Raw genomic sequence first — 57,671 nt, 5'->3', positions numbered from 1 at the left:
TAATATCTCCATTTACAAAGTCTCCAGCTGCCGTTAATGGAATCTGCCCGGAGCTGTAAAACATGTTATTGACAATAATCCCTTGAGAGTAAGGTCCAATGGCTGCTGGTGCATGTTTGGTTTGAACAACTTTTGTCATATCAATCTCTCCCATTCAACTACATGTTTATCAATGCTTAAGCTTTCGAATGAAAAAACTCGTGGAAATTGCCTTCATTGATCTCAATGATCTTCTGCTTCATATCAATGGTTGAAAGCTTTAAAAGCGATACATACTCATCAACGAGACGTTCATCTACGCCTTCATCTTCTAAAAGAACACCAATCCCTGCAACATTTGCATTAAATTCCTCAAGCAAATTCACCATGCCGTTAATGGTTCCGCCAGCTTTCATAAAGTCATCAATGATCAGGACATTGGATCCTTTATCTAAGCTCCGCTTTGCAAGTGACATGGTTTGAATTCGATTAGACGAACCTGACGCGTAGTTAATACTTACAGTTGATCCCTCAGTTACTTTATTATCTTTTCTAACGATCACAACCGGCACATTTAAATAACCCGCAACAGAATAGGCAATAGGAATACCCTTTGTCGCAACAGTCATGACGACATCAATCGCACGATCTGCAAAGATGGTCGCAAATAGCTTACCGATTTTCGCAAGGATTGAAGGATTCCCTAAAACATCGGTTAAATATAAATAACCGCCAGGAAGTACACGTTCAGGAGTCGATAGAGCTTCTCCGATATCGTTTACCACGTCGTCTGCTTCTTTTAGGTGAATCTTCGGAATATATTTCACTCCGCCAGCAGCACCAGGTACAGTAAGCAACGTGCCTATTCCCTGCTGTTCGAAGGTCTGTTTGATAATCGTTAAGTCTTCACTAATGGAGGACTTCGCAGATTGATATCTTTCTGCAAAAAAAGTTAACGGTACTAGTACGTGCGGGTGGGCTAACAAATAATTTGTTAAGTCCACCAATCTGCCGCTTCGACGAAACTTCATGAACTTACCCCCAGAACCCGAATAATTTATGATAAATATAACTTAATATACGGATTTAATCAAGGGCATTTTGTTCGCCGATCATGCGGACAGCGTATACTTGATCACAAAATCCTCTCAGTCCGTTATATATTCTTTGTACCTTCGATTCATATTGAATCAAGCCAAATACTGTAGGGCCGCTTCCACTCATTAAAACAGCGTCAGCACCGAAACGCTTCATCTGTCTTTTGATCATATCTACTTCTGGATACATCTTTAATGTCACAGACTCTAGAACATTTCCGAGTGAGCCGCACATCTCTTTATAATCTTTCGCTTCAATCGCTTCAATCATACGCTTTACATTCGGGTGTTCTACTTTGCTTGCGTCATATTGTCTATAGACTTCAGCTGTAGATACCCCAATCACCGGCTTCGCTAAAATCACCCAGCAATGCGGCGGTGTCGCAATATGCTGCAGCTTTTCTCCACGTCCTGTCGCTAGTGCTGTGCCTCCGTGTACACAAAAGGACACATCTGAGCCGATCTCCGCTCCAAGCTCAGCTAGTTCATCTAACGTGAGGTTTAACTTCCACAAACGATTTAAGCCGCGAAGTGCTGCTGCTGCATCACTGCTGCCTCCAGCTAACCCTGCTGCGACTGGAATTGTTTTTGTGATGACAATGGATACACCTTTTTGAATACCGAACCTTGTTTTAAGTAATTTAGCCGCCTGATAAGCCAAATTACGCTGGTCATCTGGCACGAATCGATTATGAGATGATACACGGATTTCATCCTTGTCCAGCTCCGTCAGCTCAAGTCGATCTGCAAGGTCTATTGTTGTCATCACCATCTCCACTTCGTGATATCCATCCGGTCTTTTTCCATGAACATCAAGTGAGAGATTAATTTTCGCCGGTGCTTTTTCTAAAATACGCAAACATTTCACCTACTTCTCCATCTAAACATAAGTATCAATATTGTATCACATTTGATGGATCTGATGAATATAGGCTTTTACGCTGAGCACACTGACTTTTTCATCAAAAAAAGCCAGAGACACCCGAGGTATCCCTGACCGTTTTTCTATCGTTGATTCTCATCCTGAGCCATGTGCTGTTGAGCTAATTCAATGGCACGTTTGACCATATTACCTGCGTCACGCGCACGAATCTCTCCCCAGCCTCCATTTTTGACGGTATCATAAAATCCAAGATCCTTCGCCAGCTCGTATTTGAACTCATCTGACATAATGCCTCGGCGTCTACCCAAACGAAACAGCCCCTTTAGTCGAGAATTCGAATCAGTGCCACCGCTTGTGTGGCTTTCTTATTTTGTATCGAACCCTTTCTTTTACCCCTTTCAAAAAATGGACAGACTCCCATTCAGAAAAAAAGGCAAAACAAAAAGCAGTAAACAAAAAGTTCACTGCCCATTAATAGGCGACTGAGCTAGCGGTATCATCGAACGTTAATTCGACCGTCTCAGTCAGTATATCTGCATAACTATAAGAAACTCTTTCAAACGAATTCTCATCTTGATCTAATTGAATCACAAATACAGAAGGGTACGTTTCAGCTAAAATGCCCGAACGCTCAATTGTTTTACGGCGGCCCCCGTTAGCCTTTAACGTCAAACGTTTACCTAAGTTACCATCAAGCGATCTTTTGATGTCGGACAAAGTCTTCGCCATTGCATCCACCTCACTGAGATAATTATACAACAACGGCCCGTTTTTGTCAAATAAAAATTAAATTATATCAACGAACACGAGCCATTGTCAACAAAATAATTTTGACAAACTTCTACCTTTTCTCCTCCCTATTTTTCTCAATTTCCGGTGAATTATGTATCCTTTTGCAATTTCTTTTTGAACATAAAAAAAACCAGACTGAAATCAGTCGGGTTATGTCGATTCATGATCTCTTTTATATGGCATACCTACCCTTAGAACACCCTTCGTCTCGATGCCTCCGAGCCCTTTTTCTCTTGTTAATGTATTTCGGAGCACATCCCACACGTTGATTCGATCTACAAATGGAGTGAAGCTGATCTTCGCAACGATATAGACGGGGTCGAGCGCATGGATATTCACACGGGAAGGCGAGCTCGCAAAATTGGCACCTGCTTGGATCAATGATTCGAAATGAGATTGACAGGCACCAGCAAAGATCACAAGCTGATCTAAATGAGGGATTTTCCGTCTGGCTTTTTGAACCGTTTCAACGAAATGCCGAGAATGACGATATGCACTGATATCATGTACGCCGCCCTTTTGCTTGGAATACGCATCATGTCCTGTGATAACCAATATATCTGGCCGATATTGATCAATTAACGAGTCAATCATGCTTGGCATTTTCTTCTCATGGCAATGCACCCCATACACAGGTACACCAATTCGTTCATATACATCTAAGCATTTCTTTAAGTATGAAGCATCTCCATCTAAATGAAGGACCTTTCCAGGCATGTGAAAATACTGCTCCTGATGCTGATATTGTCCAGAAGTATAATACTCTTGTTTTTCCCGCAGCAGCTGATAATCCTGTCTTAGTAAATCGAGCGATTCATTGATTTTTCTTTCGTCATTTTTCTCTCTAGTCAGCTGTTCCTCTTTTTGAACCTTGACGAGATCTGACAACTTGGCATCAGCAATCAGCCTCACTTCATTCCCATGCAATATGGCGGTGGCTTCGTGCTGATCGGTCTCATCAATTCGAATAATTCGAAACAAAATATCCATTTGATAGGATGCCCTTGTCACCATATCTCCTATTTGAAATTGCATGCTTTTCACTCCACAATCAGGCTCATATCCTGTTGGTATCGTCTTGCGCTAAATATGTTCGTCTTTCATGGTGCTGTTCTTTCTAGCCTATGCCCGAACAAACGAAGTGGTGAAAAACAAAAGAAAAAAGCCCTTAAGACAGGGCTTTTTGTAAAACATTCGCCAAACGGGCAAATTCCTCAATGGATAATGACTCGCCGCGGCGCTTTCCATCAATGTCTGCTGTTTGAAGTGCTTCTTCAATGATCGCTTTATGTTGCTTTCCATCAGGTAAGTTGTTCATGAGATTATTCATCAATGTTTTTCGGCGCTGACCAAAGCTCGCACGGATCAATTGAAAGAAAAACTCATCATTTTCTACTGAGACAGCAGGCGTTTCACGAACGGTCAGCTTGATCACAGCCGAATCGACATTTGGCTGTGGAACGAAAACCGTTTTAGGCACAACCATCACCGTTTTCGCTTCCGTATAGTATTGAACTGCGATAGACAGCGAATTGTATTCCTTTGATGAAGGGACAGCGGCCATACGATCTGCTACTTCTTTTTGCAGCATGACTACAATCCCTTTCAATGGAAGGTTTTCTTCAAGCAGCTTCATAATAATCGGTGTCGTCACGTAATACGGAAGGTTGGCGACAACCATCACTTCTTTACAGTCAGCAAAGTTTTCCTCGATGACCTTTCCCACATCTGCCTTTAATACGTCTTGATGAATGATCGTAACATTATCATATGGAGAAAGTGTATCGTTTAAAATGGGCAATAACCGCTGATCGATTTCAAAAGCAGTGACTTTCTTTGCACGCTTAGCGAGCTGCTCGGTCAATGCACCGATACCAGGCCCAATCTCAATCACGCCGGTCTCATCCGTCACCTCTGCGTGATCGACAATACGATCGAGTATATTTGTATCAATTAAAAAGTTCTGCCCTAAGCTCTTTTTAAAAGAGAAACCGTATTTCTTCAGTATTTCCTTCGTTCTGATGGGTGTCGCTATATCTTTATTCATCGGCTTCCTCCTGCATGACGGTCTTTAAGGCCGCAATAAAATCATGTTTGGTTATTTGGAACATGTGAAGGCGCTTATGCAGCTGCTTCGCATTGGTATATCCTATATTTAATAGCACACCTAGTCGTTCTCTGCGGCGTTTCGATGATTCGCCTCCGATTAGGCCTGCGTCAAATAAGTCATCTAATGTAATGTCACTTTCCGTTACTTCCATTTCCTCATGGACATGGGCAAGGCATTCCCGAATACTGTCCAAGGAAGCATGCTCGACACCAATTCCTTTGTCCCGCTTCGCCTTCGCAAGATGTTTTGGCAAAAATGCGTGCTTACAGCCAGGAACCGCTTCTGCGATGGTTTTCCGGATCTTCTCCCCAGGGAAATCAGGATCAGTTAAAATAATGACCCCTCTCGTCTCCTGAGCAAGACGCACTTGTTGAATAACTGTATCGCCAATGGCTGATCCGTTTGTTTCGATCGTATCTGCATCAACTGCCATCTTCACTCTCGCAGTGTCGTCACGACCTTCCACCACAATGATTTCTTTGATTTTCATGTATTCCTCCGCTTGCAAAAACAATAAACAATTTTTGGTTAAAAAATGAAACCTTTCTTGCTGTTTTTGCGTCTAATTAATTAGAAAACAGTGCTTCTATTATAACCAAAAAAACAGAGGGTGCGCAAAGCCCTCTGTTCATATAAATGATTTGATGTGTTTATTTGAGTACTCTAATTTTCACTCGTTTATTTCCCCATTGATAAGCTGCCGACTTATTTGGGACGAACACATCAATTTTATTTCCTTTTATAGCAGATCCAGTGTCTGATGCAACGGCATATCCATAGCCTTCCACATACACTTTAGAGCCTAGCGGAATGACACTCGGATCAACTGCTATGACCTTTGCACCTGGATTTGATTTTAAATTATAGCCAGTTGACGTTCTGCCCGTACATCCAGCACAGCTCGCTGTATAGGCTGTCGATGCCACATAAAATTCTTTTCCTGACGATTCATTGCTTCTTGAAACGGCAGGTGTCGCTTTAGGCTCTTTTTGGGACTCTTGTGTACCAATGGCCACTAAACGATCCTTGCTATCTTTTTCAGTCACTTCTTTAATCAATTCTTTAGACACCACTTTGCCGTTTTCTTTCACAATGGCATAGTGCTTCTTCAATTTACCTTCTTCACCTTTTTTAAGCACCTTCTCTTTTCCTTTTTCAAGAGAACGATCCTTTTTATGTTTGGTATCAAAAGCAATTTTCTCTTCCACTACATCGGTGACTTTTTCCACCCGAGTGATCTGGATATCTGCGCTTTTATTAGAAATGTGACTATGTAACGCAGGTTTGATCTTATCGTGCTTCTTGAGCTTCAGCTCTTGTTGCTTTAAAAAGTCAGCGACCGTAGTCGAAGTGGTCCACACTTTTTTCTCTTTTCCTCCATCATTTACGCTGACCTGGAAGGCCTGCTCAACCACAAGATCCATATCCTTTTTAATCTTGTTATTCTTTCCTGGAGTTACTTGATCGTGCTTCCCAATATCTATCTTCTCATTCTTCAATAATGCTCCAACCGTCTGATCTGTTGTCCATATCGTTTTCTCTTTCCCATCTAGGGTCAGATGAACCGGTATAGCCGCATCATACACAATGTTCATGTTGTCTTCAATCTTTGTATTTAGACTTGGAGAGATATGATCCTCCGCCTTGGTCTTTATTCCAAGGTCTGAAAACAGCTGTGCTACTGTCTCTTCATGTGTACGAATTGTCTTCTCTTTACCATTGATTGAAATGGTAATAGACTGCTTAGTGAGCTCATGCGCACCGTAAGCCGTCCCAGTTCCAGCTAAAAGCAAGCAAACAACTAGTAATAAAACCTTGCCTTTTCCTAGCTTAACAGAAAACAGATTTTTCATTTTTTGTACGATGAAAAACGCCTCCTTCTCCTCGGAGAGATTATATAGAGTATCTCAAAACCTGTCAACCCTTCCACCCACTGTACAAAAATGCTCGATTGTAACCCTATTATGGGAGATTAATGGAAGGAAGGGAAGAAAGACTTATCGACAACTTATCCTATGAAGAGGCGTAAACGTGTAGAACATTTTCGTTATGTTTCACAAATGGACAAGCTTAAACAAGGATTGACATCATATACTGTCAGTTTATACCGAAAACTTTTTTCGCATTTTTTGTGGTCAATTCAGCAAGCTCTTCAAAGCTTATTTCTCGTAACTCCGCAATTTGTTCTGCGATATATTTCACATAACTTGGCTCGTTGCGTTTTCCTCTAAATGGCGCTGGTGTTAAGTATGGGCAGTCTGTTTCAATCAAAAGTCGGTCACTTGGTATGTCTTTGACAACTTCCTTCGGTTTTTTGGCATTTTTAAATGTCACGGGTCCACCGAATGAAATATAAAAGTTCATATCCATACACGCTTTTGCGATTTCTAGGCTGCCAGTAAAGCAATGCATAATCCCTCCAACTTCAGCCGCTCCCTCTTCCTTTAAGATCGTCACGACATCTTCCGTTGCGTCACGATTATGAATAATGATCGGAAGATTCACTTCCTTCGCAAGAGCAATTTGACGTCTAAAGACTTCTTTTTGCACATCTTTTGGCGACTTGTCCCAATAGTAATCGAGACCCATTTCTCCAATTGCAACGACTTTTTCATGTTGAGATAATTCTTTGATCCACAGCAAATCTTCATCTGTCATATCGATGGCGTCGACTGGGTGCCAGCCAATGGCTGCATAGATGAAATCATACTCTTCAATTAATTCCATTGCTCTCGTAATTGTCGGGCGGTCAAACCCTACCACTACGATTTTTTCGACTTTTTCACTCTTCGCTCTTTCGATCACCTGCTCTAAGTCTTCATTATATTGTTCCGCATTTAAGTGGGCATGTGTATCAAATAACATCGTTGATTGCTCCTTTCGACAATTCTTCTAAAAAACAAAAGGTGTTCGACGAAATGTTACACGTGGAACACCTTTGTTGATTTATAAAATTTTTGTTCCATTTGCTAGAGATTGATCCACTTCAAGAACCTGCAATTTCCCGCTAGTTTCTCCAGTTAAAATCATTCCCTGGGAAATTTCCCCTCTGAGTTTAACTGGTGTGAGATTTGCTACACAGACGAGCTTCTTCCCTACTAATTCCTCAGGTTGATAATGCTTGGCTATCCCCGAAACAATTTGTCTCTTTTCAAATCCAAAATCAAGCTGCAGCTTTAAGAGACGATCTGCTTTTTTCACTGGGGCTGCTTCCAGTACCTGTGCGACTCGAAGATCAACTTTTGAGAAATCATCAAAAGCAATTTCTGCTCCTAGCTCAGGTAATTCTGTTTCTTCTATTTCTACTTTCTCTTCTTCTACCTTTGGTGCACTTCCCTGCATTTTCTCTTTAATATATGCTACTTCTTCTTCAACCTCTAAACGCGGGAACAAAGGCTCGCCTTTTTGTACCGTCGCTTGTTGAATCGCACCGAAAGATAGAATGCTATCCCAGCTTTTAAGCTTCTCTTCTTCAATGCCAAGCTGGAAGAAAATTTTCTCAGGTGTTTTCGTTAGGAAAGGCGTTAAGAGCACTGCTGTGATGCGGAGTGATTCTGCTAAATGATACATGACAGAATGCAGCTCTTTTCGTTTTGTTTCATCCTTTGCCAGCACCCAAGGAGCTGTCTGGTCAATATATTTATTGGTTCTGCTGATTAATGTCCAAACATTTGAAAGAGCCACAGAGAATTCAAGGTTTTCCATCGCTTCTTCATAGGCTTTGACTGTTTGCTCAGCTACTGCTTTAAGCTCCTCATCAAACTCATTAACTGGACCCTTATAGCTGCTTAATGTACCGTCAAAATATTTTTGAACCATCGCAACTGTACGGTTAAGCAAGTTACCTAAGTCATTGGCAAGGTCATAGTTTACACGTTCCACGAATCCTTCTGGTGTAAACACACCATCCGCACCAAATGGTACTTCACGAAGGAGGTAATAACGAAGGGCATCAAGACCGTAGCGATCTATTAATGTGACCGGATCTACTACGTTCCCTTTTGATTTAGACATCTTACCATCTTTCATCAACAGCCAGCCGTGTGCGAAAATTTGTTTCGGCAGCGGCAGATCGAGTGCCATCAGCATAATTGGCCAATAAATCGTATGAAAACGAACAATTTCTTTCCCTACGAGGTGCACGTTGGCAGGCCAATATTTTTTATATTTTTCATCCTGATCAGTACCGTAACCAATCGCAGTTAAATAGTTGAACAACGCATCAATCCATACATAGATGACGTGCTTTGGATTGTTTGGAACTTTAATTCCCCAGTCAAAGGTTGTTCTTGATACAGCTAGATCCTCTAAACCTGGTTTGATGAAGTTATTGATCATTTCATTCTTTCTTGATTCAGGCTGAATGAACGTTGGATTCTTTTCGTAATAGTCTAGTAAACGATCCGCATACTTACTCATACGGAAGAAATATGATTCCTCTTTAATTAATTCGACAGGATGTCCGCTGTCAGGGCTTTTCCCGCCAGTGACTTCTCCTTTTTCATTCCGCTCAACATCCACAAGCTGTGTTTCCGTATAGAATGTCTCATCAGGAATACTGTACCAGCCTTCATATTGGTCTAAATAAATATCGCCTTGATCAAGCAGCTTTTGAAATACTTGCTCAATGATTTTCGTATGTCTTTTTTCTGTTGTACGGATGAAATCATCATTGGAAATGTCGAGTTTCTTCCATAGTGATTGAATGTCTGCTACGACAGGATCTAAATATTCGATCGGTGTGATGTTTTGTTCTTCAGCTTTTTGCTGAATTTTTTGTCCGTGCTCATCTGTACCCGTTAAATACATCACATCATAGCCTTGAAGACGTTTATAACGAGCCATAGCATCCCCTGCTACTGTCGTATAAGCATGTCCAATATGTAATTTTCCGCTCGGATAGTAAATAGGTGTTGTCAGATAGAACGTTTTTTTCTTTTCCGGCATGTTGGAACCTCCTGCGTGTGTGTAAATGTCAAAAACTCCCGCCCAATGGACGAGAGCGGTTATCATCATTACATGAAAATGTGTTAGATCCATTTATTAAATTTTGCACTTGTGCTTTCTCTATGATACCATCTTAGCCTTTAAGATCAAGCATATATACATAGAACAAGATGAAATGATCGAAAAAGATGAGTTTTTCGAAAAAAACGACAAACCTGTCGACATTTTGTCGAATATTGTCGTATTAAATCTATCTCCAGATTTACAATTGTCTAATTTAGGGCAAAAGTCTTGTTAATCTGAACTCGTCATTTCTCATATTTTCATAGAAAAAAGCCGCAAAATCCTTATAAATCAGTAGTTTCAAGGTCTTTTGACTTTAAGAGTCATATTTTACAAACAATAGTAAACAAAATGATTGACGATTTATGGAAACCTTGTTATGCTATGAATGTAAGGAATTTGTCGAATAATGACGAAGATAATATTATATTAAGAATAAGAACTCTTTGGGAGGAGAATGAAGATGAAATCTACAGGTATTGTACGTAAAGTTGACGAATTAGGGCGCGTGGTGATTCCAATCGAACTTCGCCGTACTCTAGGAATCGCTGAAAAAGACGCTTTGGAAATTTATGTTGATGATGAAAAAATTATCCTAAAAAAATATAAACCAAACATGACTTGCCAAGTTACAGGTGAAGTATCAGACGATAACCTTAAACTTGCTAATGGTAAATTAGTTCTTAGCCGTGAAGGTGCAGAGCAAATCATTAACGAAATCCAAAACCAACTTCAATCACAAAAATAAGTTTGATATAAAAAAGGTTCTTGCACCGTTTGCAAGAACCTTTCTTTATTGTTCAATATGATAGGCATCGTATATGGTGCGCTTTGGTACACCGCGTTCGACGGCTGCATGTTTAATGGCTTCCTTCGACGTTAATCCTTCCCCTATGTAATGGATTACGTGTTCCTTTTCAGATAAGGACTTCCACCAGACATCTTCATTTAGCTTTTCTTCATCTTGATCGTTACCTTGTACGACTAGACAGAATTCACCTCGGATTTGATTCTCTACCGCCCATGTCAGCACAGACTCTAAATCTCCACGAATAAACTCTTCAAATTTTTTCGTTAGTTCTCTCGTAATGGCGATATTCCGGTTGCCCCACACTTCCTTCATCAAAGTCAGCGTTTCTTTTAACCGATGAGGCGCTTCATAGAAAATGATTGTTTCTTGACGCTTCTTCAAAGCTTCGAGCTGTTTTTTCTTTTCCCTTTTTTGTCGGTCAAGAAATCCATAAAAGAAAAATGGCTGCGGCGTGATCCCTGAGGCAATGAGTGCTGTAAGTGCAGCATTTGCTCCAGGTAACGGAACGACATAACCGCCGATATTCGTAAAGTCTCGGACCACTTCAGCACCTGGATCAGAAATTATCGGTAAACCAGCATCGCTCACGAGTGCGATGTTTTTTCCTTCTTTTAACCATTCGATCAACTTGTGGCCGCTACTGTCTTTGTTATGCTCATGATAACTCGTTAATGGCGTATCAATTTCATAGACATGACAAAGTTTTTTCGTTTGTCTTGTATCCTCTGCGGCAATATAGTCTACATCTTTTAATGTTTGTATGGCTCGAAACGTCATATCTTCTAAATTGCCAATTGGGGTTGGGACGAGATATAGAATGCCCATATCTGATTGACCATCAAAGCTTTTCTGTGTTTTCATGTGCCGCCTCCTTTTCAATACGCATTTCTTCTATATAAAGATCTTTCTTTTTCCGTGTCCACGTTTTGAAACGATATTCTTGCTGCATGGCTTCTCTTTTGGTTGCAAAACATTCATGATAATACAGCTCAACTGGCCGTCTTGCTCTTGTATACTTTGCTCCCTTTCCACTATTGTGGGTCGTCAGTCTTTTTTGTAAATCATTTGTATAACCTGCATATAGGCTGCCGTCTGCACATTTCAATACATAGAAATAATGATTATGCTTCTCCATACAGTATCGTCCTGATTTCCTCAGTATACTCTTGATCATCTCCATAAACAAAAAGAGGCGGGAGAATTTTCAGATCTGGTTTTCCATCTTTTATCCCCTCTACTAAGATGGTATTGGCTTCCTTACCCTGTTTTGGATAAACAAATTGAATTCGTTTTGGCTCAATTCGGTACTTCTTCATCAATTCCACAATCTCAAGTAGCCGGCCAGGCCGATGAACCATCGCCAGTTTCCCTCCTTGCTTCAGCAGCGTGGAAGAAACGCGAATGACATCTTCTAATGTACAATGAATTTCATGCCGAGCAATGGCCAAGTATTCATTCTCATTGATTTCTTCTTTAGAAGGTGTCTTAAAATATGGTGGATTACATGTAATGACATCTACTTTGTGATTGCCGTAGCGTGCTGGCATATCATTCAGATCGCCATGAATCAGTTCTATCTGCTTTTCAAGTTGATTATACGCCACACTTCTTTTTGCCATATCAAACAGCCGTTCTTGAATTTCGACCCCAGTAATGGAAGCCTTAGATCGAGTCGAAAGCAGCAATGGCACAATGCCATTTCCCGTGCAAAGATCAATGATCTCTCCTTTTTGGATGGGCACATACGCAAATTTTGCTAATAACACTGCGTCCAATGAAAAGGCGAAAACCGTTTTACTTTGAATAATTTTCATATCTTCGGCGAGCAAATAATCTAATCGTTCATCTTCTCTTAACGAAACCATGATGTATCCTTTCTTTTCCTGTGAAAAAGGCTTCCGATTCAGCGGAAGCCTTTTCTCATTTTTTATTTAAAAATGACAGACAGAACAAACAGTCTCCCTCTTTACGTATGCTTCCATAATGTACATTGCAAATATGGAAGCCCTCCTGATATAACCGAGCCAGGTTATCATGACCTTCTCCTATATCAGAATGACCTGGTTTCTGAGCAGAATCATTCTCTGTCTCAGACGATTTGTCCCGATCGGACTGATCCAGACGTTCACGCAAGTGCTGATTCTCCATCTGCAGCTGATGATTTTCTTCAATCACTTCACCGATATGATTTTTCAAATCACCTAACTGGCGATAAAGAGAACCAATTTGTTCTTCTAAATTGATCACCGTATCAAATAGTTCCTTTTTATCCAAGGTGGCACACCTCGTTACTCAGTTGTTTGTGCAGATACAACGCCTTCTTGTAATAATTCTTCCCAAGTATATTCTACCACTTTTTCTTGCCCGGTTAATTCAACTTGCAAAATTCGTTCTAAAATGTTGAGCCCTACTACCTTTGCAGAGCCACTAGATGTTTGAATCGTTTCACCGATATCCGGCAATTGTTCTTTCGCTGTTTCATACTCATCATTCTCATATTTCAAGCAGCACATCAAACGACCGCAAAGCCCTGAAATTTTTGTGGGATTTAGCGACAGGTTTTGATCTTTTGCCATCTTAATGGATACTGGTTCAAAGTCTCCTAAGAATGTCGAACAGCAAAGCATTCGCCCGCAAGGTCCTATGCCACCCAGCATTTTTGCCTCGTCTCTTACACCAATCTGGCGAAGTTCAATTCTCGTTTTGAAGATCGATGCAAGATCCTTCACTAGCTCACGGAAATCTACTCTGCCATCCGCTGTGAAGTAGAAAATGACCTTGTTTCGGTCAAATGTAAATTCAACATCAACCAGCTTCATTTCAAGACCGTGTTCACTTACCTTCTGAAGACATGTATCAAAGGCTGTCATCGCTGCTTCTTTGTTTTCCTCAACGATGAGTCGGTCTCGTTCGTCTGCTACACGAATCACCTTACGCAGAGGAAGAACGACATCGTGTTCATCTACTTTTTTATTAGCGATGACCACTTGTCCGTACTCAACTCCTCTGACCGTCTCTACAATGACACAACTATCATTTTCTATATGAAATCCATTAGGATCGAAATAATAGATTTTGCCCGCTTTTTTAAAGCGAACACCAATTACGTTGTACAAGCTTATCCCTCCTGCAACATCAACACCAATTGCTCCATCAGCCCTTGGGCATTCACGTTGGATTGAAGTCTCTTTTTCGCTTCTAATACAGCAAGGATCTGGTTCGTCACCATCTGCTGTGTGGAATGCAGCGCGTGCTGCTTCATTGTCTGGAATAAGTCTTGATAAATGACTTTATCTTCATTTCCTATTTGAATCGACAATACATCACGATATATAAATAAAAGCATATCCAGACCTGTTTCTTGAAGGTCTTTCTCTTTGAAAAAAGGCATCCATTGATCCTGTATATAAAAAAATGCATGTTCTTTTCGCTGGTGTAAGACTTCATACAATTTTATCACTTTCGCTCTAGACTCTGCAAACTGATCATTTCGACTTAATTCGAGTGCTTCTGCTAAATTGTTGGTTAAATTCGACAAAAGCCTTGCAAGATGCTGAGATACGCCTTCTTGTAATAGCTGCTGCTCCAAGGATTGTGGCTGCAGCGGCTGAAAGCTGAGCATCTGACATCTTGAAATAATCGTATCCAACATTTTATGCGATTGCTCAGTGATTAAAATTGCCATCGTTTCCCGGTTAGGCTCCTCTAGGAACTTTAATAAACTGTTCGCAGCATTAACCGTCATTTTGTCCGCATGAAGAATGATATACATTTTTCGGTGAGATTCCACACCTGCTTTTGTAAATTCCTCTTGCAATGCCTGTACTTGCGCTTTCTTAATTGATTGACCATCAGGCTGCACGAGATGTAAATCGGGATGGTTACCTGACTCAATCCTCTTGCAGTTTTGACAGGATTCACACGGTTTCACTCCTGATTCCAAGCAAAAAAAACTCTTAGCCAAAAGCATCGCAGCATCCCGCTTACCAGTACCCTTTTTTCCTTCAAATAAGTAGGCATGCGCAAGTCGATCTTTATCAATACTATTAAAAATCAGCCGCATGACGCGCGGCTGCAACTCATTCATGTCATCCCAGCTAATTGCCATGTTATCACTCTCTATGTGTAAAGGTTAATCAATAAACCTTTTATTTCTCCAATACGTTCAAGCAAATCAATAGATGGCTTCTCTTGGTCCATCATATCCTCTGTTAATTCAATCAGCTTTTCATCTAATGCTTTGACTAAAGCGAGTGTACGCGTGTTGCCATAAATGTCAAAGCTTCTTGATGTTTCTATATTTAACCCATTATCGACTGTCTCTTTCACAAAGCGCTTCACAAGACCTTTAAACCTAGCCAAGTCCTTTAAGTTTCGTGACTTTGTCAGCTTTTTACCGAACACTTCGATATCACTCAGCATAACCGTCAGCTGCTCTAAGCGCATTTTGCCGCTTTGCGTCTCCATCGATGCTTTAAAAGAGGCAGATGTCTGGCTTCCTTTCATGCCTTGGAGTTCACGCTTTTCTAAAAGCAGCCGCATATCTTGATTAATTTTCACAGCAACCCATCCTTAGAATTGATGAAATTGTTCAACTGGCAGAATAAAGACAGTAGCTCCACCAACTTCAACCTCAACAGGGTATGGTACATATGAATCTGCGTTACCACCCATTGGAGATACAGGTGCAATCATTTGATCACGTTTACGGCAATTTTCTTTTATAAGCTGTAACGCTTTATCCACTCGGACATCATCACAACCAATGATAAAAGTCGTATTCCCAGACTTTAAAAACCCACCAGTTGAAGCTAATTTTGTCACGCCGAATTGATGTTCAGTCAATATTTTCAACAACTTGCTGCTATCTTGGTCCTGTACAACGGCAACAATTAATTTCATTTGATTGGCCTCCTTTGTTTTAGGCACAGGTGACATGCCGATGTCTTCCTCTATATTATAACAACGATTGGGAATGAGGTCATTTTTGATTTTTCTTTAATGTGTCCTGAATCACTCGAAGTACTTCTTCATAGACATCTTGCATTGGCTGAGAAGCATCCACTACATGGAATCGTTCTGGTGATTGCGCAATAAGTAGTTCATAGCCTTCTCTGACCAACTGGTGGAAATTCAGCGTCTCCATGTCTAATCGATTCTTTTCTCTTCCTTGATTGGCGTGAATTCGCTTTAGCCCTTCCTCAGGTGTAATGGAAAAGTAAATCGTCATTTGCGGCATCGTGCCATCAATAGCAAAGTCGTTAATTGATCTGACTTGGTCAATTCCAAGTCCTCTCGCATAGCCTTGATAAGCAAGAGAGCTATCAACAAAACGATCACACAAGACTGTCTCTCCGCGCTGCAATGCCGGTTCTACCTTTTCAGCCAAATGCTGCCTTCTTGCTGCTGCATACAGCAATGCCTCTGTTTTCGCATCCATTTTTGTATTTTTTTCATTTAAAATGACTTCACGGATCTGTTCAGCAATGTCAATCCCACCCGGCTCGCGTGTCGCCATCACTGCATATCCTTGACGTTCCATTTCTTCGTACACTTTTCGTATCACTGTTGTTTTTCCGGCACCCTCTGGCCCTTCAAACGTAATAAACATACCACTCATAGTGTCTCCTCTTCTATATAAACATATAATTTTCTCTGATGAATGACCTGACTTGCTTGAATATGAACCTCGTGACCAAGCAAACGGCTTAACGCCTCAATTTGTTCTTTTTCAATACGCTCTCCCTTAATCATCAAAGGAATTCCAGGTGGATAGGGAATAATGGATTCTGCACTCATCCGGCCTGCTGCATGTTCAAATGGGACAGCCTCTATGTCTTGATTTTGTACATCAGTCTCAATAGATATCGTCTCATTTTGGATATGTTTTTTTCCTTTGAGCAATGAATCACTTTGCTTAAGAGCCTGCTCAATCCGCTTGAAAGGAACGTTCTGCCTCTTTTCTAAGCTAAGTACAAGTAAAACCTGATGTTCGTCCGCAAGCTCTGGATGAACATCCACTGATTCAAGCACCTGCTTTAGTTCGTAACCAGTCAGTCCTTTTGTTGATCGAATGACGCATTTTAAAGGATCGGAATGTAGCGAGTCAGGTTCAACCACTTCAAGATGGGTCAGACGGTTGAACTGATCTTTCAGCTCTGTCAGTTCTTTCATGATTACATCCAATGTCCCTTTTCCTTTGATCTCCTCGACATAAGCTCTTGCTACATCTAATGAGGCCATAATTGGATAAGAAGGCGAACTACTTTGAAGCATCGTGAGCAAGGTTTTCAAACGCTTCGCATCGATTCGGTCCCCTTGAAGATGAAGATAGGAACCCATCGTCATTGCCGGAAGGGTTTTATGTGCTGATTGTACCACCACGTCCGCTCCATAGGAAAGAGCAGATGGAGGAAAGGCACCGCCTAATACAAAATGCGCACCATGTGCCTCGTCAACCAAAACAACCATACCTGCTTCATGACACATGTGAATCAGCTTTGATAAATCAGCTGCGTGTCCGTAGTAGTTCGGATAAGTCAAAACGATTGCCCGGCAATGAGGATGTTTTGCTATGGCTTTTCTCACTGTATCATCCGTCACATGTGTTGGAACGTGCAAGTGTGCGTCTATCTCAGCGTCTATCAAAATAGGCGTTGCCCCTGCAAGCTCGATCGCATGAAAGACAGACTTATGGCAATTACGCTGGACAAAAATCTCGTCTCCCGTGCGGCATGCTGTCATCACCATCGCCAAATTTCCGACTGTTGTGCCATTCACAAGGAAGAAGCTTTGACCTGAACCATATAGCTTAGTCAATAAATGTTCTGCCTCTTGGATGACCCCAGTCGGGTGATGAAGATCATCTAGACCTTCAAGCTCCGTCACATCCAATTGAAGGATTGAAGCATAGTGAGACCGTGCCTCATCAAAAAAGACATCTCCATTGTGATGTCCTGGAACGTGAAAAGAATAAGGCTTCTTTTCCGCATGCTGTGCTAATGCTGTATATAAAGGTGTTCTCAAACAAATCGACCCTTTTCACTTTAACGATATCTTAAGTCTATTATAACGTTCAAACAAGTGAACCGAAAGATGGTTTCTCATTCCTTTATTGGATTCGCCAACTGCTGCTCTGCCTCATACATTCTGCTTTTCAATTGAGCTCTCTCTTGGCTTCCATGCTCTTTCATCTGTAATGTTTCCTGTAATGTTTCAGCTAATTGACGTTGAACCTTTTTCAACGTATCTATAGGGGCTAAAGATGCCTCTTCAAGAATCTGTCCCTGCTGTTTCGATACATTTTCATATGTTTTTTGGATTCGGTTCTCAAGAGCTGAATTGGCCCGCTGCTGAATATGTGTTAATGCAATCGACATTTGGTTGATCCATAGAGGAATAGATGCTGAAACAGTTGATTGAATGTGATTGGCCAATGTATGATTCGTATGCTGGATCATCCGAATTTGAGCATTACATTGCAATGCAATTTGCCGGCTTAACAGCAAATCATACTTTCGTTCCTTTAGTCTCTCCACATACTCTTCTTCATTGACTTCTTGACTCATCAATTGCTCCTCTAACGTCCGTTCAACAGAAAGTTGCGTTTCTGAAAGAGGCTGCTGCTCTAACGTTGTCATTTTCGCTTCAACTGCGGCAACCTGCATCGTCATCTCTTGAAAATATGTTTGATTTTCTTCAAATAAACGCTCTAATAATATATGATCCGAGATTAATACACCTCTTGCATAACGAAGCCTTGCGGACAATCTCTCGATCTGTGATTTTGCATGTTGAAATCGTGATATGATCTCCTGAATAGATCGCTTATCCCGTTGAAACCATTTCAAAAAAAAGCCCTGTTTCTTTGGCACTAAATCCTCAGGCTCCACTACTTGCAGCTGCTGCAAAAAGGCTTCAAGCACGTCTCCTATTTGATCGATATCTTTTTTCTCAACATATTTCATCATCTGTTGTGATTGTTCCAATAGTCGTTCCTGCACACGTGTACCATAGAAAAGGAGCTTTTGCGGATTTTCAGGGATCTGCTGAGCTCGCTGCACAGCTTCTTTTTTCTCTTCATCAGATAAGGTATCAAACACCCGAAACTGAAGATCTGTATTGGAGGCAAGTGATGTTGTGGCGCGATCTTCCGGTTTCATCGAGTTTGACTCCTTTCATCTATTTCTTCATCATTTTATCAGCTACTTCAAGCTCAATATGAAGAGCCTCTATATCTCTTCCTAACACTTGCTGCAAATCATTCGTCAATTGCTTTTGCAGCTCTGTCAATGTCACTCGGGTTTGGCTCAATGTCATTTCCAGCTCATGACTACGATTAGGCTGATTATACAAGAGTGCATATTTCTCAGTTAGTTCAACGACAGAATCCAAGCTTTCAAAATAAAAACGCTGTGCATCATAAAATCGATTAGGCTCTTTTTTTGTTATTGTATAGATTCGTCGTGCAAGCCGAAAAACTTCATAATTATGTTTGATCGTTTGTACGTTTTTCACAGCAAATAAAGCTTTTTTTAAACGCACAAGCTTTTGTCCTGCTTCTTTTAAATGCTGTTTGATATATACATAATCACTACGAGACAGTCCATGTTTCTTTAAAAACAATTGGAAAGCAGTCCATCTGCTCCCCACAAACATCACGCCCCACCCAATCATCGCATACAGTATCGATAATCCAACATGATGATGGAAAACCCCTATACTGACGGTTAAAATCACAAGCGAAAAAAAAGTAGAGAGGATGGCCCATATAAATGTATAAAAGATTGATTTCATGTTCATCGACTCCTATGAATAATCAGGCTCTCTGTTTATCTTATTATGAATTACGGATGATGTCCAAACTAAGTTCCAAAAAACAAGCCCAATCCTTCATAGCTCATAAAAAAAGACCATCTAGTGGTCTATGAATACAAAGGCGGCGTATGAAGATTTTTAAGCTTTCTCACATAATCGGAATAGCTAGGATCCGAGGTCGATGTAGAAATTAACTTTCGCTCACAGTCGCGGCACAAAAACTGATGATATAAATAAATTCCCTTTGTCTTTTTCTCTTCACAAATCAAACAAATCGCTTCTCGCTCTTTTTTGCTCATTGTGACACCTCCACTTATAGCTTCAGTATGCCCTAGCGCTTTCAATTGTATACAAAATTAAGAATGTTTCAGATGGTAGTTTAGTATATGTATCCATGTCAGATCGGGTGTTTGTTCCTTTTCTTAAAAAACAAAAAAGACCAGTTCCGTATGGAACTGATCCTTATACAAGCTTGGCGGCGTCCTACTCTCACAGGGGGAGACCCCCAACTACCATCGGCGCTGAAGAGCTTAACTTCCGTGTTCGGTATGGGAACGGGTGTGACCTCTTCGCTATCGCCACCAAACCTGATGGAGAGAATGTTCTCTCAAAACTAGATAACAATGTTCAAACTTCACATTAGAATATAGGTTAAGTCCTCGATCTATTAGTATCTGTCAGCTCCACGTGTCACCACGCTTCCACCTCAGACCTATCAACCTGATCATCTTTCAGGGATCTTACTTCCTTGCGGAATGGGAAATCTCATCTTGAGGGGGGCTTCATGCTTAGATGCTTTCAGCACTTATCCCGTCCGCACATAGCTACCCAGCGATGCCCTTGGCAGAACAACTGGTACACCAGCGGTGCGTCCATCCCGGTCCTCTCGTACTAAGGACAGCTCCTCTCAAATTTCCTGCGCCCGCGACGGATAGGGACCGAACTGTCTCACGACGTTCTGAACCCAGCTCGCGTACCGCTTTAATGGGCGAACAGCCCAACCCTTGGGACCGACTACAGCCCCAGGATGCGATGAGCCGACATCGAGGTGCCAAACCTCCCCGTCGATGTGGACTCTTGGGGGAGATAAGCCTGTTATCCCCGGGGTAGCTTTTATCCGTTGAGCGATGGCCCTTCCATGCGGAACCACCGGATCACTAAGCCCGACTTTCGTCCCTGCTCGACTTGTAGGTCTCGCAGTCAAGCTCCCTTGTGCCTTTACACTCTGCGAATGATTTCCAACCATTCTGAGGGAACCTTTGGGCGCCTCCGTTACATTTTAGGAGGCGACCGCCCCAGTCAAACTGCCCACCTGACACTGTCTCCCTGCCCGATAAGGGCAGCGGGTTAGAAGGTCAATACAGCCAGGGTAGTATCCCACCGATGCCTCCACCGAAGCTAGCGCTCCGGTTTCCAAGGCTCCTACCTATCCTGTACAAGCTGTACCAACATTCAATATCAGGCTGCAGTAAAGCTCCACGGGGTCTTTCCGTCCTGTCGCGGGTAACCTGCATCTTCACAGGTACTATAATTTCACCGAGTCTCTCGTTGAGACAGTGCCCAGATCGTTGCGCCTTTCGTGCGGGTCGGAACTTACCCGACAAGGAATTTCGCTACCTTAGGACCGTTATAGTTACGGCCGCCGTTTACTGGGGCTTCAATTCGCACCTTCGCTTACGCTAAGCGCTCCTCTTAACCTTCCAGCACCGGGCAGGCGTCAGCCCCTATACTTCGCCTTACGGCTTCGCAGAGACCTGTGTTTTTGCTAAACAGTCGCCTGGGCCTATTCACTGCGGCTTCTCGGGGCTTTAACACCCTAAGAAGCACCCCTTCTCCCGAAGTTACGGGGTCATTTTGCCGAGTTCCTTAACGAGAGTTCTCTCGATCACCTTAGGATTCTCTCCTCGCCTACCTGTGTCGGTTTGCGGTACGGGCACCTCTCACCTCGCTAGAGGCTTTTCTTGGCAGTGTGGAATCAGGAACTTCGCTACTAAATTTCGCTCGCCATCACAGCTCAGCCTTTACGGGAAACGGATTTGCCTATTTCCCAGCCTAACTGCTTGGACGCGGATATCCAATACCGCGCTTACCCTATCCTCCTGCGTCCCCCCATTGCTCAAATGGTGAGGAGGTGGTACAGGAATATCAACCTGTTGTCCATCGCCTACGCCTTTCGGCCTCGGCTTAGGTCCCGACTAACCCTGAGCGGACGAGCCTTCCTCAGGAAACCTTAGGCATTCGGTGGACGGGATTCTCACCCGTCTTTCGCTACTCATACCGGCATTCTCACTTCTAAGCGCTCCACCAGTCCTTCCGGTCTGACTTCACAGCACTTAGAACGCTCTCCTACCACTGTTCGTAAGAACAGTCCGCAGCTTCGGTGATACGTTTAGCCCCGGTACATTTTCGGCGCAGAGTCACTCGACCAGTGAGCTATTACGCACTCTTTAAATGGTGGCTGCTTCTAAGCCAACATCCTGGTTGTCTAAGCAACTCCACATCCTTTTCCACTTAACGTATACTTTGGGACCTTAGCTGGCGGTCTGGGCTGTTTCCCTTTCGACTACGGATCTTATCACTCGCAGTCTGACTCCCAAGGATAAGTCATCGGCATTCGGAGTTTGACTGAATTCGGTAACCCGGTAGGGGCCCCTAGTCCAATCAGTGCTCTACCTCCGAGACTCTTACCTTGAGGCTAGCCCTAAAGCTATTTCGGAGAGAACCAGCTATCTCCAGGTTCGATTGGCATTTCACCCCTACCCACACCTCATCCCCGCACTTTTCAACGTGCGTGGGTTCGGGCCTCCATTCAGTGTTACCTGAACTTCACCCTGGACATGGGTAGATCACCTGGTTTCGGGTCTACGACCACGTACTCATGCGCCCTATTCAGACTCGCTTTCGCTGCGGCTCCGCATCTTCTGCTTAACCTTGCACGGGATCGTAACTCGCCGGTTCATTCTACAAAAGGCACGCCATCACCCTTTAACGGGCTCTGACTACTTGTAGGCACACGGTTTCAGGATCTATTTCACTCCCCTTCCGGGGTGCTTTTCACCTTTCCCTCACGGTACTGGTTCACTATCGGTCACTAGGGAGTATTTAGCCTTGGGAGATGGTCCTCCCGGATTCCGACGGAATTTCACGTGTTCCGCCGTACTCAGGATCCACTCTGGAGAGAACAACATTTCAGTTACAGGGCTGTTACCTTCTTTGGCGGGCCTTTCCAGACCTCTTCGCTTATATCGTTCCTTTGTAACTCCGTATAGAGTGTCCTACAACCCCAAGAGGCAAGCCTCTTGGTTTGGGCTGTTCCCGTTTCGCTCGCCGCTACTCAGGGAATCGCATTTGCTTTCTCTTCCTCCGGGTACTTAGATGTTTCAGTTCCCCGGGTATGCCTTCTCATACTCTATGTATTCAAGTATGGATACTACTCCATTACGAGCAGTGGGTTTCCCCATTCGGAAATCTCCGGATCAAAGCTTGCTTACAGCTCCCCGAAGCATATCGGTGTTCGTCCCGTCCTTCATCGGCTCCTAGTGCCAAGGCATCCACCGTGCGCCCTTTCTAACTTAACCATTTCTTACTTTAGAAAGAATCACTATGTGTGATGAACTTTGCATTGCATTCAATGTGAATGTATTACTTATTGTTATCTAGTTTTCAAAGAACACGTTGGTGGAGCCTAGCGGGATCGAACCGCTGACCTCCTGCGTGCAAGGCAGGCGCTCTCCCAGCTGAGCTAAGGCCCCGATTTAATAGAAGATGGTGGGCCTGAGTGGACTCGAACCACCGACCTCACGCTTATCAGGCGTGCGCTCTAACCAGCTGAGCTACAGGCCCATCTTTCATATCGAAGATATGATGTTGTAGGATCTTTTGCAAGTTCCTTCAAAACTAAACAAGACGAAAACGCACACTGCTCCATATATCCTTAGAAAGGAGGTGATCCAGCCGCACCTTCCGATACGGCTACCTTGTTACGACTTCACCCCAATCATCTGCCCCACCTTCGGCGGCTGGCTCCATAAAGGTTACCTCACCGACTTCGGGTGTTGCAAACTCTCGTGGTGTGACGGGCGGTGTGTACAAGGCCCGGGAACGTATTCACCGCGGCATGCTGATCCGCGATTACTAGCGATTCCAGCTTCACGCAGTCGAGTTGCAGACTGCGATCCGAACTGAGAACAGATTTATGGGATTGGCTAAACCTTGCGGTCTCGCAGCCCTTTGTTCTGTCCATTGTAGCACGTGTGTAGCCCAGGTCATAAGGGGCATGATGATTTGACGTCATCCCCACCTTCCTCCGGTTTGTCACCGGCAGTCACCTTAGAGTGCCCAACTAAATGCTGGCAACTAAGATCAAGGGTTGCGCTCGTTGCGGGACTTAACCCAACATCTCACGACACGAGCTGACGACAACCATGCACCACCTGTCACTCTGTCCCCGAAGGGAAAGCCCTATCTCTAGGGTTGTCAGAGGATGTCAAGACCTGGTAAGGTTCTTCGCGTTGCTTCGAATTAAACCACATGCTCCACCGCTTGTGCGGGCCCCCGTCAATTCCTTTGAGTTTCAGTCTTGCGACCGTACTCCCCAGGCGGAGTGCTTAATGCGTTAGCTGCAGCACTAAGGGGCGGAAACCCCCTAACACTTAGCACTCATCGTTTACGGCGTGGACTACCAGGGTATCTAATCCTGTTCGCTCCCCACGCTTTCGCTCCTCAGCGTCAGTTACAGACCAGAGAGTCGCCTTCGCCACTGGTGTTCCTCCACATCTCTACGCATTTCACCGCTACACGTGGAATTCCACTCTCCTCTTCTGCACTCAAGTTTCCCAGTTTCCAATGACCCTCCCCGGTTGAGCCGGGGGCTTTCACATCAGACTTAAGAAACCGCCTGCGAGCCCTTTACGCCCAATAATTCCGGACAACGCTTGCCACCTACGTATTACCGCGGCTGCTGGCACGTAGTTAGCCGTGGCTTTCTGGTTAGGTACCGTCAAGGTGCGAGCAGTTACTCTCGCACTTGTTCTTCCCTAACAACAGAGCTTTACGATCCGAAAACCTTCATCACTCACGCGGCGTTGCTCCGTCAGACTTTCGTCCATTGCGGAAGATTCCCTACTGCTGCCTCCCGTAGGAGTCTGGGCCGTGTCTCAGTCCCAGTGTGGCCGATCACCCTCTCAGGTCGGCTACGCATCGTCGCCTTGGTGAGCCATTACCCCACCAACTAGCTAATGCGCCGCGGGTCCATCTGTAAGTGACAGCCGAAACCGTCTTTCATCCTTGAACCATGCGGTTCAAGGAACTATCCGGTATTAGCTCCGGTTTCCCGGAGTTATCCCAGTCTTACAGGCAGGTTACCCACGTGTTACTCACCCGTCCGCCGCTAACATCCGGGAGCAAGCTCCCTTCTGTCCGCTCGACTTGCATGTATTAGGCACGCCGCCAGCGTTCGTCCTGAGCCAGGATCAAACTCTCCGAAAAAGTACAAAACCGAAGTTTTGTTTTTCGTCAGCGTTTGACTGACTACCTATGATGTTTCATAGGGTTTTTTTATAAAAACTCGAATTAACAGGTACGTTTTGTCTTGTTTAGTTTTCAAAGAACTTGTTTACCGCTTCAGAAGCGACTAGAACATCATACCATATTTAAATTGTTGATGTCAACAACTTTTTTGTTATCATGTTATTTCGTTTCTTCGTCATCAGCGACGTATACTAATTTACCACCATAAGGGATCAAAGTCAACAATATTTCTCATTAAATAATAAATTTTTCAATTACGACTAAAGCTGCTACGCCTGGGATGCCCAATAGACCACTGATTCCACTTGTTACAGGGTTAATAGAGACATGTAATCCTAGACTCTCACCAAATAGATTGAGGCAAAATAAAAAAAGAGCACCTGCCACAAACTTTATTCCGATCAGCCCTAACCATTTGATGGGGTTCGCTTGAACACCTGACATAAACAACAATAATACAGCAAGCAAAATTGACCCGATCACAATAACAGGTTCCATAATCCTCTCATCTCCTCTTCATATGAATAGTACAAGCATATGAGAGGACTATGTAAAATAGACCTGCTATCTCCAGTTGTTTAAACGTAAATTCCTCTTTTTCGCTTCTCTTAGATAGAAAAAGTACTTCGCTTGAGCAAGCTTTAATTCGAATAGAATGTCCGGTGAAGGCTCAACGCTATTTGCGACAAGCTTTTTTTGTCTGTTCCATTCTTCCTTTTGCTTAAAAAGCTGTTGAATTAATTTCTCATCGAATTCTTTTCGAATTGATTTTCTGCGAAGAAAACCCATGTACCGTACTTCTCCTTCCTACATCTCACGTCTGCCCTCTAGAGCTTTAGACAGTGTGACTTCATCCGCATACTCTAAGTCTCCACCTACTGGTAGTCCGTGAGCAATACGAGAGAGTTTAATTCCTGATGGTTTCAACAATCTAGAGATATACATGGCTGTAGCCTCTCCTTCAATGTTTGGATTCGTTGCAAGGATTACCTCTGTCACTTGATCGTCTTGCAATCTTTTTAACAGGTCAGGAATTTTAATGTCCTCTGGGCCAATGCCATCCATTGGCGAAATGGCACCATGAAGCACATGATATAAGCCGTTGTATTCTTTCATCTTTTCCATTGCGATCACATCTTTTGGATCTTGTACTACACAGATAACAGATTGATCTCTTCTTGTATCTTCACAAATATAGCAAGGATCTTGATCTGTGATATGGCCGCATACCGAGCAATTAGTTAAATTACGCTTTGCGTTAACAAGCGCCTTCGCGAAATCTAGTACGACATCTTCCTGCATACTAAGAACAAAAAAAGCCAGACGGACCGCGGTTTTCGGTCCGATTCCTGGCAATTTCATAAAGCTGTCTATCAGCTTTGATATTGGTTCAGGATATTGCATCTTCAGTTATTCCTCCTAGAATAAACCTGGCATGTTCATTCCTTTTGTGAATTGACCCATTGTTTCATTTGTTAACTCATCAACTTTTTTCAATGCATCGTTTGTCGCTGCAAGTACAAGATCTTGAAGCATATCGATATCTTCTGGATCAACAACTTCTTCATTGATTGCTACATCAACAACTTCTTTTTGTCCATTTACTTTTACAGTGACCATACCGCCACCTGCTGTACCTTCAAGGACTTTTTCTGCAAGCTCTTCTTGAGCCTTAGCCATATCCTTTTGCATTTTTTGCATTTGTTTCATCATTTTTTGCATATTTCCCATTCCACCGCGCATATGAACACCACTCTCTTTCATTTTTATTAATCTTTAATTTCTATTAAATCGGTTCCTACTAACTTCTTTGCTTCTGCAATCAATGGATCCTCTTCAGCAGAAGTCCCCTGACCATCTGCCTGTTCATCCGGCTGATGATCTCTTAAAAATTCTTCTCTTATTTTACCCCATTGAGCGTCAGGAACGCCAACTAATTCCACTCTTTTCCCTAACATAGACTCTAATAGCTGCTCAAGGTTGGTTCGAACACCACTTTTATCTTCAGCAACCATTTTACAGTGTATTTCAAACTTGAATTTTAAAACAAAGGCATGAGTAGCAGCAGCAACTGGTTCACTATCCGTTAATAGTGCAGCGTGAGACACCTTATTCTGCTGTTTCAAGTGGGCAAGGAGTTCTCCCCACTTACCTTTTATTTTTTCTAGCTCTGGACGTTTTGCCTCTTTTAGAATTTCGTGAATTCGACCGACAGGTGCACGGTATCCATTTTTGTTACTCGTTTGTGGTCGAGGTGCTTCCTTTTTTTCTTGAGGATGATGAGAATGAGACATTGGCACACCCTCAGCTCTTATCCTAGATAGCTCCTGTTCCAACCTGTCTATTTTATCCGTTAGCGTCGTTAAATCAGCGTTAGCATGAGCTTGTGGTATTCCAGCCGTTGACTGACATAGCTTAACAACAGCTACCTCAAAGAAAATCCTTGGATGATTCGTCCATTTCATTTCTTGGTGACTTTTATTCAGCACTTCAATTGTTTCATATAGAAATTGAGGTGTCACACGATCCGAAAGCGTCACGAAATTTTCATCGACCTTTACCTTTTCAAGGACCCCTTCCAGATCTGGTGCTGTTTTATAAAGCAGCATATCTCTAAAGTAAAAAATCATGTCCTCTATTAATTTAGCAGCATCTTTCCCCTGCTGAAGTAATTCATTTAAGGTATCTAACGCCACGGCAATATTTTGATCAAAAATTGATTCGGCTAGCTGACTAATGAATTGCTGAGAAACAGCTCCTATAATGAGCAGCGCATCATCAATTGTCAGTTGCTCACCACTAAATGAAATTGCTTGATCTAAGAGGCTTAGTGCATCACGCATACCACCATCAGCTGCACTAGCGATAATCTCGAGCGAGCCCTCTTGGACATTTAGGCTTTCTGCATCTACAATTTTCTGCATTCTTCCAACAATATCTTTTGTCGTGATTCGTTTAAAATCAAATCTCTGACAACGAGATATGATGGTAAGAGGAATCTTATGAGGCTCTGTGGTAGCCAAAATAAAGATACAATGAGCGGGCGGCTCCTCTAACGTTTTAAGGAGGGCATTAAACGCCCCGATAGAGAGCATATGTACTTCATCTATAATATAAACCTTATATGTAACCGCCGAAGGAGCAAATTTCACTTTATCACGTATATCACGGATTTCATCTACTCCGTTGTTTGAGGCAGCATCTATTTCGATCACATCTGAAATCGAGCCGTTTGTAATCCCTTTACAGGCATCACATTCATTACAAGGTTCACTCACAGGTGACTTTTCACAGTTCACTGCCTTCGCAAAGATTTTAGCTGCGCTTGTTTTACCTGTTCCTCTAGGACCTGAAAATAAGTAAGCATGAGAAAACTTCTTCTGCAAAAGGGCATTTTGCAACGTTTTTGTGATGTGTTCTTGTCCAACAACATCCTCAAAAACTTGAGGTCTGAACACTCGATACAAAGCTTGATAACTCACAAATACGCCCTCCTCCATTTATCATCTTTTTTATTATACATGATGCACCGATCAATTCAAAAGCACACCTTTATTTTCTAATAAACGAAAATGATGATTTCAACTATAGTTTTTCTACTTTCTATGAACCAAAAACCTGTTTTCTAGATTTTCGAATTGATCTGCCACACCACGAGGAACACTAGTTCCCGCTGCGATTAATAAAAAACAAAAAAACTCTAAAAAGATTTTTTGGCTATTTGTATAAACAAAGCAGCTGAACTATTCTTTAAACAGCAACAAAAAACTCACCTAGATTAACTAGATGAGTTACATTTAATATTGATTTACCGTGCACCTTCTGTCGATTCGCTACCCCAAGCGTTACTTAAACAGTTAGCTCGGCCCAGGCAACCCTGCGGCACATGAGAGGTTTCACTTAATGCTGCTTCCTTCCGGACCTGACATGGTTCATGAATTCCCATTGCGCAGGACCCAGACGTCAACACCACTTATTTAAGGCAGACCTTGAAGTAAACGAACCTTGAGAAGGGATTCGGCCTCGCTAGAGCGGATTGCGAGTACAGGGCACCGCTACCTCCCCGCTTAGCACGGCAAAATGAATATTAAATTGTTAGTGACGCAGACATAAGTATACCTTCTTATAGCCGAAATTGCAAACGACATCCATTCATTTACTTTTGGCTTGTTTCTTTCGCTGACGGAGATTTCGGAAGAACTGACTTAACAGCTCACCACACTCATTTTCAAGTACACCACCAATGACTTCAGACTGATGATTGAACCGTTCATCATCCAGTAAATTCATTAAAGTACCTGCACATCCACCTTTTGGATCGTATGCACCAAAAACGACCTTTTTCACTCTAGAAAGGACAATCGCTCCCGCACACATAGGACATGGTTCAAGCGTCACATAAAGTACAGCATCCTCTAAACGCCAGCTTCCAGTCGTTTTACACGCTTCATCAATGGCAAGTAATTCTGCATGTGCAATTGAACGCTGCTCTGTTTCCCTTAAATTATGAGCTCGGCTCACAATTTGGTCATCAACAACGATGATGGCACCGATTGGTACTTCTCCTATTTGTTCTGCTTTTAAGGCTTCAGAAATAGCTTCTTGCATAAACTGTTCATCTCTCGTCATAGCTCGGCTCTCTTTTCATGTTTTTTAAAAGGATATTGAGGTTAACATATTAGCACAATCTTTTAAAGGGGGTCTTACTTTGTCAAAGCACCAAAAGGCACTGCTTATTATCGACATGATTAATAATTTTGATTTTGAAATGGGACATGTGCTCGCTGATAAAACAGAGCAAATGACCAATAAGATTTTAGCTCTTAAAGATCATGCTTTCAAGGAAAATTGGCCGATCATCTATATCAACGACCACTATGGTCTCTGGAAGGCTGATATTCAAGCTGTGATGGAAACATGCAAAAATGAAAGAAGCGCCCCTATTTTAGAGAAAATGGCACCATCTAAAGATGATTACTTCTTAATTAAACCGAAGCATTCTGCCTTCTATGGAACTGCATTAGAGACACTCTTAAATGAATTAGGTGTACAAGACATCATTTTGACCGGAATTGCAGGAAACATTTGCGTTCTGTTCACTGCAAATGACGCATACATGCGAGAATACAACTTAATTGTACCTGAAGATTGTATCGCATCAAATGACGACAGAGACAACGAATATGCTTTAACGATGATGGAGAACGTTCTACTAGCAAAAATCACCACTGCTAAAGAGATCACGAATGAAAATCAAACATGATTTATCCATAACCCTCATAAATTGTTAGCAATAACAAAGGGGGCGTTGACTATTCAAATTTATGTTGTCAAAAGAGGAGATACTTTAAACGAAATTGCCATGCGTTTTAAAACAACAGTCAATGAAATCATCCGTACCAACGATATTGAAACACCAAATCAACTCGTCATTGGACAAACAATTGTCATTCCAATTAGAGGTCAATTTTATGAGGTCAAACAAAATGACACACTTTATCAAATTGGAAGACGATTTCGAATTTCAGTGGAAGAGTTGGCACGTGTGAATAGAATACGGCCTGAAGCGATACTTCCTATTCGCTTCTTGCTCTATATTCCTCAAAGACCGAAAAGGAACATTAATTCGAATGCTTACATTGAACCACGGGGAAATCAAGTCAGTGAAAACTTAAAACAAGCAGCTAGAGAGGCCTCTCCATATTTAACGCATTTAGGCGCCTTTAGTTTTCAAGCGCAAAGAGATGGAACACTGAAAGAACCACCGTTAGATCAGCTACCTCAAATAGCCGCTCAGAGCAGAACCGTTTTATCCATGGTGGTGACTAACCTAGAGAATGATAAATTCAGTGATGAACTTGGGCAAATTCTTTTGAATAACCAATCTGTCAAAGCCACATTTTTAAATGAAATCGTTCGTGTTGCAAAAAAGTATCAATTAAAAGAAATCCATTTTGATTTTGAATATTTACGTCCCGCTGATAAAGATGCCTACATTCAATTTTTAAGAGAGGCAACAACCCGCTTCCATCAAGAAGGATGGACAATATCTGTTGCACTTGCCCCTAAAACAAGTAGTCAGCAAAAGGGAAAATGGTATGAAGCTCATGACTATGAAGCCATTGGGAAGATCGTCGATCATGTTGTATTAATGACCTACGAATGGGGATACAGCGGCGGCCCTGCGCAAGCAGTCTCTCCCATTGGACCTGTCCGCCAAGTCATTGAATATGCACTGACCGTTATTCCAGCAAATAAAATTGTTATGGGCCAGAACTTATACGGCTATGATTGGACGCTTCCTTACGTTCAAGGCGGCCCTATTGCTAAAGCTGTCAGTCCCCAACAAGCGATTGCAATTGCTAGAAATAATAATGCCTCCATTCTATATGACGAAACAGCACAAGCACCTTATTTTCGTTATACAGATGCCAATAATAAAGAGCATGAGGTATGGTTCGAAGACGCTAGATCAATTCAAGCAAAGTTCAACCTCATCAAAGAGTTAAACTTGAACGGAATTGCTTATTGGAAATTAGGTCTATCCTTCCCTCAAAATTGGCTCTTATTATCAGATCAATTCAATATTGAAAAAAGAACGACATCGTAATCCGTTCGCTCTATCTCTCGGCAGGGGTATGGTACAATATACATTGGTTTGACAACTTTATAGATAGAGGAGAACGCCTATGTATCCTGCCCCTTTTATTGCAGTGGAAGGCCCAATTGGAGCCGGAAAAACAACTTTGGCTACAATGCTTGCGAAGGAATTTCAATTTCCTTTAGTAAAAGAGATTGTAGAAGAAAATCCATTCTTAGATAAATTTTATGAAGATATGGAACAATGGAGCTTTCAGCTTGAGATGTTCTTTTTATGCAATCGGTTCAAACAATTAGAATCTATTCAAGAAAACTATGTGAATCAACAGCAGCCGATTGTCACTGATTATCATGTCTATAAAAATATGATATTTGCAGAAAGAACATTATCAAAAAAGCACATGGACAAATATAGAAAGATCTATCACCTGCTAACAGATGATCTTCCTAAACCAAATGCCATCATCTATATAAAAGCCAGCCTTCCTACCTTACTTGAAAGAATACAGATGAGAGGACGCTCTTTTGAAGAAGACATTGAACCGGCTTATTTAAAAACACTCATTGAAGATTATGAGCTGGCCATTGAACATTTAAAACAGACTGACCCAGGGCTTCCTATCATTACAATTGAAGGAGATCATACAGACTTCGTTTCCTCACAGCAAGATTACAAGCAAATTGTACAGAACATAAAGGAGCAAGTGCTATGAACAATATCGAAATACCAAAGGATGCAGTGATCACAATCGCCGGGACTGTTGGTGTCGGAAAATCAACTATGACTAAAACAATAGCGGACAAGCTCGGCTTTCAAACCTCTCTTGAAAAAGTAGATGATAACCCATACTTAGAGCCCTTTTATTCAGATTTCCAAAGATGGAGCTTCCATTTACAGGTCTATTTCCTAGCTGAGCGTTTTAAGGAGCAAAAGCGGATTTTTGAATCTGGTGGAGGATATGTGCAAGATCGTTCAATTTATGAGGACACTGGCATTTTCGCAAAAATGCATGCGGACAAAGGTACGATGTCTGAAGTAGATTATGAAACGTATACGAGTCTATTCGAGGCGATGGTGATGACACCTTACTTCCCTCACCCTGATGTTCTCATCTATTTGCACGGGGATTTAAATCACATTTTACATCGTATTGAGGAACGCGGCAGAGAGATGGAAACTCAAACGGATCGAGCCTATTGGGAAGAAATGTACACTCGATACACGGAATGGATTGAACAATTCGATTTATGCCCAGTGATTAAAATTAACATTGAAGATTACGACTTACTTCATGATGAAAGCTCACTTGATCCCATTCTTCATGAAATAGCTTCTGTTATTCAAAAAAATCGCTCTAAAACAAAATAAAAAAACCGCTGCATTTCGCAAATGCAGCGGTTTGACAATTCCAATTTTTATGCTTGCGTTTCAATTCAACTAAGGTAAAAAATCAATATGGCGGAGGAAGAGGGATTCGAACCCCCGCGGGCTTTGACACCCCTGTCGGTTTTCAAGACCGATCCCTTCAGCCGGACTTGGGTATTCCTCCGTATCGACAAGAATTAATATACCATATCGATTTATTTCAAGTCAACATCTTTTCGAAAAAAATTTCAATAAGTTATTTTGGCATGAGAATCTGCCCATAAAAAAGCAGCCATCGACGGCTGCTCTTGATCTATTTTGTATCCTGTCTAATCTCTTCAATAAAATGATTCATCTCTTCTTTAAACTCATTTAATGATTCAATAATTTTCGTAAAGTCTGTCACTTGTTTTGCTTGTTCATTTGTTGAACTGCTGATTTGTGAGATGTTTTCAGACAAAGTGCCAATGCTGTCTTGGATCTCTTTTAAGAAGGTATTAATGGTTTCAGCCGCTTCCTTTGAGCCATCTGATAATTTACGAACTTCATCAGCTACGACAGCAAACCCTTTTCCATTCTCTCCTGCTCTTGCTGCTTCAATTGCAGCATTTAGGCCTAGCAAGTTTGTTTGTCTAGCAATCCCGCCAATGGTTTTGACGACTTCTTCAATATTTGCAGATTTCTCTTCCGCTCTTCCTGCCTGTTCGCTTATTTCTAAACTTGTGGCAGCCAGCTCTTGTGAATGCGCAGCAATTTGCTCAATTCCACTTTGAAGTTCTTTCGCTACATCATTGATATGCTCCATATAACCGCTTAATTTCTTTTCACGGTGATGTGAAAAAGCCACTAAAAAAGAGCCAATTACTTTTCTATTTTCATCAAAAATCGGGTAACCTTTTACTGCAATTTCATAACCATATAAAGACTCTGGTAAATGACCGTCATATTCTTGTCCTCTTAATGTCGTCGCCACGTTTTGGTCTTCTGGGTTCAATGGGTCCCCAACCTTCATGCCAAAATCTATTGTTTTAGACGGATAGTAACAAAGCACCTTCTCTGTATCAGTGATGCCGAAAAGGATACTTTCATCTAGAACTTTTCTAATTAATTGAGCCATTTCAACATAATAGTCAAGCCTATTCAAGGTTATTCCTTCTTTCCTAGAAGCTTTTAGTATTTCTATCGGCTAAATTTAGGAAAACTGTAGGACTTTTGGGAAAAAGAAATAAGATGCCATAGCGGCATCTTATTTCATGACTTCTTTATTTCCCATATAAGGACGCAGTACTTCAGGGATGATCACAGTGCCGTCCTCTTGCTGATAGTTTTCTAAAATGGCCGCCACGGTTCTTCCTACTGCTAAACCAGATCCATTTAATGTGTGCACATGCTCTGGCTTGGCTTTAGGTTCTGGACGGAATCGAATGTTTGCACGTCTTGCTTGGAATGCTTCAAAGTTACTGCAAGAAGAAATTTCACGATACGTATCTTGGCTCGGAATCCATACTTCGATGTCGTATTTCTTCGCAGCCGTGAATCCTAAATCTCCCGTACACATGCTCATGACACGGTATGGCAGGTTTAATAACTGAAGGACTTTTTCTGCTTGATTTGTTAGTTTCTCTAATTCTTCATAAGAATCTTCAGGTCTTACAAATTTCACAAGCTCTACCTTATTAAACTGATGCTGACGGATGAGTCCGCGTGTATCTCTGCCGGCAGATCCAGCCTCTGATCTAAAGCAAGCACTGAACGCTGCATAATTGATTGGCAGCTGTTCCCCTTCAATTATTTCATCACGGTGCATGTTAGTAATAGGTACTTCAGCTGTTGGAATGAGGAAATAATCTTCTTCACGGATTTTAAAAGCATCCTCTTCAAATTTTGGAAGCTGCCCAGTTCCTGTCATGCTCGCTCTATTGACCATGTAAGGTGGAAGCACTTCAGTAAAACCAAACTCATCTACGTGCAAATCGAGCATAAAGTTATATAGTGCGCGCTCTAAGCGTGCGCCAAGCCCTTTATAAAAAACGAAACGGCTTCCTGTGACTTTTCCTGCACGTTCAAAATCGAGAATGTTTAGTTCATCCGCTACGTCCCAATGTGGCTTTGGCTCAAATGAGAATGCCGGCTGTTCGCCCCATTTTCTCACTTCCACGTTGTCATCTTCTGTTTCCCCAACTGGTACAGTGTCATGAGGGATATTCGGAATAGAGAATAAGATGTGCTGCAAGCTTTCTTCTACTGTTCTTAGCTCATCATCCAGCTTCTTAATCTCATCTCCTACCTCACGCATTTCTTGAATAATGTGATCGGCGTCTTTCTTTTCTCTTTTTAGAACAGCCACTTGCTGTGATACTTCATTTCTTCGGCTCTTTAATTCTTCTGTTTTTCCGATTAGTTCTCTTCTTTTTTGATCCAGCTCACCAAACTTATCAAAATCCGCTAAATCTTCGCCTCGGTGTGCTAATTTTTCTTTGATTTGATCAAAGTCCGTGCGCAGTTGTTTAATATCCAGCATGTATAACACTCCTTTTTTTATCGAAAAATAAAAAGAGCCCTCATCCCATGAAAGGGACGAGAGCTCTCGCGTTGCCACCCTGATTGAAAACATGCAGAAGCATGCTTTCCTCTTTCCTCTGTAACGGTATCACCGTAAATGCTTACTTCACGTGTTTCAGCATTTCGCTCAAGGATGGATTCAGACTGCATCTTTCACCGATTCGCACCAACCATCGGCTCTCTGAGAAAGAGGGGCTTCTTACTATTTCCCGTCAACGCTTTTTCGATCTTTGATTGTGATTTTAATGTACTATAAGTTTTATCTCTTTTCAACCGTTTTATACAGCGAGCTTCGTTTTATAGGACTTCACCATTTCAACAAACAGCTGTGTTAACCGGTGGTCGTCTGTCAGCTCTGGATGAAAAGAACAGCCTAAGATATTGTTTTCCTTCGCCATCACAATCCTGCCATCATATTCAGCCATGATATCTACGCTCTCATCTGCGCTGATGATATGAGGCGCACGGATGAACACTCCTGTAAACGGCGCATCAAGTCCTTTTACTTCTAAATCTGCTTCAAAGCTGTCTACCTGTCTGCCAAATGAATTCCGTGCAACAGATACATTTAACAGTCCAAGATGAGCATCGTCTCGATCTTCTATATGCTTTGCCAGCATAATCAAACCGGCACATGTTCCGAAAATCGGTTTCCCTTCTGCAGCGAACGCTTTGATCGGTTCAATGAATTGGTACGTATCCATGAGTCTTCTCATCGTCGTGCTTTCTCCACCAGGGATAATAAGACCGTCCACAGATGCTAGCTCTTCTGCTCGTTTGATGATCTTCCCTTCTGCAGCGCAAGCTTCAATCGATTGAATATGCTCTCTCACGGCTCCTTGAAGCCCTAGTACACCAATTGTTAGCATGTTCGTTTGCGCTCCCTTAATTACCAGCCACGCTCTTGCATACGCTCTTCTGGCAGTAGATTTGAGATTTCAATTCCTTTCATGGCTGTTCCAAGCTCTTTTGAAAGCTCTGCAATGAGACGGTAATCTGTGAAGTGAGTCGTTGCTTCAACAATTGCTTTTGCAAATTTCGCTGGATTGTCTGATTTAAAAATACCAGATCCAACAAATACACCGTCTGCTCCAAGCTGCATCATTAACGCAGCATCTGCTGGTGTCGCAACGCCTCCCGCTGCAAAGTTAACAACAGGGAGCTTGCCATCTTTTTTGATTTGAAGCAATAATTCATACGGTGCTCCTAGGTTCTTCGCTTCTGTCATCAGTTCATCTTCATTCATTGATGCTACTTTACGAATCTGAGCATTGACCTTTCTCATATGACGGACAGCTTCTACAATGTTGCCTGTTCCAGGCTCCCCTTTTGTACGAAGCATAGAAGCGCCTTCTGCGATACGACGGGTTGCTTCACCTAAATCACGGCAACCACAGACAAAAGGTACTGTGTATTCATTTTTATTTAAATGGAATTCCTCATCTGCGGGCGTCAGCACTTCACTCTCATCGATATAATCAACACCAAGTGCTTCAAGAACACGAGCCTCGACGATATGGCCGATACGTGCTTTTGCCATGACTGGAATCGTTACTGCATTTTGTACTTCTTCTACGATTCTTGGGTCTGCCATACGGGCAACACCGCCGGCTGCACGGATATCAGCTGGTACTCGTTCTAGTGCCATAACTGCCACCGCACCTGCTTCTTCTGCGATCTTCGCCTGTTCAGCATTGACGACATCCATAATGACGCCACCCTTTTGCATTTCTGCCATTCCACGTTTCACTCGTTCAGTTCCCTTATTGCTCACAATAGTTTCCTCCCATTTGTCAATTCGATTGATTTACCCCTTTATCATACAAGCGAGACAGTATAACAATAAAGAGAATAGTATAACAATTCAATCAGCCGAAAAAATAGCTTAAACCCTTGTATATAAACGATTACCTGCTAAAAATATGTCATTCTTTCTTTGAAGTGTCATTTACATGCTATAATGCAACTATAACAATTCAAATTCATGTATAACAATTTTGCACTCAATGGAGGTTTCTCATGCATATTGATATCCATCGACATTCTGATACATCGCTTTCAAATCAGATTTACTTTTCAATCATTGATCATATCCAATCGGGTTTGCTTCAACAGGGAGATAAGCTGCCAACTGTACGTGATTTGGCAAAGCAGTTGAATGTGAGTCTTGTCACGGCAGCAAAGGCATACACTCGGCTGAAGGACGACGGATATTTAACGACTGTGCAAGGAAAAGGAACGTTTGTGGATGAGTTGCAAAAGCAGTCAGAGATTCCGGTTCCGTCATCTACCTCTTTTGATTGGCAGTTATCCATTCCGGATTATTTACCACGATCTCAATTTGCTCAGTATCACTATGTCGAAGAAGCGATCAACCTTTCTTCCTCTATGATCGATCCAGGGCTTTTGCCGAACCGTTATTTAGAAAAAGAAATGCAGCATGTCCTAGCCAGACATCCTCAAATCATGTCAAAGTATGGGGAAATTCAAGGGGATCTTCAGCTGCGGCAGGTCATTCAGTCTTTTTTAGAAAAGCTGGATGTGCCTTCAACTCCTGAGAATATCCTAGTAACTAGTGGTTCTCAGCAAGGGCTTGATCTGGTCGCACGTGCGTTTATCGGTCCTGATGATGTAGTTGTCATGGAAGCACCGACCTATCCAGGCGCCATTGATGTCTTTATGGGGAGAGGGGCAAGAATTATTACAGTCCCGGTTGATCATGAAGGAATGAACATGAAGCAGCTTCAAAGCATTTGTGATAAATATAAACCAAAGCTCATCTACACGATTCCTACTTTTCACAGTCCAACAGGCGCCAGTATGTCAATGAAACGCAGAAAACAACTTCTCTTACTGGCTCAAAGTATTGATTGTCTGATTGTAGAGGATGATCCTTATCGTGAGCTTTATTTCGAAAAGAAGCCGCCTGCACCTATTAAAAGTCTGGATCATGATGGACACGTCATTTATTTACGGGGTTTAAGTAAAACACTTGCTCCAGGATGCAGAATTGGGATTATCACTGCTTCAGGCTCGATATTTAATCGTTTATTAGCTGCAAAGGCCAATAATGATTTAGGCAGCCCTCTTCTCACACAAAAAGCTATTCTGCCATTTCTGACTTCAAAGAAAATGATTGATCATACGAAAAAGCTGAGAACCGCCTTGAAGGTGAGACGTGATTTAATGATAGATGTGTTAACGAAGCACGCACCAAAAGATGTGACGTGGCAAATTCCTCAGGGTGGGCTCAATTTGTGGCTTAGCTTTCCTTCCTGGGTTGATACGCGTGCACTGCTGCATGAGGCACGTAAACAGCAAATCACCTTTCTGCCTGGCTCTGTGTGCTATCCTGGAGAGCCGAAACAAAACTATATCCGCCTCAGCTTTTCTTATGTGAATGAAAAGGCACTGACCGAGGGAGTGGAAAAGTTATGTGGTATTTTTCAGCAAGCCTTGTCCACTCCTCAAAATCACAAACAATCGCTTTTCTTTTAACGATAAAAAAACTGCTCTCATGCATAGAGAGCAGTTTTTTATTAGAACCAACCTTTTACTGTGTCAACGATTCCGCCCCAAATGCCAGCGAAGAATCCACCTACACCACGCATTGCAAGGATGAACCAGTTTGCTTTTTCATCGCCTGTTTTCGTTATAAGCTCAACACCTGATTGATCTTTATTCAAATAGCCGTAGTCCTTCTCATCACCAGAATAAGAAGTCGTCAGCATGCCAACCTTCGTTCCTTTTTTAATAGGGGCTTCGAGTTTTGTTTTCTCGATATTTACTTTTGCTTTAAAGCTCTTTTCGTCGCCATTTTTGACCGGCACAGAGAAAGCTTCTTTCGTAACGACGGGTACTTCTTTGTCTTTACCTTTGTCGACTTCGATGTTTTCATGTCCTTTGATCTGTTGACCTTTTTTGTACATTTCTTTCATCGTGAAGTTTTTAAACGCATAATCGAACAGTTTTTTCGCCACGTCAAAACGTGCTGTATGAAGATTACCTTTTGCATTCAAGATCACTGTGATGACACGCATGTCACCTTGCTTAGCGGTACCTGTGAAGCTAGAACCAGCTGAATCTGTAGAACCTGTTTTCAGACCGTCTACACCTTTATATTCCTTCACAAGTCCTTTAAGCATGAAGTTCCAGTTAGGCATGTCCATTTCATCGTCTGTGCCTTCTCTGAACTTTGTTTTCGCAATACTTGATGTTTCAAGAATTTCTGGGTGGTCTTTGATGAGATGCTGTGCAAGCAATGCCATATCTTTCGCAGATACTTCACTTTCTTCATCAGGACCTGTACCTTTTGGCTGTTTGCCATGTAAGTCTTTATTTTCTAGTCCAGTTGCATTCACGAATTTGTAGTTTGTTAAACCTAATTCTTTTGCTTTTGCGTTCATTTTTTCAACGAACTTCGATTCTGATCCAGCAATCACTTCTGCTAAGCCAATTGCTGCTGCATTTGCCGAATAAATAGCCGTTGCTTGATAAAGTTCTTTCACTGTATACGAGCCATCTTTTCTCAAAGGAACGTTTGATAAACTGCGGTCCTGAGAAATTTCGTATACATAATCATCTGGCGTATACGTTTGATCCCATTTCACTTTGCCTTCAGCAATCGCTTCTAGTAAAAGATACTCTGTCATCATCTTTGCCATACTTGCAATAGGTAATCTTTGCTCTGCGTTTTTACTATAAAGGATCTTACCTGTAGAAGCTTCAATTAGGATCGCTGCTTTCGCATTCACATTGAATGGATCTTCAGCTGCTTTTGCTTTGGACATTGGTGTAAATGCTGTCACAATCAATGCCAGTGCAAGGATAGAGACCATAAGCTGTTTCAATATCTTGCTGTTCAATCGTCATACCTCCGTTATCATCTTTTTTCGACATATTTCATATATATTTAATCCACAAGGGCTTATTTCAACACAACAGTATAAATTTTATCACAATAAAGACAAAAAAAATAGACAGAGTCATAGACCCTGTCAAATGTAATTTAACTGTCACAATTTATCAAGAAATTGTGTAGTTTGGTGATTCTTTTGTAATTTGTACATCATGTGGATGACTCTCACGAAGTCCTGCACCAGTCATGCGAATGAACTGTGCATCTTCTCTAAGAGAGCGTAAGTCCTGTGTTCCACAATAGCCCATACCAGAACGGATACCGCCAACGAGTTGATATACTGTATCAACGACTGGTCCTTTGTATGGTGTACGGCCTTCAATACCTTCTGGAACGAATTTTTTATTATCTTCTTGGAAGTAACGATCTTTACTTCCTTTTTCCATTGCAGCGACTGAACCCATACCGCGATAAACTTTGAAGCGTCTACCTTGGAAAATTTCTGTGTCTCCTGGGCTTTCAGATGTACCAGCTAGAAGGCTTCCAAGCATTACAGCATGTCCACCAGATGCTAGAGCTTTTACGATATCACCTGAATATTTAATTCCACCATCTGCAATAATAGCTTTACCATGTTTTCTTGCTTCTGTTGCACAATCATAGATCGCTGTGATTTGTGGTACACCAACGCCTGCAACAACACGTGTTGTACAAATAGATCCTGGTCCGATACCGACTTTCACAATATCTGCTCCTGCTTCAAACAATGCTTTAGTTGCTTCGGCTGTTGCAACATTACCAGCAATGATATTAAGAGAAGGATATGTTTCACGGATTTTCGATACAGTGTTTAGAACACCTTGTGAATGACCATGTGCCGTATCAATGACAACGACATCCACATTGGCTTCGACTAATTTTCTTACACGAGTCATTGTATCGCCAGTGACACCAACAGCGGCACCAACAATTAAACGGCCATGTGCATCTTTAGAGGAGTTAGGGAATTCGATCACTTTTTCAATATCTTTGATGGTGATGAGACCTTTTAACGTTCCTTCGTCATCTAAAAGAGGTAATTTTTCAATTTTATATTGCTGTAGAATTTTTTCAGCTTCTTCTAACGTCGTACCGACAGAAGCTGTCACAAGTTCCTCTTTTGTCATCACATCGCTAATCTTCATTGAATAATCCGAAATAAATCGAAGGTCACGGTTCGTAATAATACCGACAAGCTTTTGATCTTCTATGTTATTTACAATCGGTACACCTGAAATACGGTACTTACCCATTAGGTGCTCTGCATCAAACACTTGATGCTCAGGTGTTAAGAAGAATGGATTTGTAATAACGCCGCGCTCTGAACGTTTTACTTTATCCACTTGCTCTGCTTGCTGCTCAATAGACATGTTCTTATGAATGATACCAAGACCACCTTGACGTGCCATTGCAATCGCCATTTGTGATTCAGTCACCGTGTCCATTCCTGCACTGATAATTGGAATGTTTAGTTTTAATGTGCTTGTTAACTCAACTGATAGATTGACATCTCGCGGAAGTACTTCAGACTTAGCTGGAACAAGCAAAACATCGTCAAACGTCAAACCTTCTTTTGAAAATTTACTTTCCCACATTAGTAAATCCCCCTCTTTTCGGCAAAATATTATATGTAGATTATCAACTAGCAAACAGCATGTCAAGGAAGCAACAAACAGTTGCAATTTTTAGAAAATATAAAGAGAGTTGAGGAAGAAGATGAAAAGTTCAGGATGGAAGGATTTAAAACGTTTTTACTCACTCGAAACTTCCCAAAAGTTTCTATATCAACAATATGAGAAACGGAACATTCAAGATGCAAACCAGCAAGCCTATAAAAACTGTGAACGGTTTATTTATTTTTTAAAGCATGGCCATACGTTCTATGAACAGGCAGCTATCGCTCCACTCGAACTGAAGCCCATTTTATTGTTTTATGGAATGGCTCAGTTACTAAAGGCCTGTTTACTGACAGTTGATCCTCACTATCCTTCTCAAACCTCTGTTTTGGCCCATGGTGTAACATCGAGAAAGAGAAAGAAGCAGCACTACCGTTTTAGTGAAGATGAGGTGAAAATTCAACGAAATGGACTATGCATGCATGTGTTAAAGCATCTATTTCATTTAAATGGACTTGAAGATGAGCGATTTACGATGATTCATCTCCTTTCAAAGATACCGGAAATGAGTCATATTCTAGATTTTCAAAAACAGCCCTCAGCATTAGTGAAAGTGGAAAAGGCCAATGGGATGATGATTCAAGATCATATTCCATTGCTTTATAACATGTCTGCTGAACGCTTTATTGAATACTTTGAGTTTCATACAAGTTGGAAACTCAGACAGAGAGCAGCGAAAAAGCTGACGTTTGATGTATCTCTAGAAGAAAACCCAGCGCTCGCTACTCATCTTCATTATGATTTAGAAATGGATCAATGGTATATTCCGTCAACGCGTGATTCCTTTTTAGGGATTCCTGAGATCATCAGTCATTACTTATTAATGTATAACCTCAGTATGATTGCCCGCTACGAAACTGAATGGTGGTACGAGCTGCTGTCTCAATACATTAGTGATGATTACGTCATGATTGAACGCTACATGGAGATTGCCGAAGAGAAGTTCCCAGCTTATATCATGATGCTATTAGAAGAAAAAACAAAAAAGACCAGTTCCGTATGGAACTGATCCTTATACAAGCTTGGCGGCGTCCTACTCTCACAGGGGGAGACCCCCAACTACCATCGGCGCTGAAGAGCTTAACTTCCGTGTTCGGTATGGGAACGGGTGTGACCTCTTCGCTATCGCCACCAAACCTGATGGAGAGAATGTTCTCTCAAAACTAGATAACAATGTTCAAACTTCACATTAGAATATAGGTTAAGTCCTCGATCTATTAGTATCTGTCAGCTCCACGTGTCACCACGCTTCCACCTCAGACCTATCAACCTGATCATCTTTCAGGGATCTTACTTCCTTGCGGAATGGGAAATCTCATCTTGAGGGGGGCTTCATGCTTAGATGCTTTCAGCACTTATCCCGTCCGCACATAGCTACCCAGCGATGCCCTTGGCAGAACAACTGGTACACCAGCGGTGCGTCCATCCCGGTCCTCTCGTACTAAGGACAGCTCCTCTCAAATTTCCTGCGCCCGCGACGGATAGGGACCGAACTGTCTCACGACGTTCTGAACCCAGCTCGCGTACCGCTTTAATGGGCGAACAGCCCAACCCTTGGGACCGACTACAGCCCCAGGATGCGATGAGCCGACATCGAGGTGCCAAACCTCCCCGTCGATGTGGACTCTTGGGGGAGATAAGCCTGTTATCCCCGGGGTAGCTTTTATCCGTTGAGCGATGGCCCTTCCATGCGGAACCACCGGATCACTAAGCCCGACTTTCGTCCCTGCTCGACTTGTAGGTCTCGCAGTCAAGCTCCCTTGTGCCTTTACACTCTGCGAATGATTTCCAACCATTCTGAGGGAACCTTTGGGCGCCTCCGTTACATTTTAGGAGGCGACCGCCCCAGTCAAACTGCCCACCTGACACTGTCTCCCTGCCCGATAAGGGCAGCGGGTTAGAAGGTCAATACAGCCAGGGTAGTATCCCACCGATGCCTCCACCGAAGCTAGCGCTCCGGTTTCCAAGGCTCCTACCTATCCTGTACAAGCTGTACCAACATTCAATATCAGGCTGCAGTAAAGCTCCACGGGGTCTTTCCGTCCTGTCGCGGGTAACCTGCATCTTCACAGGTACTATAATTTCACCGAGTCTCTCGTTGAGACAGTGCCCAGATCGTTGCGCCTTTCGTGCGGGTCGGAACTTACCCGACAAGGAATTTCGCTACCTTAGGACCGTTATAGTTACGGCCGCCGTTTACTGGGGCTTCAATTCGCACCTTCGCTTACGCTAAGCGCTCCTCTTAACCTTCCAGCACCGGGCAGGCGTCAGCCCCTATACTTCGCCTTACGGCTTCGCAGAGACCTGTGTTTTTGCTAAACAGTCGCCTGGGCCTATTCACTGCGGCTTCTCGGGGCTTTAACACCCTAAGAAGCACCCCTTCTCCCGAAGTTACGGGGTCATTTTGCCGAGTTCCTTAACGAGAGTTCTCTCGATCACCTTAGGATTCTCTCCTCGCCTACCTGTGTCGGTTTGCGGTACGGGCACCTCTCACCTCGCTAGAGGCTTTTCTTGGCAGTGTGGAATCAGGAACTTCGCTACTAAATTTCGCTCGCCATCACAGCTCAGCCTTCACGGGAAACGGATTTGCCTATTTCCCAGCCTAACTGCTTGGACGCGGATATCCAATACCGCGCTTACCCTATCCTCCTGCGTCCCCCCATTGCTCAAATGGTGAGGAGGTGGTACAGGAATATCAACCTGTTGTCCATCGCCTACGCCTTTCGGCCTCGGCTTAGGTCCCGACTAACCCTGAGCGGACGAGCCTTCCTCAGGAAACCTTAGGCATTCGGTGGACGGGATTCTCACCCGTCTTTCGCTACTCATACCGGCATTCTCACTTCTAAGCGCTCCACCAGTCCTTCCGGTCTGACTTCACAGCACTTAGAACGCTCTCCTACCACTGTTCGTAAGAACAGTCCGCAGCTTCGGTGATACGTTTAGCCCCGGTACATTTTCGGCGCAGAGTCACTCGACCAGTGAGCTATTACGCACTCTTTAAATGGTGGCTGCTTCTAAGCCAACATCCTGGTTGTCTAAGCAACTCCACATCCTTTTCCACTTAACGTATACTTTGGGACCTTAGCTGGCGGTCTGGGCTGTTTCCCTTTCGACTACGGATCTTATCACTCGCAGTCTGACTCCCAAGGATAAGTCATCGGCATTCGGAGTTTGACTGAATTCGGTAACCCGGTAGGGGCCCCTAGTCCAATCAGTGCTCTACCTCCGAGACTCTTACCTTGAGGCTAGCCCTAAAGCTATTTCGGAGAGAACCAGCTATCTCCAGGTTCGATTGGCATTTCACCCCTACCCACACCTCATCCCCGCACTTTTCAACGTGCGTGGGTTCGGGCCTCCATTCAGTGTTACCTGAACTTCACCCTGGACATGGGTAGATCACCTGGTTTCGGGTCTACGACCACGTACTCATGCGCCCTATTCAGACTCGCTTTCGCTGCGGCTCCGCATCTTCTGCTTAACCTTGCACGGGATCGTAACTCGCCGGTTCATTCTACAAAAGGCACGCCATCACCCTTTAACGGGCTCTGACTACTTGTAGGCACACGGTTTCAGGATCTATTTCACTCCCCTTCCGGGGTGCTTTTCACCTTTCCCTCACGGTACTGGTTCACTATCGGTCACTAGGGAGTATTTAGCCTTGGGAGATGGTCCTCCCGGATTCCGACGGAATTTCACGTGTTCCGCCGTACTCAGGATCCACTCTGGAGAGAACAACATTTCAGTTACAGGGCTGTTACCTTCTTTGGCGGGCCTTTCCAGACCTCTTCGCTTATATCGTTCCTTTGTAACTCCGTATAGAGTGTCCTACAACCCCAAGAGGCAAGCCTCTTGGTTTGGGCTGTTCCCGTTTCGCTCGCCGCTACTCAGGGAATCGCATTTGCTTTCTCTTCCTCCGGGTACTTAGATGTTTCAGTTCCCCGGGTATGCCTTCTCATACTCTATGTATTCAAGTATGGATACTACTCCATTACGAGCAGTGGGTTTCCCCATTCGGAAATCTCCGGATCAAAGCTTGCTTACAGCTCCCCGAAGCATATCGGTGTTCGTCCCGTCCTTCATCGGCTCCTAGTGCCAAGGCATCCACCGTGCGCCCTTTCTAACTTAACCATTTCTTACTTTAGAAAGAATCACTATGTGTGATGAACTTTGCATTGCATTCAATGTGAATGTATTACTTATTGTTATCTAGTTTTCAAAGAACACGTTGGTGGAGCCTAGCGGGATCGAACCGCTGACCTCCTGCGTGCAAGGCAGGCGCTCTCCCAGCTGAGCTAAGGCCCCGATTTAATAGAAGATGGTGGGCCTGAGTGGACTCGAACCACCGACCTCACGCTTATCAGGCGTGCGCTCTAACCAGCTGAGCTACAGGCCCATCTTTCATATCGAAGATATGATGTTGTAGGATCTTTTGCAAGTTCCTTCAAAACTAAACAAGACGAAAACGCACACTGCTCCATATATCCTTAGAAAGGAGGTGATCCAGCCGCACCTTCCGATACGGCTACCTTGTTACGACTTCACCCCAATCATCTGCCCCACCTTCGGCGGCTGGCTCCATAAAGGTTACCTCACCGACTTCGGGTGTTGCAAACTCTCGTGGTGTGACGGGCGGTGTGTACAAGGCCCGGGAACGTATTCACCGCGGCATGCTGATCCGCGATTACTAGCGATTCCAGCTTCACGCAGTCGAGTTGCAGACTGCGATCCGAACTGAGAACAGATTTATGGGATTGGCTAAACCTTGCGGTCTCGCAGCCCTTTGTTCTGTCCATTGTAGCACGTGTGTAGCCCAGGTCATAAGGGGCATGATGATTTGACGTCATCCCCACCTTCCTCCGGTTTGTCACCGGCAGTCACCTTAGAGTGCCCAACTAAATGCTGGCAACTAAGATCAAGGGTTGCGCTCGTTGCGGGACTTAACCCAACATCTCACGACACGAGCTGACGACAACCATGCACCACCTGTCACTCTGTCCCCGAAGGGAAAGCCCTATCTCTAGGGTTGTCAGAGGATGTCAAGACCTGGTAAGGTTCTTCGCGTTGCTTCGAATTAAACCACATGCTCCACCGCTTGTGCGGGCCCCCGTCAATTCCTTTGAGTTTCAGTCTTGCGACCGTACTCCCCAGGCGGAGTGCTTAATGCGTTAGCTGCAGCACTAAGGGGCGGAAACCCCCTAACACTTAGCACTCATCGTTTACGGCGTGGACTACCAGGGTATCTAATCCTGTTCGCTCCCCACGCTTTCGCTCCTCAGCGTCAGTTACAGACCAGAGAGTCGCCTTCGCCACTGGTGTTCCTCCACATCTCTACGCATTTCACCGCTACACGTGGAATTCCACTCTCCTCTTCTGCACTCAAGTTTCCCAGTTTCCAATGACCCTCCCCGGTTGAGCCGGGGGCTTTCACATCAGACTTAAGAAACCGCCTGCGAGCCCTTTACGCCCAATAATTCCGGACAACGCTTGCCACCTACGTATTACCGCGGCTGCTGGCACGTAGTTAGCCGTGGCTTTCTGGTTAGGTACCGTCAAGGTGCGAGCAGTTACTCTCGCACTTGTTCTTCCCTAACAACAGAGCTTTACGATCCGAAAACCTTCATCACTCACGCGGCGTTGCTCCGTCAGACTTTCGTCCATTGCGGAAGATTCCCTACTGCTGCCTCCCGTAGGAGTCTGGGCCGTGTCTCAGTCCCAGTGTGGCCGATCACCCTCTCAGGTCGGCTACGCATCGTCGCCTTGGTGAGCCATTACCCCACCAACTAGCTAATGCGCCGCGGGTCCATCTGTAAGTGACAGCCGAAACCGTCTTTCATCCTTGAACCATGCGGTTCAAGGAACTATCCGGTATTAGCTCCGGTTTCCCGGAGTTATCCCAGTCTTACAGGCAGGTTACCCACGTGTTACTCACCCGTCCGCCGCTAACATCCGGGAGCAAGCTCCCTTCTGTCCGCTCGACTTGCATGTATTAGGCACGCCGCCAGCGTTCGTCCTGAGCCAGGATCAAACTCTCCGAAAAAGTACAAAACCGAAGTTTTGTTTTTCGTCAGCGTTTGACTGACTACCTATGATATAACATAGGATTTTTTATAAAAACTCGAATTAACAGGTACGTTTTGTCTTGTTTAGTTTTCAAAGAACTTGTGTGTCACTCTCTTAAAGCGACCACTTAAATATATCATATATCTCTATCAACAGTCAACATTTTTCTTAAAAAACATTTTGTTTTTCTAAGAAGTTTTTACTGGGGAATGAGATAAAAAATAGAGCCTCTTTTTGCTCCTTTGAAAGATTAACACATATCTATGAAAAAAGCATTATAAATTTCAAAAAAAGTGATGTTTTTTCAAAAAAAATAAAGCCGGTGAAAAACCGGCTTTATTTTTACTCAGATTGCTCTTGATCTGAATCTATATTCTCTACGTTCTCTTCATTATCTTCATCGTCTTCTTGTGATTGTTCAACTAATGCCACTGTTGCGACATGTTCCTCATCACCAAGACGGATTAGGCGGACACCTTGAGTGACACGGCCTGTTGTCGAAATGTCTGAAACGGCCATACGAATGATGACACCGCTCCCTGTAATAATCATCAAATCTTCTTCAGCTTCAGCATTGGTCGCCTTCACTGTGACAAGCGGACCATTGTTGTCAGTGATCTTGCATGTTTTAAGACCTTTACCGCCTCGAGTTTGAACACGATATTCTTTTTCAGGCGTTAATTTACCATAACCTCTTTCGGTTACGATCAATACGTTTGCATCTGGCTCAAGGATTTCCATTCCAACGACGATGTCATCCTCAGAAAGTGTAATCCCTTTGACCCCAGCTGCCGTACGTCCCATTTCACGAACATCTGTCTCGGCGAAACGAATCAGCATCCCCTTTTTCGTCCCAATGATGATTTGTTTTTCTCCATTGGTTAAACGAACAGCCATCAGTTCATCTTCGTCACGAAGGCTAAGTGCAATAAGACCGTTGTTTCGAATGTTAGCGAACTGAGACAATGTCGTCCGTTTGGATACACCGTGTCTTGTTGTAAAGAAGAGGTACGAATTTTCATCAAATTCGCTTACTGGAATAATGGCGTTAATCCATTCTCCCTTTTCTACTTCAAGAAGGTTAATGATCGGAATCCCTTTCGCTGTCCGTCCGAATTCAGGAATCTCATACCCTTTCGCACGATATACCTTCCCTTTATTAGAGAAGAAAAGAATCGTATCGTGGGTCGATGTTGAAATCAACTGTTCAACGAAATCATCTTCGTTGGTTCCCATTCCTTGGACACCTTTACCGCCTCTTTTTTGACTGCGGTATGTTGATGCAGGGAGACGCTTGATATAACCATTATGCGTCAGCGTAATCACGATGTTCTCAACAGGAATCAAATCTTCGTCTTCAATTGTTTCAATACCCGCTGTCACAATTTCAGTACGGCGCGTATCATTGAAGCGTTCTTTAATTTCTATTAATTCTTCTCTAATGATTTCAAGTACTTTCTCATTGTCTGCTAAAATGGCTTTTAATTCAGCAATCAAATCAACAAGTCCTTTATATTCATCTTCTATCTTTTCTCGTTCTAGACCAGTCAAACGCTGAAGTCGCATATCAAGAATGGCCTGTGCCTGTTTTTCAGACAAGCTATAGTTCTCCATCAAACCATTTCTCGCAATTTCCGCAGTTTGAGAGCCTCTAATTAAAGCAATGACTTCATCTAAGTGATCAAGTGCAATTCTCAGACCTTCTAAAATGTGTGCTCTTGCTTCTGCTTTACGTAGCTCATACGCTGTTCTTCTGCGAATGATCACTTTTTGATGCTCTAGATAGTACTCTAGACATTGTTTGAGGGACAAGACTTTCGGCTGTCCATCAACAAGTGCTAATAAGTTGATACCAAAAGACGTTTGAAGTGTCGTTTGTTTATAAAGATTGTTTAATAGAACATGAACGTTTGCATCTCTACGCAGTTCAATGACAATACGCATACCATTACGATCTGATTCATCACGCAAGTCTGTAATGCCATCAATCTTTTTATCACGCACAAGATCAGCAATTTTTTCAATTAAACGGGCTTTGTTGACTTGGTAAGGGATCTCATTGATAACAATGCGCTGTTTACCACTAGATGTTTCCTCAATATCCGATTTTGCTCTTAATGTAATAGAGCCGCGCCCTGTCTCATACGCCTTCCGAATACCACTTCGGCCAATGATTTGACCTGCTGTTGGGAAATCTGGGCCTGGGATGATGTCCATAAGTTCCTGTGTGGTCATTTCAGGGTTTTGACTGATAGCCAATACTCCATCAATCACTTCACCTAATTGGTGTGGCGGAATATTGGTCGCCATTCCTACAGCAATTCCTGTCGCTCCGTTTACCAATAAGTTCGGGAACCTTGCAGGCATCACCATTGGCTCTCTTTCACTGCCGTCATAGTTATCCTGATAATCAATGGTATCCTTAGTGATATCACGGAGGATTTCCATAGAAATCTTCGATAGACGTGCCTCGGTGTAACGCATCGCCGCTGCTCCGTCTCCATCGACTGAACCAAAGTTTCCATGACCATCTACTAACATATAACGATAGTTGAAGTCTTGCGCCATACGAACCATCGCTTCGTATACAGCACTGTCACCATGAGGGTGATACTTACCGATAACTTCCCCGACGATACGTGCAGATTTCTTAAATGGTTTATCACTTGTCATACCTAGGTCATTCATCGCATACAAAATTCTTCGATGCACGGGCTTTAATCCGTCACGCACATCTGGTAATGCACGCGACACAATCACACTCATTGCATAATCTAAAAAAGACGTACGCATTTCCTGACTAATATTCACTTCGCGTACATTTGGTGTATGTTGTTCACTCACTATAAGAACCTCCCTTTACGTATCACATGAAATAAATTATGTGGGAGTAAAATATGTATTTATCTTCACAAGACTATTCTCCATTATATCAATAATCTCGTCTTTATACACATTTATTTACTAGAAAATCAGCGAAAACACGGAAAAACAGGACATTGGTTACACGCCCCTATTTCTTGAAAAACAACCTTATTCCAAACAAGAAATAAGGTTGTTCTCAGTAGGGATCTATCTAAATATCGAGGTTTTTCACGTATTGCGCATTTTCTTCGATAAAGTTTCTTCTCGGCTCTACTTTATCTCCCATGAGCATTTCAAATGTCTCATCAGCATCGATCGCATCCTCAAGTGTGACTTGAAGAAGTGTTCTCGCATCAGGGTCCATTGTTGTTTCCCAAAGCTGAGTTGCGTTCATTTCTCCAAGACCTTTATAGCGCTGAAGTCCAGGTTTTGGTGTTTGAGGCAATGTCTTTAGCAGCTCATCTAGCTGTTTATCGTTATACACATACTCAACACGTTTACCTTGCTGCACTTTAAATAAAGGTGGCTGCGCAATATACACATAACCGTTTTCAATGATTTCACGCATGTAGCGATAGAAGAATGTTAAAAGCAGCGTTCGAATGTGCGCTCCATCGACATCCGCATCCGTCATGATCACAACTTTGTGATAGCGAGCTTTCTCTAAATTAAAGTCTTCTCCGATTCCAGTCCCTAACGCTGTAATCATTGACCGAACCTCGTTGTTCGATAGAATTTTATCTAGTCGCGCTTTTTCTACGTTTAGGATCTTCCCTCTTAACGGTAAGATTGCTTGGAAGTGACGATCACGACCTTGCTTAGCAGATCCACCCGCAGAATCTCCCTCTACGATATAAAGTTCAGAGATGGAAGGGTCTTTAGAAGAACAATCCGCCAGTTTCCCCGGTAAGCTGGAGACTTCCAGTGCACTTTTACGTCTTGTCAGCTCACGTGCCTTTTTGGCAGCCATTCTTGCACGAGCTGCCATCACGCCTTTCTCCACAATTTTCTTTGCAGCATCAGGGTTCTCTAAGAGGAATTTCTCAAGTGCTTCAGAGAAAAGGGAGTCGGTAATGGTTCTTGCTTCTGAGTTACCGAGCTTTGTCTTCGTTTGTCCTTCGAATTGAGGATCTGGATGTTTGATGGAGATAATGGCTGTTAAGCCTTCTCGCACATCTTCACCGCTCAAATTCGAGTCTCCATCTTTGAATACGCCATTTTTACGAGCATAATCATTGATGACACGTGTCAGACCTGTTTTAAAGCCTGCTTCGTGTGTTCCGCCTTCATACGTGTTGATATTGTTGGCGAAGGAATAGATGTTGCTTGTATAGGAATCGTTATATTGTAATGCCACTTCAACCGTGATTCCATCTTTTTCACCTTCGATGTAAACGGGTTCTTCATGAACGACTTCTTTTGAGCGATTTAAATGTTCTACATAGCTCTTAATACCGCCTTCATAGCAGTATTCATTTCGTCGTTCTTTCCCCTCGCGTAAATCTTCAATAACGATGTTGACACCTTTTGTTAAGAAAGCTAACTCACGTACACGGTTGGCAAGTGTGTCGTAATCAAATTCAATGGTTTCAGTAAAAATTTCTGTATCTGGCACAAAATGAGTGGTTGTCCCTGTAACATCTGTTTCACCAATGATCTCTAAATCTCCAACTGGAACACCACGTTTGAATTGTTGATAATGAATTTTCCCATCACGATATACAGTCACGTCTAAGGTCGTAGATAACGCATTAACAACAGATGCCCCTACGCCATGCAGACCGCCAGATACTTTATAACCGCTGCCGTCAAATTTACCGCCAGCGTGAAGAACAGTCATAATAACCTCTACAGCAGGACGTCCCATTTTCTCATGAATCCCAACAGGAATTCCGCGGCCATTATCTTTCACTGTAATGCTATTATCCTTTTCAATTTGCACCGTAATATCTGTGCAATATCCAGCTAAAGCCTCATCAATACTGTTGTCGACAATTTCCCATACAAGATGGTGAAGTCCTTTTGCACTGGTTGACCCAATGTACATTCCTGGACGTTTTCTAACAGCTTCTAGTCCTTCAAGCACCTGTATCTGATTTTCATCATAACTATTATGTTGCTGTTCCATTGCCACGTACATTCACCTACACTTTTCTTAAACGATATATTTATATGAATTGAGCTTTTAGACTTCAATTTCAATCACAAATGAAGCACGTTTTTTGAGCGTGCTTGAGGAAAGAGGAGAGTAATAAACAGATTTAGTTGTGACGACGATGGATTTGGGTGTCCCTTGTGATAACGAAATGATTTGTCTTTCGTGTTTTAGGAGAAACTCTTCCACAACAGAAGACGACCTCATTTTGTAATCAACAATTGCGACAATCTCTCGTGTAGAAACAACACAATCATCACCTAAATGAATATACAAGACCCACACCTCATTTATCAGTCAATTACTTTTCCACTGGCTACTCTGAAAATTTCCGCTTCTTTCAAGGTGGCGTGATCGATGCCTTCAACACTTGTTGTGGTGACGAAGGTCTGTACACGTCCCTGAATGGTATGGAGCAAATGAGACTGTCTGTAATCATCAAGTTCAGATAAAACATCATCGAGTAGAAGAATGGGATATTCTCCAATCTCTTCGTGTATCAAGTCGATTTCTGCCAGCTTTAGTGAAAGAGCTGTTGTTCTTTGCTGCCCTTGAGAGCCATATGTCTGAACATCCCGACCATTCACAAAGAAAAGAAGGTCATCTCTGTGAGGTCCCCACAGCGTCACTCCTCGGTCTATTTCTCTGTCTCTTAGTTTCTGAAACGATTCTTCATAGCTATTCTTTATTTTCGACAAGTCTGACGCTTCTGATACCTCTATCGCCGTGTGGTATTGGAGCGTGAGTGTTTCTAGCTCTCTAGAAATGCCAAAATGCAACGGCTGCGCCCATTTCTCGAGCTGTTTCGTAAAAGTCAGTCGTCTTTTGACAACTTTCGCTGCCGCATCAATCAACTGCTCTGTTAAAACCTCCAGCATCGCTTGATCCTTTTGCTTTCTTGTCTGCAATTGTTTCAAGTAATGATTCCGCTGAGAGAGAATTTTTTGATAGAGCGATAAATCATGCAAGTAGACAGCAGAAACTTGTCCAATCTCCATATCGAGAAATCTTCTGCGGATTTGCGGGCTGCCCTTCACAAGACTTAAGTCCTCTGGTGCAAACATGATGGTGTTTAACGCACCAACATAATGACTGAGCTTCTGTTGTTCAATGTGATTGACCTTGCCCTTTTTCCCTTTTTTTGAGATCACTAGCTGCATTGGGAGTGGACCATTTTTTTTGATGACTCTACCTTCTATTTTAGCATAGTCTTGGTCCCATCGGATAAGTTCTTTATCATTTGACGTACGATGCGACTTTGCCATCGACAATACATAGATCGCTTCCATCAAGTTCGTTTTACCTTGGGCATTCTCACCGATCATGACATTCACCTTGTTGTCGAATTGAAGCTCGGTGTGTTCATAGTTTCGGTATGAAGTTAACGCCAGACTTTGAATGTACATGTATTGTCACCCGTTTCTAATTCACAACTTGAAATGTGCCATAACCTTCTATCTCGACAACATCTCCTGGGTATAGTTTGCGTCCCCGTCTATTATCTGGCTCTTGATTAATGAACACCTCATGTTCACTTAAAAACCATTTCGCCATTCCGCCAGATTGGATGACTTCGGCTAATTTCAAAAACTGCCCTAATGTAATCATTTCTTTCTCAATGGTTATAAGATTAGGCATTGTATCGACCTCTTTCAATATCACTAATATCTAATTGTACTAAAAAACAAGACAAGAAGGAAAGGGGGAAAGCGAACTGGGATGAAAGAAAGCATGGTAAACGAGAAGAAAAGCTGCTGTGCACTCTCACAGCAGCTATTTTAGATTGAATTAATATGTTCTGACTGGAAGAATCAACTGCAAGATTGAATCATCATTTGGTGTGCGCAACAGGAAAGGTCTCATGGCGCCAGTAAAGCTTACATGAATTTCTGTTCCCTCTAATACTTTTAACGCATCCAGCATATATTTTGGACTGAAGGAGATTTTAAGGTCCTCCCCTTTAATGTCATCTGCTTGAACCGTTTCGACTACTTTACCGATCTCAGGTGAATTAGAAGAAATCTCAAGGCTTTGTTCAGGATCAGCTGACAGCTTTACGACGTTATTGCGTCCTTCTCTTGCCAAAAGTGATGCACGATCAATAGCTTGAAGGAATTCCTTCGTGTTGACCACGACATCCGTTTTACTTTCCTGCGGGATCAGGCGAGCTGTATCTGGATAATTACCATCCAGCAATCTTGAGAAGAACAACACGTTTTGTGCTTTAAAGAGAACTTGTGTTTCTGTAATTACGATGCTCACAAGATCTTGTCCATCATCAAGGATTCTACTTAGCTCTGTTAAACTTTTCCCTGGAATCACGACATTGTATGAGCTTTCCTCGTCAATATCCAACTTCGCTTTTCTTAAAGCAAGACGGTGGCTATCCGTCGCTGTGCATATTAATTCACCTTTTTCTACCCTCCAGTTTACACCTGTCAAGATAGGTCGTGTTTCTGAGGTGGACACTGCAAAAACAGTTTGACGAATTAAGTTTTTAAGCAGGTCTGTCGGAATTTGAAATGCATGATGCTCTTCAATTTGCGGAAGATGCGGATATTCCTCAGCATCTAAGCCGTTTAAGTTAAATTCCGCTGAACCAGAACGGATGATGGTGAGGTGATTTTGTTCTACTTCAATTTCGACAGTAGCCATTGGCAGTTTCTTCACAATTTCACTAAAGAAGCGGGCCTGAAGCACAATACTCCCTGGACGATCAATCGTGATCACTTCTAAATCTCCATCTCTTTGAGAAATAAAGGATTCAATTGAGATATCAGAGTCGCTTCCTGTGAGAGAAACCCCCTCATCAGATGCAACAATTTTTATCCCTGTCAAAATAGGTATCGTTGTTCTAGAGGATACGGCCTTTAATACATCTTGGACACTTTCGACAAGACGATCTTTTTGAATCGTGAATTTCATAGTGGTCCTCCTAAATTTTCTTAATGACATGTATATATATTTTATTAATAAAAATCGTAGAAGTAATAGTAGGGCTTGTGAATATGTGGATAAGTCGGTAATAAGAAAGGAAAGACAGCCTATCCACATGTGGACAGACTGTGTATGACTATGCTCTAGTTATTCACATTTTCCCGTACTTATTATATCAGCTAGGTTATTTTAATTGTTCTTTGATTTCTTTCACATGCTGCTGAAGCTGTTCATCTTCAACGATTAATTTCGAAATCTTCTCATGAGCATGAATGACAGTCGTATGATCACGACCTCCAAATTCTTCTCCTATTTTAGGCAGAGAGGAATCGGTCATTTCTCTAGAGAGATACATGGCAATTTGTCTTGGATAAGCAACTGACTTCGTACGTTTCTTCGCTTTGAAATCCTCTAAGCGAATATTAAATTGCTGCCCTACAATTCTTTGAATATCTTTAATTGTAATGATCCTTGGCTTCGATGAAGGAATGATGTCCTTTAGCGCTTCAGCTGCTAGATCCGCATTGATATCTTTATTAATTAAAGAAGAATAAGCAACGACACGAATCAAAGCACCCTCCAGTTCACGAATGTTGCTGTCGATTTGATTGGCAATATAAAGCATGACTTCATTCGGAATGTCTAATCCCTCTGCTTTTGCCTTTTTTCGTAAAATCGCAATACGCGTTTCTAAATCTGGCGGGGTAATGTCTGTGATTAAGCCCCATTCGAATCGAGAGCGTAATCTGTCTTCAAGTGTCGGAATTTCTTTCGGCGGCCGATCACTAGAAATGACGATTTGCTTACTTTCTTCGTGAAGTGTGTTGAATGTATGGAAAAATTCTTCTTGTGTTTGTTCTTTTCCAGCTAAAAATTGAATATCATCTATCAAAAGCACATCGACATTCCGATAGCGATTACGGAAATCGACAGCTTTGTTGTCTCGGATTGAGTTGATAAATTCATTTGTAAATTTTTCAGATGATAGATAGACCACTTTGGCTGATGGATTATGGTCGATGACATAATGACCAATCGCATGCATCAAGTGAGTCTTTCCTAAACCAACGCCCCCATAAATAAAGAGCGGATTATATGCTTTTGCTGGTGCTTCCGCAACTGCAAGTGAAGCGGCATGCGCAAATCGGTTGCCTGAACCAATAACAAAAGTATCAAATGTATATTTTGGATTCAGCATATTTTGTGGAATATCGACGGGATCTTCTTTAGACATTTTTTTAATTGGAGACTTTGGCATAGCTTCCACTTCATCCTGATTTTGAGGAATAATAAATTTAATACTGAGCTCTTCACCTGTCAGTTCGTAGATGGTATCAGCAATTAAGTGAAGATATCTTGATTCCAGCCAGTCTCTAGCAAATTCATTTGGTGCGGTAATTGTAAGCGTATCACCTTGAAGAGAATGGGCTTTTGTCGATTTCATCCATGTCTCAAAACTGGGCTTGCTCAACTTTGTCTCTATTTTTTGAAGTGCTTTATTCCACAGATCCAAAATATTTTCCAT

Annotated in this window: 49 protein-coding genes, 5 tRNA genes, 6 rRNA genes, 1 other RNA gene, 1 pseudogene and 1 other annotated feature (1 of these 63 running past the window's edge); of the genes and pseudogenes, 7 read left to right on the top strand and 55 right to left on the bottom strand. The window is 42.7% G+C overall.

Annotated features, from left to right (window positions below):
• The 11 genes from ridA to metG all read right to left on the bottom strand — a co-directional run.
• Window positions 1-139: the start of a 2-iminobutanoate/2-iminopropanoate deaminase gene (gene ridA / locus MHB79_RS00310; RefSeq protein ID WP_003217959.1), read on the bottom strand. Its footprint begins 239 nt before the window's first position; only the first 139 of its 378 coding nucleotides appear in the window; the start codon lies at window positions 137-139; its stop codon lies off the left edge, out of view.
• Between the two features lie 37 nt (window positions 140-176).
• On the bottom strand, window positions 177-1,010 hold the full coding sequence (purR, locus tag MHB79_RS00305) for a pur operon repressor (protein ID WP_003217919.1): 834 nt from the start codon (window positions 1,008-1,010) through the stop codon (window positions 177-179).
• Between the two features lie 55 nt (window positions 1,011-1,065).
• Window positions 1,066-1,935 carry a 4-(cytidine 5'-diphospho)-2-C-methyl-D-erythritol kinase gene (gene ispE / locus MHB79_RS00300; protein WP_034620899.1) on the bottom strand — a complete coding sequence of 290 codons (870 nt, stop codon included), beginning with the start codon at window positions 1,933-1,935 and terminating at the stop codon, window positions 1,066-1,068.
• Between the two features lie 146 nt (window positions 1,936-2,081).
• The gene (locus MHB79_RS00295; protein ID WP_012008653.1) at window positions 2,082-2,267 is read right to left on the bottom strand and encodes a small, acid-soluble spore protein, alpha/beta type; all 186 of its coding nucleotides are present in this window, start codon (window positions 2,265-2,267) and stop codon (window positions 2,082-2,084) included.
• Window positions 2,268-2,430: 163 nt separating this feature from the next.
• The gene (veg, locus tag MHB79_RS00290; protein ID WP_003217979.1) at window positions 2,431-2,688 is read right to left on the bottom strand and encodes a biofilm formation stimulator Veg; all 258 of its coding nucleotides are present in this window, start codon (window positions 2,686-2,688) and stop codon (window positions 2,431-2,433) included.
• A gap of 213 nt (window positions 2,689-2,901) precedes the next feature.
• A complete protein-coding gene (gene yabG, locus MHB79_RS00285; RefSeq protein ID WP_034620903.1) occupies window positions 2,902-3,786 on the bottom strand; it encodes a sporulation peptidase YabG in 885 nt (294 codons plus the stop codon).
• A gap of 133 nt (window positions 3,787-3,919) precedes the next feature.
• Entirely contained in the window at window positions 3,920-4,798 is an 879-nt protein-coding gene (gene rsmA, locus MHB79_RS00280) for a 16S rRNA (adenine(1518)-N(6)/adenine(1519)-N(6))-dimethyltransferase RsmA (protein ID WP_251191533.1), read from the bottom strand.
• The gene (gene rnmV / locus MHB79_RS00275) at window positions 4,791-5,351 is read right to left on the bottom strand and encodes a ribonuclease M5 (protein ID WP_012008650.1); all 561 of its coding nucleotides are present in this window, start codon (window positions 5,349-5,351) and stop codon (window positions 4,791-4,793) included. The genes rsmA and rnmV overlap by 8 nt, the downstream gene beginning before the upstream one ends.
• 160 nt (window positions 5,352-5,511) lie before the next feature.
• On the bottom strand, window positions 5,512-6,714 hold the full coding sequence (locus MHB79_RS00270; RefSeq protein WP_284907842.1) for a G5 and 3D domain-containing protein: 1,203 nt from the start codon (window positions 6,712-6,714) through the stop codon (window positions 5,512-5,514).
• A gap of 244 nt (window positions 6,715-6,958) precedes the next feature.
• Entirely contained in the window at window positions 6,959-7,726 is a 768-nt protein-coding gene (locus MHB79_RS00265) for a TatD family hydrolase (protein WP_050945797.1), read from the bottom strand.
• An 81-nt stretch (window positions 7,727-7,807) separates the two neighbouring features.
• A complete protein-coding gene (metG, locus tag MHB79_RS00260; RefSeq protein ID WP_065097666.1) occupies window positions 7,808-9,808 on the bottom strand; it encodes a methionine--tRNA ligase in 2,001 nt (666 codons plus the stop codon).
• A 520-nt stretch (window positions 9,809-10,328) separates the two neighbouring features.
• Between metG and MHB79_RS00255 the strand changes: the two genes are divergently transcribed.
• A complete protein-coding gene (locus MHB79_RS00255) occupies window positions 10,329-10,619 on the top strand; it encodes an AbrB/MazE/SpoVT family DNA-binding domain-containing protein (RefSeq protein WP_087975202.1) in 291 nt (96 codons plus the stop codon).
• 45 nt (window positions 10,620-10,664) lie between these two features.
• On the opposite strand, the gene rsmI is transcribed toward MHB79_RS00255, so the two are convergent.
• From rsmI to tadA, 25 genes are all read right to left on the bottom strand, one after another.
• Window positions 10,665-11,543: a 16S rRNA (cytidine(1402)-2'-O)-methyltransferase gene (rsmI, locus tag MHB79_RS00250; RefSeq protein ID WP_340988649.1), complete on the bottom strand. Its 879-nt coding sequence runs from the start codon at window positions 11,541-11,543 to the stop codon at window positions 10,665-10,667.
• Window positions 11,521-11,817 carry a GIY-YIG nuclease family protein gene (locus MHB79_RS00245; RefSeq protein WP_003217970.1) on the bottom strand — a complete coding sequence of 99 codons (297 nt, stop codon included), beginning with the start codon at window positions 11,815-11,817 and terminating at the stop codon, window positions 11,521-11,523. Before MHB79_RS00245 ends, rsmI begins: the two co-directional genes overlap by 23 nt.
• Window positions 11,804-12,547, bottom strand: a complete 744-nt coding sequence (locus MHB79_RS00240; protein ID WP_044140390.1) for a tRNA1(Val) (adenine(37)-N6)-methyltransferase — start codon at window positions 12,545-12,547, stop codon at window positions 11,804-11,806. Before MHB79_RS00240 ends, MHB79_RS00245 begins: the two co-directional genes overlap by 14 nt.
• Before the next feature lie 55 nt (window positions 12,548-12,602).
• Complete coding sequence (gene yabA / locus MHB79_RS00235; protein WP_003217957.1) at window positions 12,603-12,956, bottom strand: DNA replication initiation control protein YabA; 354 nt, start codon at window positions 12,954-12,956, stop codon at window positions 12,603-12,605.
• 14 nt (window positions 12,957-12,970) lie between these two features.
• Window positions 12,971-13,798, bottom strand: a complete 828-nt coding sequence (locus MHB79_RS00230; RefSeq protein WP_003217932.1) for a PSP1 domain-containing protein — start codon at window positions 13,796-13,798, stop codon at window positions 12,971-12,973.
• A 2-nt stretch (window positions 13,799-13,800) separates the two neighbouring features.
• Window positions 13,801-14,790, bottom strand: coding sequence for a DNA polymerase III subunit delta' (holB, locus tag MHB79_RS00225; RefSeq protein WP_212046565.1), 990 nt, complete (start codon window positions 14,788-14,790; stop codon window positions 13,801-13,803).
• Window positions 14,791-14,801: 11 nt separating this feature from the next.
• Window positions 14,802-15,242 carry a YaaR family protein gene (locus MHB79_RS00220; protein WP_044140388.1) on the bottom strand — a complete coding sequence of 147 codons (441 nt, stop codon included), beginning with the start codon at window positions 15,240-15,242 and terminating at the stop codon, window positions 14,802-14,804.
• A gap of 12 nt (window positions 15,243-15,254) precedes the next feature.
• A complete protein-coding gene (locus tag MHB79_RS00215; protein WP_012008640.1) occupies window positions 15,255-15,584 on the bottom strand; it encodes a cyclic-di-AMP receptor in 330 nt (109 codons plus the stop codon).
• 79 nt (window positions 15,585-15,663) lie between these two features.
• Window positions 15,664-16,302, bottom strand: a complete 639-nt coding sequence (tmk, locus tag MHB79_RS00210) for a dTMP kinase (RefSeq protein ID WP_003217977.1) — start codon at window positions 16,300-16,302, stop codon at window positions 15,664-15,666.
• The gene (locus MHB79_RS00205; RefSeq protein ID WP_340988648.1) at window positions 16,299-17,708 is read right to left on the bottom strand and encodes an aminotransferase class I/II-fold pyridoxal phosphate-dependent enzyme; all 1,410 of its coding nucleotides are present in this window, start codon (window positions 17,706-17,708) and stop codon (window positions 16,299-16,301) included. The genes tmk and MHB79_RS00205 overlap by 4 nt, the downstream gene beginning before the upstream one ends.
• Window positions 17,709-17,785: 77 nt before the next feature.
• Window positions 17,786-18,844, bottom strand: coding sequence for a toxic anion resistance protein (locus MHB79_RS00200; protein WP_340988646.1), 1,059 nt, complete (start codon window positions 18,842-18,844; stop codon window positions 17,786-17,788).
• A gap of 19 nt (window positions 18,845-18,863) precedes the next feature.
• Window positions 18,864-19,478, bottom strand: a complete 615-nt coding sequence (locus MHB79_RS00195; protein ID WP_212046568.1) for a 5-bromo-4-chloroindolyl phosphate hydrolysis family protein — start codon at window positions 19,476-19,478, stop codon at window positions 18,864-18,866.
• A gap of 128 nt (window positions 19,479-19,606) precedes the next feature.
• Window positions 19,607-19,798, bottom strand: coding sequence for a sigma factor G inhibitor Gin (locus tag MHB79_RS00190; protein ID WP_003217973.1), 192 nt, complete (start codon window positions 19,796-19,798; stop codon window positions 19,607-19,609).
• A 171-nt stretch (window positions 19,799-19,969) separates the two neighbouring features.
• Window positions 19,970-20,085, bottom strand: a 5S ribosomal RNA gene (gene rrf / locus MHB79_RS00185).
• A 61-nt stretch (window positions 20,086-20,146) separates the two neighbouring features.
• Window positions 20,147-23,077: ribosomal RNA gene (locus MHB79_RS00180) — 23S ribosomal RNA — on the bottom strand.
• Window positions 23,078-23,175: 98 nt separating this feature from the next.
• Window positions 23,176-23,251, bottom strand: a tRNA-Ala gene (locus tag MHB79_RS00175).
• A 14-nt stretch (window positions 23,252-23,265) separates the two neighbouring features.
• Window positions 23,266-23,342 (bottom strand) — tRNA-Ile (locus MHB79_RS00170).
• A gap of 95 nt (window positions 23,343-23,437) precedes the next feature.
• Window positions 23,438-24,986: ribosomal RNA gene (locus MHB79_RS00165) — 16S ribosomal RNA — on the bottom strand.
• The 16S, 23S and 5S rRNA genes sit together here with 2 tRNA genes alongside, the layout of an rRNA operon.
• 276 nt (window positions 24,987-25,262) lie before the next feature.
• A complete protein-coding gene (locus tag MHB79_RS00160) occupies window positions 25,263-25,526 on the bottom strand; it encodes a pro-sigmaK processing inhibitor BofA family protein (protein WP_003218084.1) in 264 nt (87 codons plus the stop codon).
• A 66-nt stretch (window positions 25,527-25,592) separates the two neighbouring features.
• Window positions 25,593-25,817, bottom strand: coding sequence for a YaaL family protein (locus tag MHB79_RS00155; RefSeq protein ID WP_003218088.1), 225 nt, complete (start codon window positions 25,815-25,817; stop codon window positions 25,593-25,595).
• A gap of 18 nt (window positions 25,818-25,835) precedes the next feature.
• Complete coding sequence (gene recR, locus MHB79_RS00150) at window positions 25,836-26,432, bottom strand: recombination protein RecR (RefSeq protein WP_050945828.1); 597 nt, start codon at window positions 26,430-26,432, stop codon at window positions 25,836-25,838.
• A 15-nt stretch (window positions 26,433-26,447) separates the two neighbouring features.
• Window positions 26,448-26,771, bottom strand: coding sequence for a YbaB/EbfC family nucleoid-associated protein (locus tag MHB79_RS00145; RefSeq protein ID WP_008342011.1), 324 nt, complete (start codon window positions 26,769-26,771; stop codon window positions 26,448-26,450).
• 26 nt (window positions 26,772-26,797) lie between these two features.
• Entirely contained in the window at window positions 26,798-28,510 is a 1,713-nt protein-coding gene (dnaX, locus tag MHB79_RS00140; RefSeq protein ID WP_340988644.1) for a DNA polymerase III subunit gamma/tau, read from the bottom strand.
• 329 nt (window positions 28,511-28,839) lie between these two features.
• Window positions 28,840-29,104, bottom strand: an RNA gene (gene ffs / locus MHB79_RS00135) — signal recognition particle sRNA large type.
• A gap of 76 nt (window positions 29,105-29,180) precedes the next feature.
• Window positions 29,181-29,657, bottom strand: a complete 477-nt coding sequence (gene tadA, locus MHB79_RS00130) for a tRNA adenosine(34) deaminase TadA (RefSeq protein WP_003218102.1) — start codon at window positions 29,655-29,657, stop codon at window positions 29,181-29,183.
• A 79-nt stretch (window positions 29,658-29,736) separates the two neighbouring features.
• Here tadA and MHB79_RS00125 point away from each other — a divergent pair, with 79 nt between their 5' ends.
• The 4 genes from MHB79_RS00125 (at window position 29,737) to MHB79_RS00110 (ending at window position 32,997) form a co-directional block, all read left to right on the top strand.
• A complete protein-coding gene (locus MHB79_RS00125) occupies window positions 29,737-30,291 on the top strand; it encodes an isochorismatase family cysteine hydrolase (RefSeq protein WP_003218117.1) in 555 nt (184 codons plus the stop codon).
• 99 nt (window positions 30,292-30,390) lie between these two features.
• The gene (locus MHB79_RS00120; RefSeq protein ID WP_412096374.1) at window positions 30,391-31,638 is read left to right on the top strand and encodes a glycosyl hydrolase family 18 protein; all 1,248 of its coding nucleotides are present in this window, start codon (window positions 30,391-30,393) and stop codon (window positions 31,636-31,638) included.
• Between the two features lie 79 nt (window positions 31,639-31,717).
• On the top strand, window positions 31,718-32,341 hold the full coding sequence (locus MHB79_RS00115) for a deoxynucleoside kinase (RefSeq protein WP_340988641.1): 624 nt from the start codon (window positions 31,718-31,720) through the stop codon (window positions 32,339-32,341).
• Window positions 32,338-32,997, top strand: coding sequence for a deoxynucleoside kinase (locus MHB79_RS00110; protein ID WP_012009062.1), 660 nt, complete (start codon window positions 32,338-32,340; stop codon window positions 32,995-32,997). Before MHB79_RS00115 ends, MHB79_RS00110 begins: the two co-directional genes overlap by 4 nt.
• Before the next feature lie 88 nt (window positions 32,998-33,085).
• Here the strand turns inward: MHB79_RS00110 and MHB79_RS00105 are convergent.
• From MHB79_RS00105 to pdxS, 5 genes and pseudogenes are all read right to left on the bottom strand, one after another.
• Window positions 33,086-33,178 (bottom strand) — tRNA-Ser (locus MHB79_RS00105).
• A 129-nt stretch (window positions 33,179-33,307) separates the two neighbouring features.
• Window positions 33,308-33,643 (bottom strand): annotated as a pseudogene (locus MHB79_RS18985) (methyl-accepting chemotaxis protein); the annotation flags it as partial.
• Window positions 33,644-34,240: 597 nt separating this feature from the next.
• On the bottom strand, window positions 34,241-35,515 hold the full coding sequence (serS, locus tag MHB79_RS00095) for a serine--tRNA ligase (RefSeq protein ID WP_065097774.1): 1,275 nt from the start codon (window positions 35,513-35,515) through the stop codon (window positions 34,241-34,243).
• A gap of 49 nt (window positions 35,516-35,564) precedes the next feature.
• Window positions 35,565-35,781: a binding site (T-box leader), on the bottom strand.
• A 53-nt stretch (window positions 35,782-35,834) separates the two neighbouring features.
• Entirely contained in the window at window positions 35,835-36,425 is a 591-nt protein-coding gene (gene pdxT, locus MHB79_RS00090) for a pyridoxal 5'-phosphate synthase glutaminase subunit PdxT (protein ID WP_050945825.1), read from the bottom strand.
• 20 nt (window positions 36,426-36,445) lie between these two features.
• On the bottom strand, window positions 36,446-37,330 hold the full coding sequence (gene pdxS, locus MHB79_RS00085) for a pyridoxal 5'-phosphate synthase lyase subunit PdxS (RefSeq protein WP_003218112.1): 885 nt from the start codon (window positions 37,328-37,330) through the stop codon (window positions 36,446-36,448).
• 245 nt (window positions 37,331-37,575) lie between these two features.
• On the opposite strand from pdxS, the gene pdxR reads away from it, so the two are divergent.
• Complete coding sequence (gene pdxR, locus MHB79_RS00080) at window positions 37,576-39,054, top strand: MocR-like pyridoxine biosynthesis transcription factor PdxR (RefSeq protein WP_251191611.1); 1,479 nt, start codon at window positions 37,576-37,578, stop codon at window positions 39,052-39,054.
• Between the two features lie 41 nt (window positions 39,055-39,095).
• Here the strand turns inward: pdxR and MHB79_RS00075 are convergent, their stop codons facing one another.
• On the bottom strand, window positions 39,096-40,421 hold the full coding sequence (locus MHB79_RS00075) for a D-alanyl-D-alanine carboxypeptidase family protein (protein ID WP_340988637.1): 1,326 nt from the start codon (window positions 40,419-40,421) through the stop codon (window positions 39,096-39,098).
• A gap of 160 nt (window positions 40,422-40,581) precedes the next feature.
• The gene (gene guaB, locus MHB79_RS00070; RefSeq protein WP_340988635.1) at window positions 40,582-42,048 is read right to left on the bottom strand and encodes an IMP dehydrogenase; all 1,467 of its coding nucleotides are present in this window, start codon (window positions 42,046-42,048) and stop codon (window positions 40,582-40,584) included.
• A 121-nt stretch (window positions 42,049-42,169) separates the two neighbouring features.
• On the opposite strand from guaB, the gene MHB79_RS00065 reads away from it, so the two are divergent.
• Complete coding sequence (locus MHB79_RS00065; protein ID WP_106030389.1) at window positions 42,170-43,138, top strand: YaaC family protein; 969 nt, start codon at window positions 42,170-42,172, stop codon at window positions 43,136-43,138.
• An 11-nt stretch (window positions 43,139-43,149) separates the two neighbouring features.
• Here the strand turns inward: MHB79_RS00065 and rrf (MHB79_RS00060) are convergent.
• The 12 genes from rrf (MHB79_RS00060) to dnaA form a co-directional block, all read right to left on the bottom strand.
• Window positions 43,150-43,265, bottom strand: a 5S ribosomal RNA gene (gene rrf, locus MHB79_RS00060).
• A 61-nt stretch (window positions 43,266-43,326) separates the two neighbouring features.
• Window positions 43,327-46,257, bottom strand: a 23S ribosomal RNA gene (locus MHB79_RS00055).
• A gap of 98 nt (window positions 46,258-46,355) precedes the next feature.
• Window positions 46,356-46,431, bottom strand: a tRNA-Ala gene (locus MHB79_RS00050).
• Window positions 46,432-46,445: 14 nt separating this feature from the next.
• Window positions 46,446-46,522 (bottom strand) — tRNA-Ile (locus tag MHB79_RS00045).
• A 95-nt stretch (window positions 46,523-46,617) separates the two neighbouring features.
• Window positions 46,618-48,166 (bottom strand): 16S ribosomal RNA (locus MHB79_RS00040).
• A 365-nt stretch (window positions 48,167-48,531) separates the two neighbouring features.
• Window positions 48,532-51,033 (bottom strand): DNA gyrase subunit A, encoded by a 2,502-nt coding sequence (gene gyrA, locus MHB79_RS00035; protein WP_050944679.1) that lies wholly within the window; start codon window positions 51,031-51,033, stop codon window positions 48,532-48,534.
• A 232-nt stretch (window positions 51,034-51,265) separates the two neighbouring features.
• A complete protein-coding gene (gene gyrB / locus MHB79_RS00030; protein WP_034620352.1) occupies window positions 51,266-53,182 on the bottom strand; it encodes a DNA topoisomerase (ATP-hydrolyzing) subunit B in 1,917 nt (638 codons plus the stop codon).
• A gap of 57 nt (window positions 53,183-53,239) precedes the next feature.
• Window positions 53,240-53,485, bottom strand: a complete 246-nt coding sequence (gene remB / locus MHB79_RS00025; RefSeq protein ID WP_212046499.1) for an extracellular matrix regulator RemB — start codon at window positions 53,483-53,485, stop codon at window positions 53,240-53,242.
• Between the two features lie 17 nt (window positions 53,486-53,502).
• Entirely contained in the window at window positions 53,503-54,615 is a 1,113-nt protein-coding gene (recF, locus tag MHB79_RS00020) for a DNA replication/repair protein RecF (protein ID WP_003215341.1), read from the bottom strand.
• 16 nt (window positions 54,616-54,631) lie between these two features.
• Entirely contained in the window at window positions 54,632-54,847 is a 216-nt protein-coding gene (yaaA, locus tag MHB79_RS00015) for a S4 domain-containing protein YaaA (RefSeq protein WP_003215257.1), read from the bottom strand.
• Between the two features lie 150 nt (window positions 54,848-54,997).
• Window positions 54,998-56,134, bottom strand: a complete 1,137-nt coding sequence (gene dnaN / locus MHB79_RS00010) for a DNA polymerase III subunit beta (RefSeq protein WP_050944677.1) — start codon at window positions 56,132-56,134, stop codon at window positions 54,998-55,000.
• Window positions 56,135-56,330: 196 nt separating this feature from the next.
• Window positions 56,331-57,671 (bottom strand): chromosomal replication initiator protein DnaA, encoded by a 1,341-nt coding sequence (gene dnaA / locus MHB79_RS00005; RefSeq protein ID WP_003214781.1) that lies wholly within the window; start codon window positions 57,669-57,671, stop codon window positions 56,331-56,333.

The sequence above is a fragment of the Bacillus sp. FSL M7-0558 genome, from assembly GCF_038003245.1.
Lineage (GTDB): Bacteria > Bacillota > Bacilli > Bacillales > Bacillaceae > Bacillus > Bacillus pumilus.
This window is presented reverse-complemented; position numbering and strand designations above follow the sequence as displayed.

Coding starts and splice junctions, on each gene's coding strand:
- purR (WP_003217919.1), bottom strand. CDS start 1,010: ATGAAGTTTCGTCGAAGCGGCAGATTGGTGGACTTAACAAATTATTTG.
- veg (WP_003217979.1), bottom strand. CDS start 2,688: ATGGCGAAGACTTTGTCCGACATCAAAAGATCGCTTGATGGTAACTTA.
- yabG (WP_034620903.1), bottom strand. CDS start 3,786: ATGCAATTTCAAATAGGAGATATGGTGACAAGGGCATCCTATCAAATG.
- rsmA (WP_251191533.1), bottom strand. CDS start 4,798: ATGAATAAAGATATAGCGACACCCATCAGAACGAAGGAAATACTGAAG.
- rnmV (WP_012008650.1), bottom strand. CDS start 5,351: ATGAAAATCAAAGAAATCATTGTGGTGGAAGGTCGTGACGACACTGCG.
- MHB79_RS00270 (WP_284907842.1), bottom strand. CDS start 6,714: ATGAAAAATCTGTTTTCTGTTAAGCTAGGAAAAGGCAAGGTTTTATTA.
- MHB79_RS00265 (WP_050945797.1), bottom strand. CDS start 7,726: ATGTTATTTGATACACATGCCCACTTAAATGCGGAACAATATAATGAA.
- metG (WP_065097666.1), bottom strand. CDS start 9,808: ATGCCGGAAAAGAAAAAAACGTTCTATCTGACAACACCTATTTACTAT.
- MHB79_RS00255 (WP_087975202.1), top strand. CDS start 10,329: ATGAAGATGAAATCTACAGGTATTGTACGTAAAGTTGACGAATTAGGG.
- rsmI (WP_340988649.1), bottom strand. CDS start 11,543: ATGAAAACACAGAAAAGCTTTGATGGTCAATCAGATATGGGCATTCTA.
- MHB79_RS00245 (WP_003217970.1), bottom strand. CDS start 11,817: ATGGAGAAGCATAATCATTATTTCTATGTATTGAAATGTGCAGACGGC.
- MHB79_RS00240 (WP_044140390.1), bottom strand. CDS start 12,547: ATGGTTTCGTTAAGAGAAGATGAACGATTAGATTATTTGCTCGCCGAA.
- holB (WP_212046565.1), bottom strand. CDS start 14,790: ATGGCAATTAGCTGGGATGACATGAATGAGTTGCAGCCGCGCGTCATG.
- MHB79_RS00215 (WP_012008640.1), bottom strand. CDS start 15,584: ATGAAATTAATTGTTGCCGTTGTACAGGACCAAGATAGCAGCAAGTTG.
- tmk (WP_003217977.1), bottom strand. CDS start 16,302: ATGAGTGGTATGTTTATTACGTTTGAAGGGCCAGAGGGTGCCGGAAAA.
- MHB79_RS00200 (WP_340988646.1), bottom strand. CDS start 18,844: ATGAAACCGGAAGATCGCGCCACAACATCACTTGCCTCCAATACAGAT.
- MHB79_RS00195 (WP_212046568.1), bottom strand. CDS start 19,478: ATGAAATCAATCTTTTATACATTTATATGGGCCATCCTCTCTACTTTT.
- MHB79_RS00190 (WP_003217973.1), bottom strand. CDS start 19,798: ATGAGCAAAAAAGAGCGAGAAGCGATTTGTTTGATTTGTGAAGAGAAA.
- MHB79_RS00160 (WP_003218084.1), bottom strand. CDS start 25,526: ATGGAACCTGTTATTGTGATCGGGTCAATTTTGCTTGCTGTATTATTG.
- MHB79_RS00155 (WP_003218088.1), bottom strand. CDS start 25,817: ATGGGTTTTCTTCGCAGAAAATCAATTCGAAAAGAATTCGATGAGAAA.
- recR (WP_050945828.1), bottom strand. CDS start 26,432: ATGCAATATCCTGAACCAATATCAAAGCTGATAGACAGCTTTATGAAA.
- MHB79_RS00145 (WP_008342011.1), bottom strand. CDS start 26,771: ATGCGCGGTGGAATGGGAAATATGCAAAAAATGATGAAACAAATGCAA.
- tadA (WP_003218102.1), bottom strand. CDS start 29,657: ATGACGAGAGATGAACAGTTTATGCAAGAAGCTATTTCTGAAGCCTTA.
- MHB79_RS00120 (WP_412096374.1), top strand. CDS start 30,391: ATGCGTTTTAAAACAACAGTCAATGAAATCATCCGTACCAACGATATT.
- MHB79_RS00115 (WP_340988641.1), top strand. CDS start 31,718: ATGTATCCTGCCCCTTTTATTGCAGTGGAAGGCCCAATTGGAGCCGGA.
- MHB79_RS00110 (WP_012009062.1), top strand. CDS start 32,338: ATGAACAATATCGAAATACCAAAGGATGCAGTGATCACAATCGCCGGG.
- serS (WP_065097774.1), bottom strand. CDS start 35,515: ATGCTGGATATTAAACAACTGCGCACGGACTTTGATCAAATCAAAGAA.
- pdxT (WP_050945825.1), bottom strand. CDS start 36,425: ATGCTAACAATTGGTGTACTAGGGCTTCAAGGAGCCGTGAGAGAGCAT.
- pdxR (WP_251191611.1), top strand. CDS start 37,576: ATGCATATTGATATCCATCGACATTCTGATACATCGCTTTCAAATCAG.
- guaB (WP_340988635.1), bottom strand. CDS start 42,048: ATGTGGGAAAGTAAATTTTCAAAAGAAGGTTTGACGTTTGACGATGTT.
- MHB79_RS00065 (WP_106030389.1), top strand. CDS start 42,170: ATGAAAAGTTCAGGATGGAAGGATTTAAAACGTTTTTACTCACTCGAA.
- gyrB (WP_034620352.1), bottom strand. CDS start 53,182: ATGGAACAGCAACATAATAGTTATGATGAAAATCAGATACAGGTGCTT.
- recF (WP_003215341.1), bottom strand. CDS start 54,615: ATGTACATTCAAAGTCTGGCGTTAACTTCATACCGAAACTATGAACAC.
- yaaA (WP_003215257.1), bottom strand. CDS start 54,847: ATGCCTAATCTTATAACCATTGAGAAAGAAATGATTACATTAGGGCAG.
- dnaN (WP_050944677.1), bottom strand. CDS start 56,134: ATGAAATTCACGATTCAAAAAGATCGTCTTGTCGAAAGTGTCCAAGAT.
- dnaA (WP_003214781.1), bottom strand. CDS start 57,671: ATGGAAAATATTTTGGATCTGTGGAATAAAGCACTTCAAAAAATAGAG.